The sequence below is a fragment of the Pseudomonas sp. NPDC047961 genome (assembly GCF_050272435.1).
Taxonomy (GTDB): Bacteria; Pseudomonadota; Gammaproteobacteria; order Pseudomonadales; family Pseudomonadaceae; genus Stutzerimonas.
Map to the genome: position 1 here is coordinate 171,107 of NZ_JBNNMD010000007.1, position 56,281 is coordinate 227,387.

56 protein-coding genes and 2 pseudogenes (2 of these 58 cut by a window edge) are annotated in these 56,281 nt (G+C 58.5%); 29 read left to right on the forward strand and 29 right to left on the reverse strand.

What is annotated here, in order from left to right:
* The 3 genes from ACQKIK_RS20850 to ACQKIK_RS20860 form a co-directional block, all read left to right on the forward strand.
* Positions 1–467, forward strand: partial view of an alpha-amylase family protein gene (locus ACQKIK_RS20850; RefSeq protein WP_499137319.1) — the 3' end only. Its footprint begins 1,153 nt before the window's first position; only the last 467 of its 1,620 coding nucleotides appear in the window; the start codon falls outside the window, past its left edge; the stop codon is at positions 465–467.
* Between the two features lie 5 nt (positions 468–472).
* On the forward strand, positions 473–1,063 hold the full coding sequence (locus ACQKIK_RS20855; protein WP_499137320.1) for a 3-keto-disaccharide hydrolase: 591 nt from the start codon (positions 473–475) through the stop codon (positions 1,061–1,063).
* Positions 1,064–1,253: 190 nt separating this feature from the next.
* On the forward strand, positions 1,254–1,826 hold the full coding sequence (locus tag ACQKIK_RS20860; protein ID WP_045431064.1) for a xanthine phosphoribosyltransferase: 573 nt from the start codon (positions 1,254–1,256) through the stop codon (positions 1,824–1,826).
* Positions 1,827–1,849: 23 nt separating this feature from the next.
* Here the strand turns inward: ACQKIK_RS20860 and ACQKIK_RS20865 are convergent, their stop codons facing one another.
* From ACQKIK_RS20865 to dadA, 5 genes are all read right to left on the reverse strand, one after another.
* Complete coding sequence (locus tag ACQKIK_RS20865; protein WP_499137321.1) at positions 1,850–2,368, reverse strand: cupin domain-containing protein; 519 nt, start codon at positions 2,366–2,368, stop codon at positions 1,850–1,852.
* Between the two features lie 144 nt (positions 2,369–2,512).
* Positions 2,513–2,935 carry a c-type cytochrome gene (locus ACQKIK_RS20870; RefSeq protein ID WP_046162957.1) on the reverse strand — a complete coding sequence of 141 codons (423 nt, stop codon included), beginning with the start codon at positions 2,933–2,935 and terminating at the stop codon, positions 2,513–2,515.
* Between the two features lie 163 nt (positions 2,936–3,098).
* The gene (locus ACQKIK_RS20875) at positions 3,099–3,647 is read right to left on the reverse strand and encodes a cupin domain-containing protein (protein WP_046162958.1); all 549 of its coding nucleotides are present in this window, start codon (positions 3,645–3,647) and stop codon (positions 3,099–3,101) included.
* A 110-nt stretch (positions 3,648–3,757) separates the two neighbouring features.
* Positions 3,758–4,114, reverse strand: a complete 357-nt coding sequence (locus ACQKIK_RS20880; RefSeq protein WP_499137322.1) for a RidA family protein — start codon at positions 4,112–4,114, stop codon at positions 3,758–3,760.
* Positions 4,089–5,387, reverse strand: coding sequence for a D-amino acid dehydrogenase (gene dadA, locus ACQKIK_RS20885; protein ID WP_499137323.1), 1,299 nt, complete (start codon positions 5,385–5,387; stop codon positions 4,089–4,091). The genes ACQKIK_RS20880 and dadA overlap by 26 nt, the downstream gene beginning before the upstream one ends.
* A 147-nt stretch (positions 5,388–5,534) precedes the next feature.
* Between dadA and ACQKIK_RS20890 the strand changes: the two genes are divergently transcribed.
* The 4 genes from ACQKIK_RS20890 (at position 5,535) to ACQKIK_RS20905 (ending at position 10,078) form a co-directional block, all read left to right on the forward strand.
* On the forward strand, positions 5,535–6,023 hold the full coding sequence (locus ACQKIK_RS20890; RefSeq protein WP_045431082.1) for an Lrp/AsnC ligand binding domain-containing protein: 489 nt from the start codon (positions 5,535–5,537) through the stop codon (positions 6,021–6,023).
* A gap of 196 nt (positions 6,024–6,219) precedes the next feature.
* A complete protein-coding gene (locus tag ACQKIK_RS20895; RefSeq protein ID WP_499137324.1) occupies positions 6,220–7,530 on the forward strand; it encodes an NAD(P)/FAD-dependent oxidoreductase in 1,311 nt (436 codons plus the stop codon).
* Positions 7,531–7,590: 60 nt separating this feature from the next.
* A complete protein-coding gene (locus ACQKIK_RS20900) occupies positions 7,591–9,141 on the forward strand; it encodes a phospholipase D family protein (protein ID WP_499137325.1) in 1,551 nt (516 codons plus the stop codon).
* Positions 9,142–9,328: 187 nt separating this feature from the next.
* Positions 9,329–10,078 carry a hypothetical protein gene (locus ACQKIK_RS20905; RefSeq protein WP_499137326.1) on the forward strand — a complete coding sequence of 250 codons (750 nt, stop codon included), beginning with the start codon at positions 9,329–9,331 and terminating at the stop codon, positions 10,076–10,078.
* 11 nt (positions 10,079–10,089) lie between these two features.
* Here ACQKIK_RS20905 and ACQKIK_RS20910 read toward each other — a convergent pair whose 3' ends face one another.
* The 3 genes from ACQKIK_RS20910 to ACQKIK_RS20920 form a co-directional block, all read right to left on the reverse strand.
* Complete coding sequence (locus ACQKIK_RS20910) at positions 10,090–10,614, reverse strand: Mpo1 family 2-hydroxy fatty acid dioxygenase (protein WP_499137327.1); 525 nt, start codon at positions 10,612–10,614, stop codon at positions 10,090–10,092.
* A 118-nt stretch (positions 10,615–10,732) separates the two neighbouring features.
* Positions 10,733–12,301 (reverse strand): methyl-accepting chemotaxis protein, encoded by a 1,569-nt coding sequence (locus tag ACQKIK_RS20915; protein ID WP_499137328.1) that lies wholly within the window; start codon positions 12,299–12,301, stop codon positions 10,733–10,735.
* Positions 12,302–12,509: 208 nt separating this feature from the next.
* Positions 12,510–14,027, reverse strand: a complete 1,518-nt coding sequence (locus tag ACQKIK_RS20920) for a 3-hydroxyacyl-CoA dehydrogenase (protein WP_499137329.1) — start codon at positions 14,025–14,027, stop codon at positions 12,510–12,512.
* 140 nt (positions 14,028–14,167) lie between these two features.
* Here ACQKIK_RS20920 and ACQKIK_RS20925 point away from each other — a divergent pair, with 140 nt between their 5' ends.
* Both ACQKIK_RS20925 and ACQKIK_RS20930 read left to right on the forward strand, forming a co-directional pair.
* On the forward strand, positions 14,168–14,614 hold the full coding sequence (locus ACQKIK_RS20925) for a PaaI family thioesterase (protein ID WP_499137330.1): 447 nt from the start codon (positions 14,168–14,170) through the stop codon (positions 14,612–14,614).
* Positions 14,615–15,955 carry a hypothetical protein gene (locus ACQKIK_RS20930; RefSeq protein ID WP_499137331.1) on the forward strand — a complete coding sequence of 447 codons (1,341 nt, stop codon included), beginning with the start codon at positions 14,615–14,617 and terminating at the stop codon, positions 15,953–15,955.
* A gap of 11 nt (positions 15,956–15,966) precedes the next feature.
* Here the strand turns inward: ACQKIK_RS20930 and ACQKIK_RS20935 are convergent.
* Positions 15,967–16,218, reverse strand: a pseudogene (locus ACQKIK_RS20935) (JAB domain-containing protein); the annotation flags it as partial.
* A 42-nt stretch (positions 16,219–16,260) separates the two neighbouring features.
* Here ACQKIK_RS20935 and ACQKIK_RS20940 point away from each other — a divergent pair.
* From ACQKIK_RS20940 to ACQKIK_RS20950, 3 genes are all read left to right on the forward strand, one after another.
* Positions 16,261–17,937, forward strand: coding sequence for a recombinase family protein (locus tag ACQKIK_RS20940; RefSeq protein WP_499137332.1), 1,677 nt, complete (start codon positions 16,261–16,263; stop codon positions 17,935–17,937).
* 334 nt (positions 17,938–18,271) lie between these two features.
* Positions 18,272–18,640 (forward strand): plasmid mobilization protein, encoded by a 369-nt coding sequence (locus ACQKIK_RS20945; protein ID WP_499137333.1) that lies wholly within the window; start codon positions 18,272–18,274, stop codon positions 18,638–18,640.
* Positions 18,641–20,137 (forward strand): relaxase/mobilization nuclease domain-containing protein, encoded by a 1,497-nt coding sequence (locus ACQKIK_RS20950; protein WP_499137334.1) that lies wholly within the window; start codon positions 18,641–18,643, stop codon positions 20,135–20,137.
* 12 nt (positions 20,138–20,149) lie between these two features.
* Here the strand turns inward: ACQKIK_RS20950 and ACQKIK_RS20955 are convergent, their stop codons facing one another.
* Positions 20,150–20,374, reverse strand: coding sequence for a type II toxin-antitoxin system CcdA family antitoxin (locus tag ACQKIK_RS20955; RefSeq protein WP_499137335.1), 225 nt, complete (start codon positions 20,372–20,374; stop codon positions 20,150–20,152).
* 240 nt (positions 20,375–20,614) lie between these two features.
* On the opposite strand from ACQKIK_RS20955, the gene ACQKIK_RS20960 reads away from it, so the two are divergent.
* Positions 20,615–21,511: a replication initiation protein gene (locus ACQKIK_RS20960; RefSeq protein ID WP_499137336.1), complete on the forward strand. Its 897-nt coding sequence runs from the start codon at positions 20,615–20,617 to the stop codon at positions 21,509–21,511.
* A gap of 66 nt (positions 21,512–21,577) precedes the next feature.
* Here the strand turns inward: ACQKIK_RS20960 and ACQKIK_RS20965 are convergent, their stop codons facing one another.
* Positions 21,578–22,165, reverse strand: a complete 588-nt coding sequence (locus tag ACQKIK_RS20965) for a hypothetical protein (protein ID WP_499137337.1) — start codon at positions 22,163–22,165, stop codon at positions 21,578–21,580.
* A 110-nt stretch (positions 22,166–22,275) separates the two neighbouring features.
* Positions 22,276–22,713: pseudogene (gene radC, locus ACQKIK_RS20970) on the reverse strand (RadC family protein); the annotation flags it as partial.
* 121 nt (positions 22,714–22,834) lie between these two features.
* Here radC and coaBC point away from each other — a divergent pair.
* The 4 genes from coaBC to argB all read left to right on the forward strand — a co-directional run bounded on the left by coaBC (position 22,835) and on the right by argB (position 28,056).
* Positions 22,835–24,043, forward strand: a complete 1,209-nt coding sequence (gene coaBC, locus ACQKIK_RS20975) for a bifunctional phosphopantothenoylcysteine decarboxylase/phosphopantothenate--cysteine ligase CoaBC (RefSeq protein WP_046162970.1) — start codon at positions 22,835–22,837, stop codon at positions 24,041–24,043.
* Positions 24,044–24,045: 2 nt separating this feature from the next.
* On the forward strand, positions 24,046–24,501 hold the full coding sequence (dut, locus tag ACQKIK_RS20980) for a dUTP diphosphatase (RefSeq protein WP_128120220.1): 456 nt from the start codon (positions 24,046–24,048) through the stop codon (positions 24,499–24,501).
* Positions 24,502–25,734: 1,233 nt separating this feature from the next.
* Positions 25,735–27,126 (forward strand): phosphomannomutase/phosphoglucomutase, encoded by a 1,392-nt coding sequence (gene algC, locus ACQKIK_RS20985; RefSeq protein ID WP_499137402.1) that lies wholly within the window; start codon positions 25,735–25,737, stop codon positions 27,124–27,126.
* 15 nt (positions 27,127–27,141) lie between these two features.
* On the forward strand, positions 27,142–28,056 hold the full coding sequence (gene argB / locus ACQKIK_RS20990; protein WP_045431120.1) for an acetylglutamate kinase: 915 nt from the start codon (positions 27,142–27,144) through the stop codon (positions 28,054–28,056).
* Between the two features lie 65 nt (positions 28,057–28,121).
* On the opposite strand, the gene ACQKIK_RS20995 is transcribed toward argB, so the two are convergent.
* Entirely contained in the window at positions 28,122–28,706 is a 585-nt protein-coding gene (locus ACQKIK_RS20995; RefSeq protein ID WP_177327087.1) for a DUF4124 domain-containing protein, read from the reverse strand.
* Positions 28,707–29,105: 399 nt separating this feature from the next.
* Entirely contained in the window at positions 29,106–29,747 is a 642-nt protein-coding gene (gene pyrE, locus ACQKIK_RS21000; protein WP_499137338.1) for an orotate phosphoribosyltransferase, read from the reverse strand.
* Between the two features lie 84 nt (positions 29,748–29,831).
* Here pyrE and crc point away from each other — a divergent pair, with 84 nt between their 5' ends.
* Complete coding sequence (crc, locus tag ACQKIK_RS21005) at positions 29,832–30,611, forward strand: catabolite repression control protein Crc (RefSeq protein WP_499137339.1); 780 nt, start codon at positions 29,832–29,834, stop codon at positions 30,609–30,611.
* A gap of 60 nt (positions 30,612–30,671) precedes the next feature.
* Here crc and ACQKIK_RS21010 read toward each other — a convergent pair whose 3' ends face one another.
* Together ACQKIK_RS21010 and rph are read right to left on the reverse strand one after the other, a co-directional pair.
* On the reverse strand, positions 30,672–31,040 hold the full coding sequence (locus ACQKIK_RS21010; protein ID WP_046162974.1) for a DUF4870 domain-containing protein: 369 nt from the start codon (positions 31,038–31,040) through the stop codon (positions 30,672–30,674).
* A 16-nt stretch (positions 31,041–31,056) separates the two neighbouring features.
* Positions 31,057–31,779, reverse strand: a complete 723-nt coding sequence (gene rph / locus ACQKIK_RS21015; protein WP_045431128.1) for a ribonuclease PH — start codon at positions 31,777–31,779, stop codon at positions 31,057–31,059.
* 215 nt (positions 31,780–31,994) lie between these two features.
* Between rph and ACQKIK_RS21020 the strand changes: the two genes are divergently transcribed.
* From ACQKIK_RS21020 to ACQKIK_RS21045, 6 genes are all read left to right on the forward strand, one after another.
* Positions 31,995–32,858: a YicC/YloC family endoribonuclease gene (locus ACQKIK_RS21020; protein ID WP_499137340.1), complete on the forward strand. Its 864-nt coding sequence runs from the start codon at positions 31,995–31,997 to the stop codon at positions 32,856–32,858.
* 70 nt (positions 32,859–32,928) lie between these two features.
* The gene (gene gmk, locus ACQKIK_RS21025) at positions 32,929–33,549 is read left to right on the forward strand and encodes a guanylate kinase (protein ID WP_045431134.1); all 621 of its coding nucleotides are present in this window, start codon (positions 32,929–32,931) and stop codon (positions 33,547–33,549) included.
* 195 nt (positions 33,550–33,744) lie between these two features.
* Positions 33,745–34,008 (forward strand): DNA-directed RNA polymerase subunit omega, encoded by a 264-nt coding sequence (gene rpoZ, locus ACQKIK_RS21030; protein ID WP_045431137.1) that lies wholly within the window; start codon positions 33,745–33,747, stop codon positions 34,006–34,008.
* 60 nt (positions 34,009–34,068) lie between these two features.
* Positions 34,069–36,177, forward strand: a complete 2,109-nt coding sequence (gene spoT / locus ACQKIK_RS21035; protein ID WP_499137341.1) for a bifunctional GTP diphosphokinase/guanosine-3',5'-bis pyrophosphate 3'-pyrophosphohydrolase — start codon at positions 34,069–34,071, stop codon at positions 36,175–36,177.
* Between the two features lie 84 nt (positions 36,178–36,261).
* A complete protein-coding gene (locus tag ACQKIK_RS21040; RefSeq protein ID WP_499137342.1) occupies positions 36,262–36,642 on the forward strand; it encodes a RidA family protein in 381 nt (126 codons plus the stop codon).
* 40 nt (positions 36,643–36,682) lie between these two features.
* The gene (locus ACQKIK_RS21045) at positions 36,683–38,785 is read left to right on the forward strand and encodes a CHASE2 domain-containing protein (RefSeq protein ID WP_499137343.1); all 2,103 of its coding nucleotides are present in this window, start codon (positions 36,683–36,685) and stop codon (positions 38,783–38,785) included.
* 6 nt (positions 38,786–38,791) lie between these two features.
* Here the strand turns inward: ACQKIK_RS21045 and ACQKIK_RS21050 are convergent, their stop codons facing one another.
* Together ACQKIK_RS21050 and ACQKIK_RS21055 are read right to left on the reverse strand one after the other, a co-directional pair.
* Complete coding sequence (locus ACQKIK_RS21050; RefSeq protein ID WP_241529958.1) at positions 38,792–39,382, reverse strand: OmpA family protein; 591 nt, start codon at positions 39,380–39,382, stop codon at positions 38,792–38,794.
* Between the two features lie 5 nt (positions 39,383–39,387).
* Entirely contained in the window at positions 39,388–39,861 is a 474-nt protein-coding gene (locus ACQKIK_RS21055) for a FecR family protein (RefSeq protein ID WP_499137403.1), read from the reverse strand.
* A gap of 116 nt (positions 39,862–39,977) precedes the next feature.
* On the opposite strand from ACQKIK_RS21055, the gene ACQKIK_RS21060 reads away from it, so the two are divergent.
* Positions 39,978–42,071: an HD domain-containing phosphohydrolase gene (locus ACQKIK_RS21060; RefSeq protein ID WP_499137344.1), complete on the forward strand. Its 2,094-nt coding sequence runs from the start codon at positions 39,978–39,980 to the stop codon at positions 42,069–42,071.
* A 17-nt stretch (positions 42,072–42,088) separates the two neighbouring features.
* On the opposite strand, the gene ACQKIK_RS21065 is transcribed toward ACQKIK_RS21060, so the two are convergent.
* The gene (locus tag ACQKIK_RS21065; RefSeq protein WP_045431154.1) at positions 42,089–42,286 is read right to left on the reverse strand and encodes a hypothetical protein; all 198 of its coding nucleotides are present in this window, start codon (positions 42,284–42,286) and stop codon (positions 42,089–42,091) included.
* A 610-nt stretch (positions 42,287–42,896) separates the two neighbouring features.
* Between ACQKIK_RS21065 and ACQKIK_RS21070 the strand changes: the two genes are divergently transcribed.
* Positions 42,897–44,867 (forward strand): AAA family ATPase, encoded by a 1,971-nt coding sequence (locus tag ACQKIK_RS21070; RefSeq protein WP_499137345.1) that lies wholly within the window; start codon positions 42,897–42,899, stop codon positions 44,865–44,867.
* 138 nt (positions 44,868–45,005) lie between these two features.
* Here ACQKIK_RS21070 and ACQKIK_RS21075 read toward each other — a convergent pair whose 3' ends face one another.
* From ACQKIK_RS21075 to ACQKIK_RS21095, 5 genes are all read right to left on the reverse strand, one after another.
* The gene (locus ACQKIK_RS21075; protein WP_499137346.1) at positions 45,006–45,623 is read right to left on the reverse strand and encodes a TPM domain-containing protein; all 618 of its coding nucleotides are present in this window, start codon (positions 45,621–45,623) and stop codon (positions 45,006–45,008) included.
* A gap of 86 nt (positions 45,624–45,709) precedes the next feature.
* Complete coding sequence (locus ACQKIK_RS21080; RefSeq protein ID WP_499137347.1) at positions 45,710–46,465, reverse strand: TPM domain-containing protein; 756 nt, start codon at positions 46,463–46,465, stop codon at positions 45,710–45,712.
* The gene (locus ACQKIK_RS21085; protein ID WP_102837756.1) at positions 46,462–47,070 is read right to left on the reverse strand and encodes a LemA family protein; all 609 of its coding nucleotides are present in this window, start codon (positions 47,068–47,070) and stop codon (positions 46,462–46,464) included. The genes ACQKIK_RS21080 and ACQKIK_RS21085 overlap by 4 nt, the downstream gene beginning before the upstream one ends.
* A 78-nt stretch (positions 47,071–47,148) precedes the next feature.
* Positions 47,149–48,372, reverse strand: coding sequence for a CaiB/BaiF CoA transferase family protein (locus ACQKIK_RS21090; protein ID WP_499137348.1), 1,224 nt, complete (start codon positions 48,370–48,372; stop codon positions 47,149–47,151).
* Between the two features lie 190 nt (positions 48,373–48,562).
* Positions 48,563–49,744, reverse strand: a complete 1,182-nt coding sequence (locus tag ACQKIK_RS21095; RefSeq protein WP_102837758.1) for an acyl-CoA dehydrogenase — start codon at positions 49,742–49,744, stop codon at positions 48,563–48,565.
* A gap of 183 nt (positions 49,745–49,927) precedes the next feature.
* On the opposite strand from ACQKIK_RS21095, the gene ACQKIK_RS21100 reads away from it, so the two are divergent.
* The 3 genes from ACQKIK_RS21100 to ACQKIK_RS21110 all read left to right on the forward strand — a co-directional run bounded on the left by ACQKIK_RS21100 (position 49,928) and on the right by ACQKIK_RS21110 (position 53,227).
* Positions 49,928–50,848, forward strand: a complete 921-nt coding sequence (locus tag ACQKIK_RS21100) for a LysR family transcriptional regulator (protein ID WP_499137349.1) — start codon at positions 49,928–49,930, stop codon at positions 50,846–50,848.
* Between the two features lie 172 nt (positions 50,849–51,020).
* Positions 51,021–52,571: a T6SS phospholipase effector Tle1-like catalytic domain-containing protein gene (locus ACQKIK_RS21105; RefSeq protein ID WP_499137350.1), complete on the forward strand. Its 1,551-nt coding sequence runs from the start codon at positions 51,021–51,023 to the stop codon at positions 52,569–52,571.
* Positions 52,556–53,227 (forward strand): DUF2931 family protein, encoded by a 672-nt coding sequence (locus tag ACQKIK_RS21110; protein ID WP_499137351.1) that lies wholly within the window; start codon positions 52,556–52,558, stop codon positions 53,225–53,227. Before ACQKIK_RS21105 ends, ACQKIK_RS21110 begins: the two co-directional genes overlap by 16 nt.
* A gap of 95 nt (positions 53,228–53,322) precedes the next feature.
* On the opposite strand, the gene ACQKIK_RS21115 is transcribed toward ACQKIK_RS21110, so the two are convergent.
* The 5 genes from ACQKIK_RS21115 to ACQKIK_RS21135 form a co-directional block, all read right to left on the reverse strand.
* Entirely contained in the window at positions 53,323–53,709 is a 387-nt protein-coding gene (locus ACQKIK_RS21115; protein ID WP_499137352.1) for an SCP2 sterol-binding domain-containing protein, read from the reverse strand.
* Positions 53,710–53,845: 136 nt separating this feature from the next.
* A complete protein-coding gene (locus ACQKIK_RS21120; RefSeq protein ID WP_045431184.1) occupies positions 53,846–54,118 on the reverse strand; it encodes an HU family DNA-binding protein in 273 nt (90 codons plus the stop codon).
* Between the two features lie 153 nt (positions 54,119–54,271).
* A complete protein-coding gene (locus ACQKIK_RS21125) occupies positions 54,272–55,468 on the reverse strand; it encodes an NAD(P)/FAD-dependent oxidoreductase (protein ID WP_499137353.1) in 1,197 nt (398 codons plus the stop codon).
* A gap of 1 nt (position 55,469) precedes the next feature.
* Positions 55,470–55,637, reverse strand: a complete 168-nt coding sequence (locus ACQKIK_RS21130; protein ID WP_045431189.1) for a rubredoxin — start codon at positions 55,635–55,637, stop codon at positions 55,470–55,472.
* 160 nt (positions 55,638–55,797) lie between these two features.
* Positions 55,798–56,281 carry the 3' portion of an L-lactate permease gene (locus tag ACQKIK_RS21135; RefSeq protein ID WP_499137354.1) on the reverse strand. The gene runs 1,226 nt beyond the window's last position, so only the last 484 of its 1,710 coding nucleotides appear in the window; the start codon falls outside the window, past its right edge; the stop codon is at positions 55,798–55,800.

Sequence of the window (56,281 nt, forward strand, 5' to 3'; positions counted from 1 at the left end):
GCCAGGCCGTGCGCACGCCGATGCAGTGGTCCAACGAGCCCAACGCCGGGTTTTCCTGCACCGCCGGCGAGCTGGCGGCGCCGCTGATCGATGAAGGCCCCTTCGCCTACGACAAGATCAATGTATTCGCCCAGACCCTGCGCAGCGATTCACTGATGGCCCGCACGGGCAACATGATCCGCACGCGGGTCGGGCTGCGTGAAATAGGTATCGGCAAGCGGCAGACGGTGGAAGTCGAGGATGCAGCGGTCTTCGCCATCCGCCACGACAACGGCTCCAGCGTGCTTATGCTGGTCAACCTGGCCGACAAGGAAACCACAGTGGAAATCACCGCCGACGATCTGCAGGACATGGTCGATGTGCTCGCCGACAGCAACTACGATCAGCCCGAAGGCTCACCGCTGAAAATCCGCCTCGGGCCGTACGGCTACCGTTGGCTGCGGCGCAAACAGCAACTGTTCGGGTAATCCAGATGCCCCACCAGCTCGATGCAACCCAATGGCGCGCCTGGCATGGAGACGACTTTCCTCACGATTGCTGGTGTGTTGCAGGCGACGAGCTCTGCGCCGTGGCCGGTTCGCGGCGCATCGATCTGATATCCCGGCAACGCTACGGAGATTTCATCCTGCGCTTCGAATTCGCCCTGCCCTTTGCCGGTAATTCCGGTGTGTTCTGTTGCGTCGACGAAGGTGCTGATCTCAGCTGGCACAGCGGCCCGGAAATGCAGCTGCTGGATAACCGCGGCCATCCCGATGGCCGCGAACCGACGACGCGCAACGGCGCGCTCTACGGCTTGCTGCGACCTGATATCGAAACGCAGACTGAGCCCGAACAGTTCATCGAAGCGGCGTTGAGCCTTCGCAACGGCGAAGTCGAGCACTGGCTGGACGGGCAACGGGTGCTGCGCTACCGGCTCGATGATTCGGCGCTGCGGGAACGCATCACCCAGAGTAAATTCAGTGGCTATCCTCGCTTTGCCCAATCTTTCGAAGGCCACGTGGTGCTTCAACACCACGGTGAAGCGGCGCGTTTCCGCCGCCTGTCGATCGAAACACCGGACTGAACGGTCCACTTGGACCTGCGAGCAGAATTGAGCGAGAATGCGCGGCTTTCCAGGCCGCGGTAAGCAGTGACGGACGGATGCAGAATCGAAACGAGCTGGGCGCTCGCTTCTATGGCGCAGCGCCCAACTGGTTTTCAGCACCCCGATTCGTCAGGCAAACCCGGCCGCTCACGCTTGAGGTAGCGCGTTCGTGGAACAGCTGAAACAGAAGATCCGCAATGAAGGCATCGTACTCTCCGACCGCGTACTGAAGGTCGATGCTTTCCTGAATCATCAGATCGACCCTGTGCTGATGCAGCAGATCGGCCAGGAATTCGCTCGCCGGTTCCGCGACGAGAAGATCACCAAAATCGTCACCATCGAAGCTTCGGGCATCGCGCCAGCGATCATGGCTGGTCTGGAGCTGGGCGTGCCGGTCATTTTCGCCCGTAAGCATCAGTCGCTGACCCTGACCGATCACCTGTTGACGGCCTCGGTGTACTCCTTCACCAAGCAGGTCGAGAGCACCATCGCGATTTCCACCAATCACCTGTCGCCAAACGACCGGGTGTTGGTCATCGACGATTTCCTGGCCAACGGCAAAGCGGCCAAGGGACTGATTTCGATCATTCAGCAGGCAGGCGCGAGCATCGCCGGGCTTGGCATTGTCATCGAGAAGTCCTTCCAGGCCGGCCGGCAGGAACTGGAAGAAGCGGGCTTCCGGGTTGAATCCCTGGCACGCGTGGCCGCCCTCAGCGACGGCCAGGTCGTGTTCGTCGAATAGCGCCCCGCGCCACTCCCTGCGGCTTATTCCCTACGCCACAGATCAACCAACGCGCCCTGCGTGCCGGCAACCGGATCGCTCACCGGTACGCTGACCCGCTGAGCGCGCGCCTGTGCCTCATCATGGCCGGCTTCATCCGGGCGCAGCAGATCGTACTGCTGCTCGACCGGATAGCCGCCCACCACTTCGAAATCATTGCTGGCGCTGAGCTGGCAATGACCGGTGCCGGCCGGCAGCACCAGCGCGTCGCCAGCGCGCACCTCAACTTCCTGCCCCTGTTCACCACCGAGCATCAGCCTCGCCGACCCCCGCGAAACGCCGAGCACCTCATGAGCGGTCGAATGAAAGTGGTGATAGTCGTACACACCCGCACGCCATTGGGCCGGCCACAGGTGGCTATTGAACAGATTCTCGAACGCACTGGCATAGTCGCTATCAGCCAGCGGCAACTGCCGGTACACCAGCACCGGATGCGAGCTGTTCGGCGTACGACCGTCGCTGGAAAAATGCAATTGCTCGGGATGCGGGGCGGAACTGGGCATGGGCATCTCATCTTCGTGCGGAGGCCTGACGTCGGTGCAGGCCACGGGAATGGGTTTGAAGTTTCGACCCGATGCAGCGCCGCTTTTCTCCCCGCCAGACACGACAAAGCCGCCCGAAGGCGGCTTTGTCTGACCGGTTGAAGCTTAGAGCCCGGACATCTGCTTGATTGCAGCCATCAGCTCGTCATCCGAGCAGCTGGCGCAAGTGCCTTTGGGCGGCATGGCGTTGATGCCGGTGATGGCGTTGGCCAACAGCACATCGAGACCACCCTTCTCATCAGCACGCGCTTGCCAGGCAGCTGTATCGCCGACCTTCGGCGAGTTCAGCAGACCGGTGCCGTGGCAGGCGTTGCAGAACTTGCCGACCACTTCTTCACCACTAAGCGCGCCGCCACCAGCGGCAGCAGCTGCCGGACCGGCCGCTGCGCATTCTTCACCTTGAATACAAACTTCGCCCACCGGCTTGAGGCGCTCGGCGATGTCGTCGTTGGTCGCAGCCTGAGCGCTCACTGCCCACAGGGCCAATACGGCAGTCTGTGCTACCAGGATCTTCTTAATCAGGTTCACCTTATACCCTCATGTGGCTAGACACGCCCGCGGCCACGGTATCGCGAGCGGCGGTCAGTATAACGGCAAGCCATGCCCGCCGAAACAATACGAAAGGCCCTGTCATCCTCAGCGACGCTTTGTCGCAGCGGCACCCGTCCGTCACTTGGCCCAGCCGCACAGGTCAGAAGTTGGCCGGCGTGGTCGCGCTGATCAGCTTGGCCGGCGCGTCGAACGGATTACGAAAGCGATGCGGCTTGCTGCTCTCGAAGTAGTAACTGTCGCCTGTTTCCAGCAAATAGGTTTGGCCGCTCACCGTCAGCTCCAGGCGTCCCTCGACCAGCATGCCAGCCTCTTCGCCCTGGTGCGCCAGCATGTCGGTGCCGGTATCGGAGCCAGGCGGATAGGTTTCGGCGAGAAATGCGATGGCGCGACCCGGGTGCGCTTTGCCGACAAGCTTCATGCTCACCGCGCCGTCGGAAATATCGATCAGCTCGCCGGCCTTGTAGACCACCTGGGTGTCGCTGTCCTGCTCGAAATCAGGCGAAAAAAACTCGACCAATGACATTGGAATCCCGCTCAGCACCTTCTTCAACGAACTGATCGACGGGCTGACGCTGTTTTTCTCGATCATGGAGATCGTGCTGTTGGTGACGCCCGCACGTTTGGCGAGTTCGCGTTGGGACAGGCCCTTGAGTTTGCGGATGGTTTGCAGTCGAACGCCAACGTCCAATACGGGAGCCCCCAATAAGAGCGATTGCTGAGGTCGCTATGATGGCGAGGGCGTTCAGTATTTTCAACACAACGGGACGAAATGACAGATCGCCCCGGATGGCGATCGGGCTACGCTGGTAATGCGGCCACAACCGACAGCTCAACCAGGATCTCGGGCTCGCAAAGCTTGGCCTCCACCGTGGCACGTGCCGGCGCGACGCCTTCCGGCAGCCACTGATCCGAGACCGCATTCATGCCAGCGAAATCGGCATCGATGTCCTTCAGGTAAATGGTCACCGAAAGGATGTGCTGCTCATCGGTACCGGCCTGCCGCAGGAGGCGTTCGATATTGTCGAGCGTCTCACGGGTCTGTTGTTCGATCCCCGCATTCATGTCCTCGCCCACTTGGCCGGCCAGATAAACCGTGTTGCCGTGGATGACGATCTGGCTCATGCGAGCGTTAGTGTGCAGGCGCTGTATGGGCATGCTTGTGCGATTCCTTTTGGGTGCCATAGCGGGAAATATCGAGGCCGTCGGTACTGATCTGCGTGCGCTTTTTCGCCAGCATGTCGGCCAGCAAGCGACCAGAACCACAGGCCATGGTCCAGCCCAGGGTACCGTGCCCGGTGTTCAGATGCAGATTGCGATAGCGTGTGCCGCCAATGATCGGCGTTCCATCCGGTGTGGCCGGGCGCAGGCCGGTCCAGAGTTCGGCAGTACTCGGATCGCCACCCTGCGGGAACAGATCGCCGACGACCATTTCCAGCGTTTCTCGCCGGCGCGGATTGGGCGAAAGGTCATGGCCTGCAATTTCGGCCATGCCGCCCACCCGGATGCGCTGGTCAAAACGGGTAATGGCGACCTTGTAGGTCTCGTCGAGCACGGTGGAAACCGGCGCCATCGCGGGGTCGCTGATCGGCACGGTCAATGAATAGCCCTTGAGCGGATACACCGGCGCGCGGATGCCGAGCGGCTTGAGCATCTGCGGGCTGTAGCTGCCCAGCGCCAGCACGTAGCGATCGGCCTTTTCCAGCTTGCCGTTGATCCGGACGCCTTCGAGCTGGTCACCGGCAGACTGCAGCCGCTGGATGTCCTGGTTAAAACGGAACTCGACGCCCAGCTCGCGGGCCATTTCGGCGAGCTTGGTGGTGAACATCTGGCAATCGCCGGTCTGGTCATTAGGCAGGCGAAGCGCGCCACTGAGCTTGTCCGATACCTTCGCCAGCGCCGGCTCGGCGTGTGCGATACCGGCGCGATCGAGCAGTTCATAGGGCACGCCGGAAGCATCCAGCACGGCGATGTCCTTGGCGGCGTTATCGAGCTGTGCCTGGGTGCGGAACAGTTGGGTCGTGCCGCACTGCCGGCCTTCGTAATCGATACCGGTTTCAGCGCGCAGCTCATCAAGGCAATCGCGGCTGTATTCGGACAGCCGCACCATGCGCTCCTTGTTCACCGCGTAGCGCGCTGCCGTGCAGTTGCGCAACATCTGCGCCATCCACAGGTATTGCTGAATGTCGCCAGTGAGCTTGATGGCAAGCGGGGCATGGCGTTGCATCAACCATTTCATGGCCTTCAAGGGTACGCCAGGCGCGGCCCAGGGCGACGCGTAACCGGGGGAAACCTGGCCGGCATTGGCGAAGCTCGTCTCCATCGCCACGGCTGGCTGACGGTCAACCACCACGACCTCGAAGCCAGCCCGCGCTAGATAGTAGGCACTGGTGGTACCGATCACGCCGCTTCCCATTACCAGAACACGCATCGCCGTCTCCCACCCGTGCTGCAGGGCTTTTTCGAGTCACTGTTAATGCGGAGTATAGAAAGCGCCATGTAGTGGTTTTCGCTATATAACAGGCTATATTTGCGATTTATTCACGCCTGCAACCGCTTATATAGAGGCGATACGCCTATGCGCACTAAGCATCAAACCCGCCGCGAGCTGGACAAGATCGACCGCCAGATCCTTCGCCTGCTGCAGGCCGAAGGACGCATGCCATTTACCGAACTGGGCGAGCGTATCGGCCTGTCGACCACGCCGTGTACGGAGCGCGTTCGACGTCTGGAGCGCGAGGGCATCATCATGGGTTACACGGCGAGGCTGAACCCGCAGCATCTGAAAGGCGGATTGCTGGTATTCGTCGAGATCAGCCTGGCCTACAAGTCAGGCGACATCTTCGAAGAGTTTCGCCGTGCCGTGCTCAAGCTGCCTCATGTGCTGGAGTGCCATCTGGTCTCGGGGGACTTTGACTACCTGATCAAGGCCCGGATCTCGGAAATGGCCTCCTACCGCAAGTTGCTCGGCGACATCCTGCTCAAGTTGCCGCATGTGCGCGAGTCGAAGAGCTACATCGTGATGGAAGAGGTCAAAGAATCGTTGGAACTGCCGGTGCCGGAGTAGCAGCCGAAAGCCAAGCAGAGTTCGCAGCCAGATCAACCCAAATCCCGGCGCATCAAAAGCCGAGCCGAACGAGCCGTTGGGTCAGCCGTTAGCCAACCGAGAACCGTCAGGTTTTGCTTCAGCCTCGCGCGGCTTTTGCTCTGCAATAAACATCCGGTCTACCCTTCGGTCCATGCAAACCGTCCAAGGCTCGACCATGACCACCCCGCAATCAGCTGCTCGCGCGCAGCACCACGCGTCGTCCTACTACGCGGCCACCACCAATCGCTCCCTTGATCTCAAGCACTTGCAAGGCGAGCTGGAGGCGGATGTCTGCATCGTCGGGGGCGGCTTCAGCGGTCTCAATACGGCTATCGAACTGGCCGAGCGCGGCCTGTCCGTAGTGCTGCTGGAAGCCCACCTGATCGGTTGGGGTGCTAGCGGGCGCAACGGCGGACAGTTGATTCGTGGAGTGGGGCATGACGTCGAGCAGTTTCATCCGGTGCTGGGTGACGAGGGCGTGGACAGCCTCAAACGTATGGGTTTCGAAGCGGTGGACATCGTGCGCGAGCGCATCGACCGCTACGCCATCGATTGCGACCTGACCTGGGGTTACTGCGATCTGGCAACGAAACAACGGCACGTCGAAGGCTTCGAAGCGGACTACGCCGATCTCCAGCGTCTGGGCTATCCGCACCCATTGAGGCTCCTGCCAAGAAACGCGATGGGCGAAGTCATCGGTTCTGATCGCTACGTGGGCGGTCTGATCGACAGGGGCTCGGGCCATCTTCATCCACTCAACCTGGCATTGGGCGAAGCAGCCGCAGCCCTATCGCTAGGCGTGCAGCTGTACGAACGATCCGCTGTCGAACGGATCGATTACGGTCAGCAGGTTCGGGTTCACACCGCGCAGGGCAGCGTGCGTGCCCGTCAGCTCGTGCTGGCCGGCAATGCTTACTTGGGTTCTCTGAACAAATCACTGGCGGGCAAGGTGCTACCGGCCGGCAGTTACATCATTGCCACCGAGCCGCTTCCCGAGGACGTCAGACAGGAACTGCTGCCGCAGAACATGGCGGTCTGCGATCAGCGAGTCGCGCTGGACTACTTCCGCCTGTCGGCCGATGGCCGGCTGCTGTTTGGCGGCGCCTGCCACTACTCCGGACGCGACCCGAAGGATATCGCCGCCTACATGCAACCGAAGATGCTCGAGGTGTTCCCCCGCCTACGAAACACCCGAATCGATTACCAATGGGGCGGCATGATTGGCATCGGCGCCAACCGGCTGCCACAAATTGGACGACTGCCAGACCAGCCCAACGTCTACTACGCCCAGGCCTATGCCGGACACGGCCTGAACGCCACGCACCTGGCAGGACGCCTGCTCGGCGAGGCCATCAGCGGGCAGCTCGCGGGACGCTTCGACCTGTTCTCCCGTGTGCCACACCCGACCTTCCCTGGCGGTCAGCGTCTGCGTTCGCCGCTGCTGGCCCTCGGCATGCTCTGGCACCGGCTTAAAGACCAGTTCTGAATTTCACCGTTGCGCTGGCGTCCAAACTGTCGAGGAACATAACAATCGACAGGAGTGACCTTGCGCCTGCACCTGCTCCTTGTGGCAGTGCTATTCCTGGTTGGCTGTGCCGGCCAGATTACACCCGCCCCAAGGTCTTACGCGCTGCCCAACCAGAACTCGGCACTGACCCAGCAAGTCGAGGCGCTGGCGGCCAAGCAGCCTGCGGGCACCTCCGGATTTCGCCTGCTGTCCGACAGTGCCGACGCCTTTTCGGCGCGTATCCAGATGATTCGCCAGGCCAGGGCGAGTCTCGACGTGCAGTACTACATTGTCCACGATGGCTTGAGCACCCGCGCGCTCATAGAAGAGGTGGTGCGTGCGGCGGACCGCGGCGTCAGGGTACGGCTGCTGCTTGATGACACCACGAGCGACGGTAGCGACTACCAGATCGCCACTCTGGCGGCACACCCGAACATCCTGATCCGCGTCTTCAACCCCTTGCATATCGGCCGCAGCACCGTGATTACCCGTTCGCTCGGGCGGTTGCTCAACCTATCCCAACAACACCGCCGCATGCACAACAAGCTGATGCTGGCCGACAGCAGCCTGGCCATCGTCGGCGGGCGCAATCTGGGCGATGAATACTTCGATGCCGATCAGAGTTTCAACTTCACTGACATCGATCTACTCGCCGCCGGCCCGGTTGCCGAGCAATTGGCGGTCAGCTTCGACCAGTACTGGAACCACACGCTGAGCGTGCCGATCCAGCAGTTCTTGCGTCATCCGCCCAACAAGGACGAGCTTGAACTGGCGCGCCGCGATATCACCCGCTACCTCCAAGCCGAACGACAAAAGGACGAGCGCCGCTATCAGCATTTGATGGGCGGGCTGCAGGAGCCATCTCCGCGCGACTGGCTGACCGATCTGATATGGGCGCCTGGCGAAGCGCTTTGGGATCACCCCGACAAGATCGAAGCACCCGGCATTCCAGATGAAAGTTTGCTGCTGACCACTCAGCTGCAGCCGAGCATGGACGGCGTGCGACGATCCCTGACGCTGATCTCCGCTTATTTCGTGCCGACTGAACAAGGTGCTGCATACCTCGCCGGACACGCCAGAAACGGCGTTGCGGTACAGGTCTTGACCAATTCACTGGAGGCCACCGACGTGCCGGCCGTGCATGGCGGCTATGCGCCCTATCGGGCCGATCTGCTAAAAGCGGGAGTGAGATTATTCGAGTTGCGCAGACAGCCGGACCAGGAGACCCGCTTCAGTATCAGTGGCGATTCCGAATCCAGCCTGCACAGCAAGGCAGCGGTGTTCGACCAGGAGCGGGTCTTTCTCGGCTCGCTGAACTTCGACCCTCGCTCAGTCCTGTGGAACACCGAAGTCGGCATCCTTATCGACAGTTCAGAATTGGCTCGCGAGGTGCACAAGCTTTCGCAGGAGGGTACTTCGCCCGCCGTCAGCTATGAAGTGCGACTGATCGAGCGCAACGGCGTGCGGCGATTGATCTGGATCGCCGAGGATGACGGGCAGCGCAAGGTATTGCTGCACGAACCGGGCGGTGCCTGGCGACGGTTCAATGCCTGGTTCAGCCGGGTGATTGGCCTCGAGCGGATGCTCTGAGCGACTTCAACTGGCGCAAGGGGTTTCGTGTCACTTCAGCCAATCTTGCCGCGCAAACGGCCGCTGATCCAAAAATAGCTCTTTTGTGTGATACCAGAGCGCCACCCCTTGGCTAGGCTACCGAGCTGATGCCGTGCTGGTCCGACCGCCTGGCACTTGCTTCTATAAAAATAAAAAGGAGCGCGACATGAATCATCGCAAATGGCTATGGATGGTGGTTTTGCTGGCGTGCTGGTTCCCAGCTCTGCTCAATCCTGCCCATGCTCAAACCTATACTGCGCTGGAAAGCATGCAGATCCACGCCAACCGAGCGACCAGCAGCCTGTTGCTCTATCGAGGCGAAGGTTTCCAGAAGGCGCACCTGGCCCGAATGGAAAGCGACCTCAAAGCGCTAGCAGACAGGGTCGACAGCTTTCCCGGTGCCCGCAACGATCTGAACCAATTGCATCAGGTCTTACAGACAACGCTTCGCGAAGGCGCAAGCTTCGGCCGCGAGGAAGACGACATGCCTTGGGGTTGGCCGCTGCAGATGAGCAAGGCGCTGCGCGATTTCCTGACAGCAGTGCGCAGCCAGCAAGGCGCCAACGTTCGCGCCGAGCTGCCAGCCAAGGTGGAATACCTCACTGTGCAGTACCTCAGCCGCGCCTATGTAGGCTCATTCGAAACCGCCCGCGAACAACCGGATACCTACCTCGGCCAGGACGAGCGCCGCCTCGTACCGTCGATCGACGAGCAACTGGCTGCGCTGGATGGCAAATCGGACGTGGCCATTGCCAAGCTCAAAACACGTTGGGAGTTCCTCAAGGTGGCGCTCGAAGACATGAATAGCGGCAACAACAGCTTCAACACTGCGTCAGGCCGCGCTTTCGCCCCGATCATGGTTGATCGCCACGCGCGCAGCCTCAGCGATCAATGGATGGCGCTCGCCCCTGACTGAGCGCCCTCCTGTCAGGCATCGGCCGGCTGCTGGCGCAGTTGAACCGGGCCAACACGCGCTTCGATCGCGTGGCGCAGGGGTTCGCGCAGACCGAACATGAAGCCCAGCTCAGCAGCAACGAACAGTGGCCCGATGATCAGCCCGGTCAGATCGTCGACGAACGCAGGCTTGCGTCCTTCGAAGTAGTGACCGATGAACTGGATAATCCAGCCAACCACGAACAAACCGCCACCGGCACTCAGCCATAGCGTCGTCGATTGCTGCGCAAGCGCTGCACCTACCCAGACGCAGAGCAACAGCACCGCCCCCATGAGCACGCCGAAGCGCAGATCCAACCGAAGATAGAACAGCGTCGAGATCAAGGCGACCAGCGCAACCGGGCTCAGCCATAGCCCGAACGCCTCCACACCTGGACGCGAAAGCAGCACGGCGACAGCCAGCACGATCATCGGAATGCCGATGAAATGGCTGAGCAGATTGCGCGGGTCTCGGTGATAGGCCGCGTATTGGGCGAGGTGATCGGTGAGTGTTTTCATGGGGACGAGCTCCGAATAGCCTGACTGGCAAGCTTAGCCAGCTCGGCAAGGTGCCGCGCGGTGTCGAGTGGTGGTTGAGCGCCAAAGGTCATGGCGCTTGCGCCAATCAGCAGCTCAGCTAGGGCTCCGGACGATAGCCCAATCGCAAGCCACCCCAGTGACGGCTGTTCACCATGATCGGCACCGACAGGTCATGCATCAGCTCTCCGGTATCGCGGCTGTAGGTCTGCAACAACACCTTGCGTTCGTGGCTGCCACAGCGCGCGCCGGTGCGGTCATTGAACAGGCGCTTGCTGCGGCTCTTGACCTTGTCGATCTCCGGGTCGCCTACCGGGGGCTGGCTGAAGGCACGGTTGTGGGTCGGCACGTAGCCATCCGGCGTAGTCGCGATGGCATAAATCAACGCATCGTTGCGCGCGAGCAGGGGCTCCTGGATCGCCGGCAGCACCTCGTCAGCGTAACGGTCGAAACGGGTGTTGTAGCGGATCGGATTGGTGCCCGGCTGCGCCCGGTAATTGCGATCAAACAGATCGTCGACACCCAGGCGCCCGGCTTTCAGATCCGCCTCGAAACGCGCCCCGATGGCAGCCGCCGCTTCGCGCGCGAGATCGTAAACATCTTGGTGGTAGGCATCGAGCTGTACCTCGGCGAGCTGTTCGCTGACGGTTTCCGCCTGCTCTACCAGCTTCTCTGCCGCCTTCTCCAATTGGCGGGTCTGGGTCTCGCTCTCCAGAGCGTCGCCACGCAACTGCTCTACCGCAACGAACAACTGTGCGAGTCGCTCATGATTGCTTGCGGTGCCGGCGGCGATCTCGGCCACCTGAGTTTCGACGTTACCGGCCAGATCTGCGATTCCGCTGAGCTGAGCGCCGGTCCCGGCGATCTGAGCGGCGGCTTCGTCCAGCTCGCTGGCTTGCTTCTGGATATGGCTGACCACCGCGCCACTTTGCTCACGGATGTCACTGACCATCCGACCTACCTCTTCGGTGGCGCTGCTGGTGCGACCGGCCAGGTTACGCACCTCATCAGCCACCACGGCAAAGCCGCGCCCGGCCTCACCGGCGCGTGCCGCCTCGATCGCCGCGTTGAGTGCAAGCAGGTTGGTCTGGCTGGCAATGGACTGAATCACATCGGTAATCTGGCGGATTTCTTCGGTGCGCGCCGAGAGTCCGTCGAGCAGTTCGCGGCTGGCCTTGGTCTGTGCGCTGAGCTGCTGCATGCGTTCGATGGCGTGTTGGAGTTCGACACGCCCACTATCGCTGCTACGCCGCACGGCCTCGGCCGCTTCCAACGCCTGCCGTGCTCGGGCAGCGCTGTCCTGTTCGGTCGCCGTCATCGCCTCAGCGCCATTGGCGATCTCGCTGACCGCAACCAGCTGTGACTGCAACCGTGCCGCCAGTTGCTCAGCGCTGAACGACACTTGAGCTGCCGACAGGGCGTTATGACAGGTATGCCGGGAGAGGCTCTTGCTCAGCGCAGCGGAGCTCAGCTCGCCGGCGTCCTCTGCAACCGGGGTGCCCGTCACCCTGCGCCAAGGGCCGAACCAAGGCCATAGGGCAAGCAACAGGATCGAGATCGCGGTCAGATAGAACGGCAACTCCATCCAGCCATGAAACAACAGCAGCCCCAGCAGGGCCGCTGCGTGCAACAGACAGGCCTTGGGGTGAAGGCGGAAGGTAGGGCGCATCGGTGGCCTCTTGTTTTCGTCCGGTAAAAAGGCGTTGTACCACCTCTGCCAACAAAGAACATTGTCCCTTGGTGGCACATGGCCTTGCCGGACTGGAAACGATTACACACCCGTCGCCGCCCGGCATGGCCGAGTTACCGGGTTAGCGGCTGGACGCGGCCAACCTTAAGCGGCCGTCAAGCCTGACCGTACGTCAGGCCACCGCTTTTTAGCGAGACTGATCCGGAGCCGTCAGCGGCAGACCGAGCTGTACCCGGCGGCGTAGCCAAGGGCTCGGACGATAGCGCGGTTCGTGACCATAGCAGCGCTGCATGCCCTCCAGGATAGTCAGGATTCGAGCCGGGTTGTAATGCGCGGCGAACCCCAGCGGCCCCTTTGGATAGCCAAGGGCCACCGTGACCGCGCGGTCAAGCGTTTCTGGGGAAGCGATGCCCTTCTGGGCGATCTCACAGCCAAGGTTGACGATGCTGGCCACGATGCGTTGGCTGACGAACCCCGGAGAGTCGTTGATCACCTCGACCGGCACGCCGTCAGCGCCCAACGCCTGGCGTGCCTGAGCCTCCAATGCGGGGTCGAGCGCTGGTTGACGCATCAGCACGCGGCGTTTTTCAAGGTCACTGAAGAGGTCCAGCGCCACAGTACGCACGCCGGGCAGCGCCAGGCGCTCGATACAGCTACTCGCATCTTCTCCTAGCGGCGTGATCAGACAGATTGCTTGGTCCGAAGGCTCGGCACCCTCCTCGAGGATCGCGCCGGCCTGCTGCAATACCGATTTGATGGAGCTGCGCAGGTCGGGCTCGATACTGTCGAGCCAAAACGGCCGATCGATGCTTACCGGCTCGAAGCGGGCCTCAGGCGTGCGGACCTGCTGGCCGTCTTCGTAGCGATAGAAGCCCTGACCGGTTTTGCGACCGAGCAATCCGGCCGCCACCCGCTGCGCGGCGAGGTAAGACGGTGTGTAGCGCGGATCGTAGTAGAACTGGTCATGCACCGATTCCATCACCGCGTGGGAAATATCCAACCCGGTCAGATCGAACAATTCGAACGGGCCCATTCGAAACCCGGGCCCGTCCCGCAAAATACGGTCGATCTGTTCCGGCGTGGCGATCCCCTCGCTAAGGATGCGCTGCGCCTCGGTGCCATAGGCACGACCGGCGTGATTGACCAGAAACCCAGGAGTATCCGGCGTAATCGCAGGGAAGTGCCCGGCCTGCTCGGCCAGCTGCACCAAGCGCTCAATGACCATCGGGTCGGTGCGCTCGCCGCGCACCACTTCGACAAGCTTCATCAGCGACACTGGATTGAAGAAGTGATACCCAGCCACCCGCTCGGGCCGCTCGCAGGCACTGGCAATGCGGGTCACGGACAACGAGGAGGTATTGGTCGCAAGTACGGCGTCGGCCGCAACCAGACCTTCAAGCTCGACAAACAGGCTCTGCTTGGCTTCCATGTTTTCGACGATGGCTTCGATCAGCAGATCGCAGCCGGACAGCTCGGCCAGCTGATGGGCTGGCTGCATGCGCTCCAGAATCGCCGGCAGCTCATCGGCGCCCAAACGTCCCTTGGCCACGCTGCGCTCAAGCAGTTCACGGTTGAACTGCAGGGCTTGATCGATGGTTTCGGGCCGAGCGTCATACAACCAGACCTGCTGACCGGCGCTGGCAAATAGCTGTGCGATGCCGCGCCCCATGGCGCCGGCGCCGATAATGCCAATACGGGAAAACATGGGAACCTCCTCAGTGGATGGCGTTGCGATTCTGAAATATGATCAACCAATATTCCGCAGTGCGAAACCATGTTCCATCTATTTGAACCTGAGCCTAAAGACTGCCAGACTCCATAGCAAGCCATCCGTGATCGAGCGCCATGTCCGCTTCCGACTATTCGTCCGCCCAACTTCAGCAAGTCCACGCCTCCGTTACCGGTTTCTTTCAAGACATCGGCTGCGAGCTGCTCGCCTACGGTCCGGAGCACGCCACGCTCGCCCTAACTTTGCTGCCGCGCCATCTGAACAATGCTAGCAACATGCACGGCGGCGTCATGGCGACCTTGATGGATGTTGCGATGGGCCTATGCGGCACCTGGGAAGCCGACCCGACAGACCGTCGTGTCGCGATGACGCTGTCGATGAATATCAACTTCAGCGCAGTTGCTGCAGCGGGAAGTCGCATCAGAGCGCAGGCTCGTTGCCGCTCGTCCGGGCACAAGGTGTTTATGGCCAGCTGCGACTTGCTGGATGAGCAGGATCGATTAATCGCGTTCGGCGAGGGTGTGTTCAAGCGCGGCTCGCTTCGACGAGAGCTCCCGGCCTAGATGACCGCGCTGCTGCCACTGGCTCTGTTCTTTGAGCTTCTGGCTCTAATCACCCGAATTCAGCCGATGAGCGTTATCAGCGGCGCCCTGCTGAGCCTGTTCTTCATCTGGCATTGGCGCTCTCTGATGCCCTATCCACGGCGGCTCGGGATCGTCACCGCAGCACTGCTCGGCTACTGGCTGCTGTCTGGCGAAGCAACCTGGCAGCAGGGCGCGCGAATGTTGTCGTCAGCCGCCTATTACGCAGCCTTTATTGGCGCGCTGGGTCTGATGCACTGCCTGGTCAAGCGTCTGCAGCAACTCAGCGAGTTGCATCGCCTCCTGCTGGCCGGCCCTCGCACATGGCTCTACCCGGGCTATCTGCTGAGCACATTCGCGATCAGCTCGGTGCTCAGTTTCGGCATGCTCAACCTGATATGTGGCTCGCTGGAAAATCATCTTGCACGCCGTCCATACAGCGATCATCAGCGCCGCGAAGGCCGCCGCGGCGTGATGGTTACCGCTCTGCGAGGGTTCGCCCTGGTGCCTTTGCTGGCGCCGACGAGCGTTGCGGTGGCGATCCTCACCCGCGAGCTCGGCATTAGCTGGAGCACGTTACTACCCTTCGGCCTGCTAGGCGGGCTGATCCTGCTGTTGTTCGGCTGGCCGGTGGAGAACCGTCGCTTGCAGCAGTTGGCGGACTATCCGGTCGTCGATGCCGGCTCGGACACCCAGCAAGCCGGTGGCCGCCTGAATGGCCTGTTGTTGGGCAGCCTGATCGGCATCGCGCTGATCGCCCTACTGGCCGCCTTTACCTGGCTCTCCGCCACCCAAGCCGCGATGCTGACGGTGCCGACCGCGGTAATCGTGATCCTGCTCTGGCAGCGGACCGCGCCGCGCCAGGTGCTCAGTGAGGTCAGCGAAACGTTGATCGGCATGCGCAACGAGACATTCATTTTTGCCAGCTCGGCATTACTGGCCGGGTTGGTTGCAGCCGTCTTGCCGGTGCATCACCTGGCGGATCAGCTCGGAAGCACGCCGATGGCACTGTTCGGGCTGGGTGCGGTCGGTGCGCTGGCGGTCATGGCACTGGCGTTACTTGGCGTCGCGCCGCTGATCTCGTTGAACCTCTGCGCTGCGCTACTGGCGCAACTGGCAAGCCAGGGCCTGACGGTGACGCAACCGGCTGTGGCGCTGTTGTTCGGGTTTTCACTGGCCATGCTGCTCTCGCCCTACGGCCCCTCAGCCGTACTGTTGGCCCGCCACGCCCAGCTGTCACCCTGGCGCATCGCTGTCGGCTGGAACGGGCGTTTCGTCCTCAGCGTATTGATCCCACTGCTGCTGATCCCCCTGCTGGCATGAGGACCCTCGGCTCACATCCAGCCGTGTTCAGCCATCGACAAAGGTTCGCCATCCCCGACGATGAAATGATCGAGCACCCGCACATCGATCAATGCCAGGGCATCGCTGAGCCTGCGGGTCAGCTGACGGTCAGCCTGACTCGGCTCGGCGACACCGGACGGATGATTGTGGGTCAGGATGACGGCTGCGGCATTCTGCGCCAGCGCGCGCTTGACCACCTGCCGGGGGTAGACGCTGGCTCCGTCGATGGTGCCGTGGAACAGCGGTGTAGTAGTATCTAATAAAACCGTTAGAGACTTGCAGCAATGCCCAAAGCTTATGCCTATGTTAGATGGTCAACCGCCGAGCAAGGCGGTTTGGACAGAGACAGCCACACACGCCAAACCACACCACTGGAAGCCTTCACGGCTACTACTGGCGTTGAGGTGGTTGAAACTATCATTGATAAGGGTGTTAGTGCCTTCCGAGGTGCTAACGCTCGCATTGGTCAATTGAAAGGCTTGTTGGATAGGATTGGAAGTGGAGAAATTGAGGCCGGTGATTACATCATCGTTGAATCAATCGACCGTCTAACACGCCAAAGGCTAAATGATTCCGTTGAACTGATTCAATCGATTTTGCGTAAAGGTGTGCGGATTCATACCGCCATTGATAATAAAACCTATTCCTACGATGACCCAAATCGTGATTTAGAAACATTGCTTATGGTTGGTGTGATTGCGAAGCGAGCACACGAAGAATCCGACACAAAATCAAAACGGTTAAAATCATCTTGGGTTAAAAAGAGAAATGCAGCAGAAACTAAAATCATTAGAAAGCAATGCCCATACGGCTTTGCTTATGATGATAAAGAAGAACGATTTGTAATTGTTGAAGATGAAGCAAACGAAATTAGAACCATTTTTGAACGACTGAAATATGTTGGGATTCTGGAAGCAATCAAAGAAGTAAATAAAACATCGAAACGAAAATGGACAAGAAAACACATTGACGAATTAGTTAAAACCAAAAGCCCCATCGGTGTTTTGGCTCTTCAAAGAAGAGAGGATGATGGCGACGGCCGTATCTTTGATAGATATATCCCAAACTATTATCCAAAGATTGTAGATGAGAATACTTTTGAAGCAGCAGTTGCAGCAATCAAAAAACGCTTCAATGAAAAGAAAAGTGGTCGCAGGGCACCAAACAACTACAACATATTTAGGCATTGCATTAAATGCAATGAACACGATGTAGGGATGTTTTTCAATCTTCAAGGTTTGGGTAAAGAGAAGAAGCGTTATGCTTATTTAGTTTGTTCAAATAGAGCAGAACGAGTTTGCGAGTGCAACAATAGAATTAGATTTGAATTGGTTTTTGGAATATTTCTTTGTGCTATTCAAAAGATGTATGAAAATCGTTATATAGACGAACGCACAGAGAAAAAGAGAAAGGACTTCACTTGGTTTAGTGAAAAAGATTATGCGAGTTTTGATAGTTTTAACAATGCGTTTGGTAAGTTCTTTGCAGCAAAAGACAACAGCAAACAGAAGGAAGAAATAAGAGCAAAGCAAACAGAATTGCTCATTGAAAAGAATTCTCTATCTATGCTTGACGCTTCGCTTGCTCAATTCGACGGAATTATTCCAAAAACATTTATTCAACGGATTGCAAACAGTGAAGCAAGAATTGCGGAACTTGAAAAGGACATTGCAAATCTTGAAGGTGATTTGATTGTTGAGGCAGAAGTATTAGAAGCAACAACACCGAAAGAAATCATCGAATTGTATCAAACAGAGATTGGAAGAATGAAATTGAACTCATTCTTTATAAATCGTGGAATCCTGTTTTTTGTCAATTTCGATAAAGAAGTCGGAACGGTTATCCTAACTATAAAATTGAAGGATGAACCAGATTTCAAAATGTCTGTATGGCATAAATTTCCAGAGAAATCACCTCTGAAAGAGTTTGGCATTGATGACTTATCTAACATCATAAAATAGATAAGCAAACATATTTAAGGCTGGCAAACTTGCCGGCCTTTTTTATTTCTATCTAATTGCTATACATTTTGCTATACATTCTTGCTATATAGTTTGCTATACATTTTAAAAATTAGTTTGCTATACATATTGAAACTTATAATTTATATGATACAAATATAGATATAGGTTTCTTTTTTATAGGCAAGCAATGGGATTGTATAGCAAATAACTGTCGTTATTTCCTACCGTAAAAATTCCTTCGGACATTTTCACTTACTATCCCTGCTTGATTTTCTTCACTTCGTTTGAAAATAAAAGGAGCCAAAACACTTAACAATTATGAGGTAATGATATGGCGAAAAAAGATGTTCAATTAAACGTTCGAGTTTCCAAAGAAGCAAAACAACTGATTGCGGATAATGCAAAATTGTTAGATATGAAACAGGGCGAGTATATAGAAACGATTGCTCGCAAAGGTCTTAATCAAGTTGTGGAAATACTCAACCCTAAACTATCCAATGAATATGAAAGCATTGTTAAGATGTTGGACCGTATGGGGAATAACATAAATCAAATTTCAACAAAAATAAATTCCCATCAAGGACTAACCCCGAAGAATATAGACAGTTTTAAAAGAATGGCAGAAGCATTTAATTTACTGTATTCAACACTTACGGAAAAGGAAGAGAAGCGAAACATATTCAACAACCAAGAGGAATAAATGATTAGAGAAAAATTAAGCACTCAAAAGAGTAAGATAGAAACGCAAAACACTCTGGCATATACGATTAAAAAAGCAATATTGGTTGAAAGCAATCGTTGCCAGCGTGGCACAAATCAAGAGTTTATAGAGTTTCTTGCAAAGAAGTTTGATAAGGCTTGCAAAGGAAAACAAGAAAATACTTCTTTCCACGAAACTTTATCTTTCCACACTTCCGATAACATCACACCTGAAAAGGCACTTGAAATAGCAAAAGAACTATATAGCGATACTATTGGTTTAAATCGTGAACATTCATTTGCTGTTCATAATGATACAGATGAATTGCATATTCATTTCATTTGGGCACCAAGAGACTTCGATAATAAAGTTTATTACCAGAAAGATGATTATCGCATCATAGAAAAAAAACTGGCTGAACTTGAAACAGAGCATAACCTTTATCAAGTTGAAAATAGAAAGGCGTTAAAACCTGATTTAGAAACCCAGCCAAGCAAATCAAAGAAAGAGCAAGCACTTGAACAACGCGGAATTAAAACTATTAAGAGTGAATATAGGAAGGATATAAACAATGCCTTGCATATGAGCCGAACAACAACAAATTTCTTTGGTTATTTGCACGATAAAGGTTATGACATTATCCCCAACGGTAAAACTGCTTATTCAATTACCAAAGATGGAAACACTTTCAAAGCATCAGATTTTGGAGTTTCCTATGTGTCATTGAAGAAGAAACTTGAAGAGCAACACGATTTTGCAGAACTGTTAGAGCATTACAGAAATAAAGAAAAGCAAGAAGTTGACGCCCATATTGGCACGAATGCAAAGGTTGATTATCTAACCAAGAACAAATATCAAACTACATTGGCAAAGCATTTTTCTCCGATTTTGGAGAATGATAAGGTTGAGTATTACTATAAAAACTCAAGCAATAGAAAGGCATTTGAATACCATAAAGAACCTTCCAAAATCTCTTTCAATGACTTATCTAATCAGTCAATCAAGGCTGGTATCCAAAGACTTACTCAGGATATGAAGGAGCCTGGACCTTTGTATTGCACTGGTTCGGAACAAGCAAGAAAAAGAATCTGGCTTGAATTCCAAATGATGAACCTTGAAGCAAAGGGTTTTACTATGAGCGGATACAAGCCAACGGCAACAGATTTGAAAGAATTAGAACAGCGTAAGGCTGATTATGCTGCATTAGATAAGAAGTGGAAGAAGGCACCAGAAGCACCAGAATTGCCTATGCCGTTCGTTCCTGACAGTCCAGCACCTACCCTACCAGTGCAGGAAGAAAAGCCGCAGGAAAAGCCAAGAGAAGAGCAGCAGGAGCCAAAACAGGAAAAGGTTAAACCTGATGTTCTTGATGATTTTGAACTTGATGAGACTTCAAAGACGCTTCTTGATGAGACAGACCCAGCCGATAGTTCAGGAACTACAACTGGTGGAGGCCCGAAACCACCTTCATCACGAAGGAGATATAAATACACATAAGAAATAGAGCCTTTAATGGGTCTTATCTTTGGGCTTTGGCTTTCTTGTTCTTTTAAATTGATGAGTGCCAATTTCGATATTTACAACCTTAGAAAACCCTTCGTCTTTTAGCCTATTATTATATTCAGTTAGTGCCGTATTTATTACGGCAGACAAAGAAAAATGATGTTCAAACGCTGCAACTCTCAACTCCTCATATAGTTGCTCTTCAATACTTACATTTACAACCCTCTTCATATTTGACCCTCCTATTATCAAACTACCATACAAATTAAATAATTCAATATTACCTAAACTTGATTTATTATTTTGTCGTGATACAACATAGTTATAAAGAAAGAAAAACCACCTAATAAGGTGGCCTATTAAACATCTAATTAATTTAATCTCACAATTAAGTTATACAATGGAATAATAATAAGTCAATAGTTCGCCAATAGTTTTTCTTTCTAATTAACGATAATTAGAAGAGGAACTATGCAATGTCTAAAAATATTTGAGGAAACACTACCAAAAAAACCATACTGCACTGATGACTTTCAGTCAGGTATTTCCCCAAGAATAAAGAATATAGCCGTAAAAAAACTACACATCCAGCCTAATGGACCAACTCATTTGAAATGGATGGCCTTCGATATTGACCTTCCTAATGCTGGTTTGAAATGGGATGAAGCTGGTATGCCACCCCCTAACATAAGCATAATGAATCCAGCGAATGGTCATTGCCATTATCTGTATTTATTAGAAACACCTATTAGAACCGCTATTAATGGAAGCCCCAAAGCAGTCAAATATGCTAGTGCCGTTCAAAACTCATTAAGAGCGAGACTTGAAGCAGACTTTGGATATGCTGGATTGATAGTCAAGAATCCCTTAAATCCTCACTGGATAACCAAAGAATGGCGAAATGAAGGCTATACTTTGGATGAACTATCGGATTATCTAGACCTATCAAGAGAAGCGGGGAACGATAGGCAACCAAATTATGGTTTAGGTCGCAATTCAAACTTATTCGATGATTTGCGGTTATGGTCTTACCGTGAAATTAGAAATGGATACTCTGCTTTCCAGCCGTTCTATGAAAAATGCTTTACTACTGCAATGCAGCTGAATGGTTATCTATCCACACCTATGCAGGTAAACGAGATAAAAACCATTTCAAAAAGCGTTGCTAAATGGACTTTCGCAAATTTCGATATGGCTAAATTCTCAGCAATTCAGGCTGAGCGTGGAGCATTAGGCGGAATGGCAAAAGGAAAGGATAAGAGAGAACTCGGAATACAAATGCTGAAGCACGGCGTATCTCTTACTAAAATTATGGAGGAACTAGTGGTTAGCAGAGCCACAGTATTTAACTGGAAAAGGTCTATTTGAAGATAGTCTAAATAGCCATATCAGATAATAGCCCGATTGGCGACTTAATATTAACGCACCCACCAACTAAGTACTTATCAAAGAAAGTTTCAATGAGTCTCGACATAGTTGAAACACATTCTCAACCAACATATCAGGGTAGACTAACAACACCCTGTCAACAATGTTTTCAGAATTGAGATTCTTCCCGTATGAGACATTAATACACCCCTCAAACAAAGCTAAAACAGCCCCATCGCTACCATTAACGTCCTGCTCTACCATTTCACTAAAGCCGTTGATCAATCTAGCATAGCGAACCATGTCCATTAATTCCATTTCAGGCAACATTTCTGCGACCCTTCGTGCCAAGCCTTCTTTAAAGTCAGTTAAAGCTGTTTGGCTGGACCCTAATTTCATAACATAGTAAGTAAAAGTCCCCATCATTACAGCACTGAACGTCATCGGCAAAATTGGAGTGTCTTTTGCAACTGCGCCCATAAAATCACTATGCTGCATTTGGCTTTCGAGATAAGACTCAGCCGTAAACTTTCCCACCTCTAAACTAAGACTTGCGACTTCACTTCCGAAATCATTCGGCGTCATAATTTTTTTTCTGAACGACGTTCTTTCATCAACTCTAAATGCTTCTAACTTTTCTTTCGGCGTAATCATAGCCGCCTACCCTGCTCAAGATTTTCATTACGAAACAATACACACTTTCGGCTACGATTATACCGCATTTATGCGGCAGTCGTTCTTTTCCATTTTTTATTAGTTAAAGCTGTACCGCTGAACAGCACCTCGAAGGCCAACACCCGGTGTTTGGAATCAAGGAAGAGACAAGCAAAGAGTTCGTGCGGCTCGTGCCGCAGGCGCGCCTTGAGATAGTCACGCACTGCCTGCGGGCTTTCCAGTGCCGAATCACGACGGATGCGCTCTGCCAGATGCCGTCTTGCCATTTCCAACACGGCTTGCAGTTGAGCGAACTTGGCCGGCCCGAGCCCCAGGTACGCGCTGAATTGTTCGCGGTCGCTTTCCAGCAGCGCACGCAGGCTGCCGAACTCATTCAGCAGGTACCGCGCCAGATCCACCGCGCTTTTCCCGGCCACGCCGGTGCGCAAAAAAATCGCCAGCAGCTCCGCATCGGACAGGGCCGATGCGCCTTGCTCCAACAGCTTTTCCCGCGGCCGTTCCGCCGCCGGCCAGTCACGAATGCTCATGCCACCTCCATGTCGAGCGTGCCCCTCGTCCTCTGAGGGCGCTGTGCTATCTTAGCGGCCTTTTATCCACGGCAACCGGTCCTCATCGGAACCAGTTCTCACCCCGTAACAAGGCAGGCCTATGCAGCGGCTTTATCGTAAACGCATCGTCCTGGGCGTCGGCGGCGGCATCGCCGCTTACAAGAGCGCGGAGCTTGTTCGCCGGCTACGCGACCAGGGCGCCGAAGTGCGCGTCGTGATGACCAGCGGCGGCCGTGAATTCATCACGCCGCTAACCCTCCAGGCCCTGTCCGGCCATCCGGTTCACCTCGACCTGCTGGACCCTGCGGCAGAAGCCGCGATGGGCCATATCGAGCTGGCCCGGTGGGCCGACTTGGTACTGGTCGCGCCAGCTACGGCCGATTTGATGGCACGCCTGGCCCAGGGCGTCGCCAACGACCTGTTGACCACGCTCGTACTGGCGACCAATGCACCGGTTGCACTAGCCCCAGCCATGAATCAGGCCATGTGGGCAGATCCCGCCACCCAAGCCAACCGCGCGCTACTTGAGCAACGAGGGATCCGCCTGTTCGGCCCGGCTTCTGGTAGCCAGGCCTGTGGCGATGTGGGTCTTGGCCGTATGCTCGAAGCGGATGACCTGGCTCAGGCCGCTGCTGACTGTTTCGAACGCAGCCTGTTAACCGGAAAGCACCTGTTGATCACCGCAGGTCCGACCCAGGAAAACATTGATCCGGTGCGGTACATCACCAATCACAGTTCCGGGAAGATGGGATTTGCCCTTGCCGAAGCCGCCGCCGAGGCCGGTGCGCGCGTGACCCTGGTCGCCGGGCCGGTGTTCCTGCCTACGCCCGACCGCGTTCAGCGCATCGACGTGGTCAGCGCCCGCGACATGCTCGCTGCGTGTGAAGCAGCGATGCCTTGCGACCTGTTCATTGCCGCTGCAGCCGTTGCCGACTACCGCCCGGAAGTCGTTGCGCCGCATAAACTGAAGAAAGACCCCGCCAAGGGCGACGGCCTGCTGCTGCAGATGGTTCGCAACCCCGACATCCTCGCCACGCTAGCCGGACGGCCGGATCGGCCGTTTAGCGTCGGCTTCGCCGCCGAGACCGAAAACCTGCTGGAGTACGCCACGCGCAAGCTGCGGGACAAAAATCTCGACCTGATCGTGGCCAATGACGTCGCCAACCCGAGCATTGGCTTCAACAGCGAAGAAAACGCCGTCACGGTGATCGACCGCCAGCAGTACGAAACCCGTTTCAGCCAGGCCAGCAAAGGGCACATTGCTCGTCAGCTGATTGCCTTCATCGCCGACCGTTACCATCAGGCCTGACCATGCACAAACTTCAAGCAAAAATTCTCGACCCCCGTCTTGGCACGGATTTCCCGCTGCCCGCGTATGCCACCAGCGGCTCCGCCGGGCTCGACCTGCGCGCCATGCTGCAAGCCGATACGACGCTGGAACCGGGGCAGACACTGTTGATCCCAACCGGCCTGTCCATCCATATCGCCGACCCGAACCTGGCGGCGCTAGTCCTGCCGCGCTCTGGCTTGGGGCACAAGCACGGCATCGTGCTGGGCAACCTGGTCGGGCTGATCGACTCCGATTATCAAGGCGAGTTGATGGTGTCCTGCTGGAACCGCGGCCAGACCAGCTTCAACATCGCCATAGGGGAGCGCATCGCACAGCTGATGCTTGTCCCGGTGATCCAAGCGCAGTTCGAACTGGTGAACGAGTTCGACAGCAGTGAGCGTGGCGCCGGCGGCTTCGGCCATTCTGGCAGTCACTGAGATATTTCTCGCCTTTTTCAGGACGAACCGAGGAGCTCCATGAAACTCTTCAAGCGCACCGCCAAGGACGACGGCGTTCTCAACCCCGCCGACACCGCTCCCTCCCGCCCGCGCCGTAGCGTCGGCCTGAAGACGCTCACACCCGGACTAATCCCGGGGCTGCTGGGGCTCGTGGTCGCTGGCGCGTTGCTCTGGACCGCCCAGCAGAGCAGTCAACAGCAGCAAGCCAGCGAACTCGCCCACGCGTGGGGTCAGAGCCAAGCTTCGGCGATCAATCAGGCGCTCCGCCAACTGGCCGAAGACACGCGCGCTGCCGCCAGCGATCCGCAACTGCTCGAAGCACTGCGTAGCGAGCAGCCGCAGCAGATACGTGCCGTCGAACGTGAGCTCGGCTACCGGGACGGCGTCATCGATGCGCATCTCAGTCTGCGCGGCCAGGCGCGAACGGATGCCAGCCGGCCCGGACCGCTGAATTTTTCCGCACTGGATATGCTGCAGCGCGCCGAGAACGGGCAAACGCCTGCAACCGAAGCGTTCAAGGTCGGCAACCGCTGGTTGCTCTACAGCGCGGCGCCGTTGCGCCTGGCTCCCGAGCAGCCGATTCAGGGCACCCTCCTGTTGGTAACCAGCCTGGAGCGTTTCCTGGCCACCCTGCCGCAGTTGCCGACCGAAGCCGGGCAATTGCGGCTGGTGCAACAATTCAACGGGGCCCCGACACAGCTGTTGGTTCAGCGTGGCGGGGCTGGCCTGGATGGGGCGTCAATAGAGCTGCCAAGCAACAACCCGAACTGGAAGATCAGTTTCTTGCCTGCATCGGAGCTTGGCACTGCGGGCCACTCGCCATTACCGATACTGGGGGCGGCCCTGGCGGCCCTCTGCGGGCTGCTGCTCGGCCTGCAGGCAGTGCTTAGCGCACAGCAAAGGAGGCTCCGTGAAGATGTCTTGCATCTGGGCCAGATGGTTCAGGAACTCTCCAACGGCAAGACCATCAAAACACCGACCTTGAGCCTGCCGGCGCTCGACGCACTGGCCAAGAGTCTGGTCCGACTGCCGCTCCGCACCGCCGGGATGTCATCGACCAAAACCCCGACTGCAGAGCAGCCCGCGGTTCGGCAAGCCCCATCTACCGAATATGTCGACCCTCTTTTCCAGGACACCGACATTCTCGACATCGACATTCTCGACGAGGACCAAGATTGGCTTGGCCTCGATACCAAGGAGCGAGAAAACGCAATGAGCGCCCCTAAAGCCCCGCAACTGCCCGCGAGCATCTTTCGCGCCTACGACATCCGCGGCGTTGTCGGCGACAGCCTGACCACCGAAACCGCTTATTGGATAGGCCGGGCAGTAGGCTCCGAAAGTCTGGCCCAAGGTGAGCCGAACGTGTCGGTCGGCCGCGATGGCCGACTGTCCGGACCTGAATTGGTCCAGCATCTGATCCAAGGATTGGTGGACAGCGGTTGCAGCGTCAGCGACGTCGGCATGGTGCCGACCCCGGTGCTCTACTATGCCGCCAACGTCCTGGCAGGCAAATCCGGCGTGATGCTCACCGGTAGCCACAACCCGCCGGACTACAACGGCTTCAAGATCGTGATCGCGGGCGACACCCTCGCCAACGAGCAGATCCAAGCGCTACGCCAGCGCATCGAAACCGGCAATCTCAGCGAAGGCGTTGGCCAAGCGGAGCAGGTCGACGTGCTGGAGAGTTACTTCAAGCGCATCCGTGACGACATCGCCGTGGCCAAGCCGATGAAGGTGGTGGTGGACTGCGGCAACGGCGTCGCTGGCGTGATCGCGCCGCAACTGATCGAAGCACTGGGCTGCAAGGTCATACCATTGTTCTGCGACGTTGATGGCAACTTCCCCAACCATCACCCCGATCCGGGCAAGCTGGAAAATCTCGAGGACCTGATCGCCAAGGTCAAATCCGAAAATGCCGACCTGGGCCTGGCGTTCGACGGCGACGGCGACCGTGTCGGCGTGGTGACCAATGCGGGAACTGTGGTCTATCCAGACCGTCTGCTCATGCTGTTCGCGAAGGACGTAGTCTCGCGCAACCCAGGCGCCGACATCATTTTCGACGTCAAATGTACCCGACGCCTGACACCGTTGATCAGTGGCTACGGCGGCCGGCCGGTGATGTGGAAGACGGGTCATTCGCTGATCAAGAAAAAAATGAAAGAGACCGGTGCGCTGCTCGCAGGCGAGATGAGTGGCCACATCTTTTTCAAGGAGCGCTGGTACGGCTTCGATGACGGCATCTACAGCGCCGTGCGGCTGCTGGAGATCCTCAGCCAGGACAAGCGCAACGTGGAACAGGTCTTCTCGGCTTTCCCCAACGACATCTCGACACCCGAAATCAATATTCAGGTCACCGAGGAAAGCAAGTTCACCATCATCGAGTCGCTGCATCGCGACGCCCATTGGGGCGACGCCAACATCACCACGCTTGATGGTGTGCGGGTCGATTACCCGAAAGGCTGGGGCCTGGTACGCGCCTCGAATACCACACCGGTGCTGGTGCTGCGTTTCGAAGCCGAAACCGAGGAAGAGCTCAAGCGCATACAGGAAGTCTTCCGCGCGCAGCTTTATACTGTCGCGCCTGAACTCACCCTGCCGTTCTGACTTGCGGAGCCTTGCATGACCCTCAGCCGTGAAGCCGCCACACAATTCGCCCAGGTTCTGTCCGAGGCACTGCCCTATATCCGCCGGTTCGTCGGTAAGACGCTGGTCATCAAATACGGCGGTAATGCGATGGAAAGCGAGGAGCTGAAAACCGGCTTCGCTCGCGACATCGTGCTGATGAAGGCAGTGGGTATCAATCCGGTGGTGGTTCACGGTGGCGGCCCGCAGATTGGCGACCTGCTCAAGCGCCTGAACATCGAAAGCCATTTCATCGATGGCATGCGGGTCACCGACAGCCAGACGATGGACGTGGTGGAGATGGTCCTTGGCGGCCAGGTCAACAAAAGCATCGTGAGCCTGATCAACCAGCACGGCGGCGCGGCCATTGGCCTGACCGGCAAAGATGCCAATCTGATCCGTGCGAAAAAGCTCAAAGCCACACGCCAAACGCCAGAGATGACATCTCCCGAAATCATCGATATCGGCCAGGTTGGCGAGGTCACCGGCGTCAATACCGAGCTGTTGGAAATGCTAGTGCGCGGTAACTTCATCCCGGTCATTGCGCCAATCGGCGTAGGCCCGGACGGCGAGTCCTACAACATCAACGCCGACCTGGTCGCTGGCAAGGTCGCCGAGGCGCTGAAATCGGAAAAGTTGATGCTGCTGACCAATATCGCCGGCCTTATGGACAAGCAAGGCCAGGTGCTGACCGGGCTGACCACCTCACAGGTCGACGAACTGATCGCCGATGGCACCATCTATGGCGGCATGCTGCCGAAGATTCGCTGCGCCCTCGAAGCCGTCCAGGGCGGCGTGCACAGCGCGCATATCATTGACGGCCGTGTACCGAATGCCGTGTTGCTGGAAATCTTTACCGACATCGGCGTCGGCACGCTGATCACCAATCGCAAAACGTCCGCTTCTCACTGATACGGTCATGAAAAAGCCCGGCCTCTTTAATGAGAGCCGGGCTTTTTTTCGCCTTGTTCAAAGCGCTATTCGGACTGACCAAGCAACTCGGCCACTCGCTCACGCTCTCGGCCATAGCTGACTTCTGCCTGTTTACGGGTCTGCCTGTAACGCTCAACGTCCCGTTTCAGGCTGGCCTGCTCTTTTGCCAGGTTGTCGATCTGCACCAGCAGCTGCTCGGGCACCTTCCGTCCGGCGCGCTCATGGTTTGCCGCCTGACTCTGAAGATTCGCCTGCTGTGTCCGCAACGATTGCAGGTTGCCGCGAGTGATACCGATAATGCTGTCGAGCTCAGATAGCCTGCGCGCCTTGGCGCGCTCGACATCAGCAACACTGGCATACAGCCGCAGCAGTTGGGCATCAGTCTCAGCTCGGGCTTTGGCTTCCAGCAGAAGTTGGCGCTCTTGCGCAGTTGGCGCAGGCGGCACTACTTGCGTCACACGGCCTTGGTCGTTGAGCACTTCATAACCGCGGCCAATGAACTGCGGTGGCACACCGTGCCGGTCGAGGACCACAACACCCTTGTCATCGACATACCGATACAGCTCAGCTTGCGCTACCGTCGCGCCCAGTAAACCCAACAGCAACAGCGCGCTGCTCCCTATTCGCATACTTCAGCCTCTTCCGTATTCGGTGCTTGCGGCACTGCCCGTCGAAATGCCTGATTGTTCTTGCCCGAAGGGTCTCAGCTTATACAAACCCCATCACAGTTGTGCAGCAATAAGTACACCAACTGCGAGAATGAACCGCTTGATCATGACTGATTCAAGCGACACGCCGCGGCTCGCAAGGGTTTAGATTGGCAGCTCCCGAACGAAACAACCCGAATAGCGGAGTTCAGAAGAACCGGAGGGCTGCCGGTAGCAGCACGGCTCCGGCAGCCCTCCTATCGCTGAAAGCGTCACAATTCGTCAGTTGCTGACAAAAAGCACAGCCGCTGCCGCAACCATAGTCAGCGGTAAATTATCGCGAGACCTGCACCCGTCGATGAGACGCCAGGCGAGCCGGTCTTAGATGCCATATTGATCCCGGTAGGCCTCGACAGCGGGCAAGTGGCGCTTGAGCTGCTCATCCTGGCCAAGGAACTCCAATACCTGAGCCAGTGAAACGATGCTCACCACGGGCATGCCGTAGTCCTGTTCCACTTCTTGAATGGCGGACAGCTGACCATGCCCCCGCTCCTGCCTATTCAGCGCAATCAGCACACCGGCAGCTTGCGCGCCCTGTGCCCGGATGATCTGCATGACTTCGCGGATCGCGGTTCCGGCAGTGATCACGTCATCGACAATCAGCACGCGACCGCTGAGCGGCGCACCGACCAACGTACCGCCTTCGCCATGGTCCTTCGCTTCCTTGCGGTTGAAGCACCAGGGCAGGTCACGCTGATGGTGTTCGGCCAGCGAGATCGCCGTCGCAGCAGCGAGAGGAATACCCTTATAGGCGGGGCCGAAAATCACGTCGAAATCGATGCCACTGTCGGCGACTGCGGCCGCGTAGAAACGCCCCAACTGAGCCAGCGCCGATCCGCTGTTGAACAACCCGGCATTGAAGAAGTAGGGGCTGGTGCGCCCAGACTTCAGAGTGAACTCACCGAAGCGCAAAACCCCGCGCTCGATGGCGAAGCGAATGAACTCGCGCTGGTACGCCTGCATGAAGGATATTCCCGGAAGACACTGACTTAGCTAATTGCGAAGAGCTTGGGTTATCATACACGCACGTGTTTTTAGGGGCCATTTATGCGGATCATCAGCGTCAACGTGAATGGCATTCAAGCGGCGGCGCAGCGGGGTTTGCTCAGCTGGTTGCAAGCGCAGAATGCCGATGTCATCTGCCTGCAGGATACCCGCGCCTCCCTAGTAGAACTCGACGATCCGGCCTACCAGCTCGACGGCTATTTCCTCTATACCGTTGATGCCGAACTTCCCGAACAAGGCGGTGTTGCGCTGTACTCCAGGCTGCAGCCAAAGGCTGTCATCATGGGTCTTGGGTTCGAAACCGCCGACCGCTACGGCCGTTATCTGCAAGCGGATTTCGACAAGGTCAGCATCGCCACCCTGCTGCTGCCAACCGGTCGCGGCGGGGACGAAGACCTGAACCAAAAATTCAAGTTCATGGACGATTTCGCTCATTATCTTGATAAGCAGCGCCGCAAGCGTCGCGAATACATCTACTGCGGCTCGCTATATGTGGCCCACCAAAAACTGGACGTCAAGAACTGGCGCGATTGCCAGCAGACGACCGGCTTTCTGGCTCCGGAGCGCGCCTGGCTCGATGAGATCTTCGGCAACATGGGCTATATCGATGCCCTACGCGAAGTCACTCGTGAGGGCGATCTGTACAGCTGGTGGCCCGACACCGAACAGGCCCAGATGCTGAACCTGGGCTGGCGATTCGACTATCAGATCCTCACGTCCGGCATGCGCCGCTTTGTCCGCAACGCTCGCCTGCCGCGCCAGCCACGCTTCTCCCAACACGCCCCACTGGTCGTGGATTACGACTGGACGCTGAGCCTCTGAGCTATCCGCTAGAACAGCCCTAAGCGGGCATGTTCTTGCCGTGCCGACCTGAGCTAGACGCTACTTAACAATGCGCCAGCAAAACGGATAGCGATAAGGTTTTCCCTCGTTGGCACGGATGCCGGCGATCACCACCAGCACCAATGCCACCACGCTGATAAGCGCCATTAAGGGAAAGCCGATCAGAACCCAGGCAAGCACCCCGCAAATCATCAGCAGGATGCTAAAGGTGATCTGGAAGTTCAGCGCTTCCTTGCCCTGCTCGTCGACGAAGGGATCCATATCCTTTTTCAGCTGCCAGACGATCAACGGGCCCAGTACATTTCCGATCATTGGCACCAGAAACCAGAAGAACGCCGAGTAATGACAGAACATGGCCCACTGCCGCGCTTGCGGAGAGGGCTGCGGAACCAATTCCTGATCAGACATGACGCTCTCCTCCGGATTAATCAGCCAGCGAGGCAACCTGCAGAGCGAATAGCTCCTGCATACCGGCCTGCGCCAACGCAAGCATGGCATTCAATTCATCGGGTTGGAACGGCGCACCTTCTGCGGTGCCTTGCACTTCAATGAAGCCGCCAGCACTGGTCATCACCACGTTCAGGTCGGTCTCGGCCGCCGAGTCTTCGAGATAATCGAGATCGAGGACCGGTTCGCCCTGGTACATACCTACCGACACAGCCGCGACCATTTGCTTGAGTGGATCGCCGCCCTTCAATCCGCCGCGCTTCTTCAGCAATTTCAGCGCATCGACCAGCGCCACCATCGCCCCGGTGATCGACGCAGTGCGAGTACCGCCATCGGCCTGAATCACATCACAATCGATGTAAATGGTGTTTTCACCCAGCTTGCTCATGTCCAGCGAGGCACGCAACGATCGGCCAATCAGCCGCTGGATTTCCAGCGTACGCCCACCCTGCTTACCCCGACTGGCTTCACGCTGGTTACGCTCGCCGGTCGCTCGCGGCAGCATGCCGTACTCGGCGGTCAACCAGCCCTGCCCCTGCCCTTTGAGGAAGCGCGGCACGCCATTTTCGATACTGGCGGTGCAGATCACCTTGGTGTCGCCGAACTCCACCAAAACCGAGCCCTCGGCGTGCTTGGTGTAATTGCGAGTAATGCGGATCGATCGCAGCTGATCGGCCGCGCGGCCACTGGGACGCTTCATGAGGCTTATCCTGGTCTGAGTGAATTGAAGGCCATTATAGGGGCCTGACCTACGCTAAGGGCCACCGTCGAGGCATTCCGATCAGTAGTCGGCCATGCCAATCGTGCACCTGCTACGCCAAGCGACTCAGCTACAGAAGAGGACGCACCGGCGTCACTCGCTGCATTTTCCTTTACAATCCTTCGCCTTTCGTCATCGCACCGAGAGGTTTCCCCATGATTCACAGCATGACCGCTTTCGCCCGTGCCGAGCAGGCCGGCGAGCACGGCACCCTCATCTGGGAGATCCGCTCGGTCAACCATCGCTACCTTGAACCGCACCTGCGGTTACCCGAGGCTTTCCGCGATCTTGAAGGCGCGGTCAGGGAGGCGCTGCGCAAGGGGCTGTCGCGCGGCAAGGTCGAGTGCACCCTGCGCTTCGCTGAAGAGACCGCTGGACGATCGATGCAAGTCGACCCGGAGCGGGCTCGCCAGCTGATCAGCGCGGCTGAAAAGGTTGCGGCATTGATCAAGCAGCCCGCACCGCTCAACCCCCTGGAGATCCTCGCCTGGCCAGGCGTGCTGGTCGGCGACTCGACGGACCCGCAAGCACTCAACAACGCCGCACTGCAGTTGTTTCATCAGGCCTTGGAACAGATGAAGGCTGGCCGTCTACGCGAAGGCGAAGAGCTTGCCCATCTGATCAACGAACGCCTTGATGCGATCGGCACGGAAACCGCCACGCTTCGCAGCCAGGTGCCGCAGATGCTCGCGGCACAGCGCCAGAAACTCATCGACCGCTGCGCTGAGATGCGCGTCGAACTGGACCCTCAGCGCCTCGAGCAGGAGCTGGTAATGCTGGCGCAGAAGAGCGATGTCGCCGAAGAGCTCGATCGTCTTGGCACCCACGTCACCGAGGTGCGCCGGGTGTTGAAGTCCGGCGGAGCGGCCGGGCGGCGCCTGGACTTTCTCATGCAGGAACTCAACCGCGAGGCCAACACGCTCGGCTCCAAGGCGTTCGACACGCGCAGTACCCAGGCGGCGGTCAATCTCAAGGTGCTGATCGAACAGATGCGCGAGCAGGTCCAGAACATCGAATAGCAACTAAGCTTGGCCTGACTTGCGGGCCAATCCGCCAGATCCCAAGACAGCAATCCGCTAAGAGAATTACATGGCAGCCTCCACCGGTACGCTCTACATCGTTTCCGCGCCTTCCGGGGCCGGCAAGACCAGCTTGGTCAAGGCCCTGCTCGATGCGCAACCGCAGGTTCGGGTTTCGGTTTCACACACGACCCGGCCGATGCGTCCGGGCGAGGTGGATGGCGTGAACTACCACTTCGTCAGCCGTGAGGAGTTTCTGCAGCGCCTGGAGCATGACGAATTCCTCGAACACGCCGAGGTCTTCGGCAACCTGTACGGCACTTCGCAGCGCTGGCTTGAGCAGACCCTGAACGAAGGCTTCGATCTAATCCTCGAGATCGACTGGCAGGGCGCACAGCAGGTTCGCCGCTTGATGCCGCAGGCCAAGTCGATCTTCATTCTGCCGCCAACTCAGGAAGCCCTGCGCCAGCGACTGACCAACCGCGGCCAGGACAGTGATGATGTGATCGAAACACGCATGCGTGAAGCGGTCAGCGAAATGACCCATTACGTCGAATACGATTATCTGGTGATCAACGACGACTTCGCCCACGCGTTGATTGACCTGCAGGCAATCTTCCGTGCTAACCAGCTGTTGCAGGCCGCTCAGCAACAGCGCTTCGAAGGGTTGCTCGGGCAATTGCTGGCCTGAAACAGCTGCGAAGCCGCACTCAATGGACGGGACGGCTGGCACCGAAACGCAGGAAAACTTCTCCGCGTCTGCTTAAGGTTGGTAGCCTGGAGCTGCTTTCCTGTTTTACCGCTTCCCTATTGGCTGGTGATTTTTTAGACTATCCCGTCCGCTCGCCCATTCGGGCACGCTTTACCGTTATTGATGAGGAACACCATGGCCCGCGTTACCGTTGAAGACTGCCTGGACAACGTAGATAACCGCTTCGAGCTGGTCATGCTCGCTACCAAGCGCTCGCGCCAACTGGCCACCGGTGGGAAAGAGCCGAAGGTAGCTTGGGAAAATGACAAGCCGACCGTCGTGGCCCTGCGTGAAATCGCCTCAGGCCTGGTGGATTACGATGTAATCGCTCAGGACGAAATTGTCGATGACGAGCCACTGTTCGTTCAGTACGAGGAAGAGCCCAACGAGGCCCTCTGATTAAATGCCAGGTCGAAGTCGAACCGCAGCCATAGCGCCCCATCGGCAAGGAGCAATCCCTTGCCAGCCATAGACGCTCTTGCTGATCGCCTGTCGACCTATCTCGACGCTGACCAAGTCAATCTGGTCCGTCGTGCCTATTTCTACGCCGAGCAGGCCCATGACGGCCAGCGTCGGCGCAGCGGTGAAGCCTACGTCACCCACCCCCTCGCGGTAGCCAACATCCTCGCTGATATGCACATGGACCATCAGAGCCTGATGGCCGCCATGCTGCATGACGTCATCGAGGACACCGGTATCGCCAAGGAGGCGCTCACCGCGCAATTTGGCGAAACTGTTGCCGAGTTGGTGGACGGGGTCAGCAAACTGACCCAGATGAAGTTCGAGACAAAGGCCGAAGCCCAAGCCGAGAACTTTCAGAAGATGGCCATGGCCATGGCGCGCGATATTCGCGTGATCCTGGTCAAGCTCGCCGACCGCTTGCACAACATGCGCACACTTGAGGTACTGGCCGGCGAGAAACGTCGCCGTATCGCCAAGGAAACCCTGGAAATCTATGCGCCGATCGCCAACAGGCTTGGCATGCATGCCATGCGCATCGAGTTCGAGGATCTGGGCTTCAAAGCCATGCATCCGATGCGCTCGGAGCGTATCCGCGCTGCCGTTCGCCGCGCACGTGGCAACCGCAATGAAATCGTCGACAAGATTGAGCAGTCACTCGTCCACTGCCTGGAACGTGACGACCTGCAAGGTGAAGTAGTCGGACGAGAAAAACACCTCTATAGCATCTACAAAAAGATGCGCGGCAAGCGAAAGGCGTTCAACGAGATCATGGACGTCTACGCGTTCCGGATCGTCGTCGACAAAGTCGATACCTGCTATCGCGTACTCGGCGCGGTACACAGTCTCTACAAGCCCCTGCCCGGCCGCTTCAAGGATTACATCGCAATCCCCAAGGCCAACGGCTACCAGTCTTTGCATACGACGCTGTTCGGCATGCACGGGGTGCCCATCGAGATCCAGATCCGCACCCGCGAGATGGAAGAGATGGCTAACAACGGCATCGCGGCGCACTGGCTGTACAAGTCAAACGGGGAAGAAACCGCGAAAGGCACCCACGCCCGCGCACGGCAGTGGGTCAAAGGCGTGCTGGAACTGCAGGAACGCGCCGGTAATTCCCTTGAGTTCATCGAAAGCGTGAAGATCGACCTGTTCCCGGACGAGGTCTATGTCTTCACGCCCAAGGGCAGCATCATGGAGCTGCCGAAGGGATCCACGGCGGTGGACTTCGCCTATGCGGTGCACACCGACGTCGGCAACACTTGCATTGCCTGCCGCGTCAATAGGCGCCTGGCGCCGCTATCGCAGGCCCTTGAAAGTGGCTGCACCGTTGAGATCGTGACCGCGCCGGGCGCTCGCCCCAACCCGGCCTGGCTGAACTTTGTCGTCACCGGCAAGGCGCGTACGCATATCCGCCATGCACTGAAGCTGCAGCGTCGCTCGGAGTCGATCAACCTCGGCGAGCGTCTGCTGAACAAGGTGCTCGCCGGTTTTGAAACAAGTCTGGACAGGGTTTCGCCAGAGCGTATCCAGGCGGTGCTCAACGAGTACCACATGGAGGTCATTGAAGACCTTCTCGAGGATATCGGGCTGGGCAATCGCATGGCCTACGTCATTGCCCGACGACTGCTGGCCAGCGAAGGCGAGCAGCCACAAAGCGCTGAAGGGCCACTGGCGATTCGTGGCACCGAAGGCCTGGTGCTCAACTACGCCAAGTGTTGCACGCCGATTCCTGGCGACCCCATCGTCGGCCACCTGTCCGCGGGCAAGGGTATGGTGGTGCACCTCGACACCTGCCGGAACATCGCGGACGTGCGGCACAACCCGGATAAATGTATCCAGCTGTCCTGGTCCAAGGATGTCACTGGCGAGTTTAACGTCGAGCTACGCGTTGAGTTGGAGCACCAGCGCGGCCTCATCGCCCTATTGGCTGGCAGCGTCAATGCGGCGGACGGCAACATCGAAAAGATCGGCATGGACGAGCGCGACGGCCGCATTAGCGTCGTTCAGCTGGTGGTCAGTGTGCACGACCGCGTACACCTGGCGCGTGTGATCAAGAAGCTTCGTGCGATCAAGGGTGTCATGCGCATCACGCGCATGAAAGCCTAGGTCCACACGGCAACGCACCGGGGCTTTTGCCCGCTCGCTGCAGCCCGTATCCTCTGGGGCCGCACTCTTCTATCGGAGCACCCCATGAGCAAGACCGTGATCCACAGCGACAACGCACCCGCCGCCATTGGCACCTATTCCCAAGCAATCAAGGCTGGCAATACCGTCTACCTGTCCGGTCAGATTCCGTTGGACCCGAAGACCATGGAACTGGTGGAAGGCTTCGAAGCACAGACCGTGCAGGTCTTCGAAAACCTCAAGGCTGTCGCCGAAGCTGCTGGCGGTTCGCTCAAGGACATCGTCAAGCTGAACATCTTTCTCACCGACCTCGGCAACTTTGCCACCGTCAACGAGGTCATGAGCCGCTATTTCCAGCAGCCCTACCCCGCCCGTGCAGCCATTGGCATCGCCGCGCTACCCAAGGCTGCACAAGTTGAAATGGACGCCATCATGGTGCTCGAGTGATACCCAGCTAGCCAATCAGCGGTCGCAGGGAACGCTACTGATGATTCTGCCCGAGCGCGCGGCACTACGCCTCCTGCTTGCCTGCAGCGGCCTGCTGGCAGCATGTGCGCTCTACCTCACCGAGCCAATGCTGCTGCAGACGCTGCGCAACAACTTGTTCGACCAATACCAGCGCTGGCAGCCCCGGCCCGAGCCGCCACAGACCAAGGTGCTGGTGCTTGATATCGACGAGGACAGCCTCACGCGTATCGGACAGTGGCCCTGGCCTCGCGATCTGTTGGCGCAGCTGACGGATCGACTGCGTGAGGCCGGTGCCTCTGTTGTGGTGTTCGATGTGTTGTTCGCCGAACCGGACCGCTACTCTCCGACGCAACTGCTCGGCCAGCTTGCCCCCGAGCTGGCAGCGCAACTGCAGGCGTTACCTGACCACGACCAGCTGTTCGCCAACGCGCTAGAGCGCCAGCCCAGCGTCCTTGGTTTTGCAGCAACCCGCGAACCAAGTCAAAACACTCCCGTGAGCCGCTTTGCCGTGCAGCTGCGGGCCGATACCGAAACGCCTGAGTTTCCCGCCTATGCCGGGACCGCCACTGCGCTGCCGCTGCTCGACAGTGCTGCGGCGGGGAGCGGCGCGATGACCTTCCAGCCAGATTCGGATGGCGTGGTAAGGCGCGTGCCGCTGATGATCAGGGTGGGCGACCATCTGCTGCCATCGCTGTCAGCCGAAGCCATACGTGTTTACCTGAAGCAAGCGCTCTACCGCATCGATACCAATGCGCGCAGCGCCGTTGAGCAGCTCCATATTGGCCGTATAAGCCTTCCAACAAATCGCCACGGCGAATTCTGGGTGCACTACCGATCAGACATGGGCGCACAAAGCCTGCCCGCCTGGAAGCTATTCGAGGAACGGTCGGACGCCAGGTTGCAAGACGCGATCGTGCTGGTCGGAAGCTCGGCGCAAGGGCTGCAGGACCTGCGCTTCAGCCCGCTTGGCGGCATGATGCCCGGGGTCGAGGTGCATGCGCAGGCAGTCGAGCAGGCGTTGTTCGGCACACCGCTGCAGCGCCCATACTGGGCAAGCCCGCTCGAGGCACTGACGCTTCTGCTTGCTGCGCTGCTGTTGTGCGGCGTAACGCTTAGCACCGGTGCCCTTACGGGCGCTCTGGTTTTCGGCGGATTGTTGCTCGCCCTGAATCTGATTGCCTGGTGGGCCTTTTCGCGCCATGGATTACTGTTCGATGCGATCAGCCCCAGTATTGGCCTGGCCATTACCTACCTGGGCGCCAGCGTTGCGCGCCATCGCGCCAGTGAACGACAGCAGCGTTGGGTGCGCGCGGCTTTTTCTCGCTACATCTCACCGAATCTGGTCGAACACCTGGTCCGCAACCCCGCGCAGTTGCGGCTGGGAGGCGAACGTCGGCACTGCAGTTTTGTGTTCACCGACCTCACCGACTCTACTGCGCTAATGGAGGCGCAATCACCCGAACAGCTAGTCAGTATGTTCAACCAGTACCTAGAGGGCATCATCCAGATCGCTTTTCGCCATGAAGGGACGCTCGAGCGGATCATGGGCGATGGCCTGGCCATTTTATTCTCTGCACCGCTGATTCAAAGCGACCACCAGAACCGCGCCCTCGCCTGCGCCCTGGAAATTCGCCACTTTACGCGCCAGCACGCGAACACCCAGCGAACGGCAGGCGTTGCCTTTGGACGGACCCGCATCGGTGTGCATAGCGGCGAAGTGGTGGTGGGTAACTTTGGCGGCTCCACATTGTTTGACTACCGTGCCCTGGGAGACGCGGTCAATGTAGCCGCGCGGCTCGAAGGTCTGAACCGCTATCTGGGTACCGAGCTTTGCGTGTCGGAGACGATACGCAAAGCCAACCCGCACAACCCTATGCGCCCTGTCGGCAACGTACTGCTCAAAGGCAAGGAGCAGCCTATCCGGCTCTACGAGCCCTGCGAAACGGAGGCGGACGATCCGTATGAGGCGGCTTATAGGTTGATGTCCGATGGCGACGAAGGCGCGCTCGCGAGTTTCGAACAGTTGCACGCGCAACGGCCCGGCGATGAGCTGGTGCGCTTTCAGTTAACGCGGCTGCGCAGCGGACAGCGCGGTGAGCATATCGTGATGACTGATAAATAAGGCGTCTCAGCGCACGCTGATCTCGACTCGCCGATTGCGCGGCTCAGACACGCCGTCAGGCGTCTTGATCAGCAGGTTGCGCTCGCCATGCGACGAGACTCTTAGATCGATCACCTCGATATGGCGCTTTCGCAACATCTCGGCTACAGCCTTGGCTCGGATTAGCCCCAGCTGCTCGTTCCAGCGTTGGCCACTGAGTGTGTCGGTGTGACCTATGACCGATACCGCCGAAGGGCCACGTTGGCGGATCGTTTCGAATGCATCCTCGATAGCCTGCTCCGACTCCTCGGTGAGTTCGGCGCTGCCAATCTTGAAATACAGCTGGAAACGTTGCGGCAGCGCTGGCTGCGCGGCCAGGGCGGCCGAGAAGTCACGTGCGATGCGCAGGTTGCCAACCTCGAACGGCCCCGAGCCAAAGCCGCTTGAACCGATCACGGCGCCCTGATGCTTGCGATCAAGACGCGTCTGACCCTGTGCATCTTCGATGACCACCGCACCCGTGGTGCCATCGGGGCTTTCCAATAGCACGACGTAATTACCCGTCGCACAACCGGTCAGCAGGGCGAAACACAACAGCGCAAACGTTTTTTGTAGCATTCGCCTCACTCGCTAACCTTCACCAGAAAATGCGTACCGCGCACGCCGATCGTACCGGTTGGGGTTTTCAGCTCGACCGCCTCGGGCTTGAGCTTGGCAATCACGCCCGAGATAAAGTTCAGCGTGCCCCGACTGATGCGGGCGCTCAGTTTCAGCTCCTCATGGGCCGGCTCGAACTGATACTCGTCCAAGGTGAACTCGCTGTTGGGACCGAAAGACATCACCGTGTTGTCGCTCAGCGTGACTCCCATCGAACCCTGGGCACCGGTGCGCAGCGTCGCTCCGATGATCACAGCCTGGCCCACCCGCGCATCAATGGTCTGCCCGCGGCTGGTCATAGTCGCCTCGCCCTGCACTTTCATGATGTATCCGATGGGCTCGCTGATTTCGTCCGCAGTTACCACTCCTGAAGCCATCAAAAAGCCAAGGACCAGCACAGTTCGGGCAATTTTTCCTACTGGGGCAATTCTAGTGACCATGATCAATGTAACCTCCGTGGCTGGCCAATGGCCTGCGAATCGGTGCACAGCGCCTCTGGCTTCGGCCACCGATGTTTTCCTGGCATTTCCGTCAAGTAATCGCCGCAGGATGCAGTATGACCTCTAGCAAATACAAGCTCAGCTACGAGACCTGGGCCGCAGCACTGGTGACGATGTTCATTCTCGTACCCACCGTACCGGTACTTCTCTTGGCCGGATTCGAGTGGCTCGGCCTACGCGAAGTCTTGCTCGCTGAGCTGCTGTTCATGTTTGTCTGCCTACCGCTGCTCTTCGTCTGCCTAACGAGCATTCGTCGCTCATTGGGCGCTCTGGCAGAAGACACCCGTCGCATCCGGGAGCTCGATTTCAGCCCGCGCAACAGCCCCCGCTCGCCCATCCGTGAGCTCGACGACCTGCACCGTCAGCATGACATCATGCGACGGTCAATACGTGCACAGAACCTGGCGCTGGAAGTGGCCCAAGAGAAACTGGCGGGTCTGGTCGAAAACGGCATGTTGCTGTCTTCCGAGCGCGATAAGCACCGCCTGCTCCAGCACATCCTGATGCAAGGCAAGCGGATCTGTAACGCTGATGCCGCCACGCTCTACCTGATGACCGATCACGACAGCCTGCGCTTCACCCTGCGCTCGAAGGCTGACCAATTACCTGCATTCGAACTGCCGTTGCATGACCCGGAAACCGGCACGCCCAACGAGCGGCACGTATCCACCTACGTGGCCCTGCGCAGGGAAACCGTGATCATCGATGACGTCTACCGCGAGACGCGCTTCGACCTATCGGGAACACGGCGCTTCGATATGGAGTCGGGCTACCGCACGGTCTCGATGCTCTGCGTGCCGCTAGTCGCACACAGCGGCGAAGTGCTCGGCGTCCTGCAATTCATGAACGCGACCGACCCCGGTAGCGGCGACGTCACCAGTTTCAGCAGGCAGAACCTCCGCTTCGTCGAAGCGCTGGCATCCCAGTCGGCCGTTGCGCTGGAGAACCACAACCTGATCGACTCGCAAGCCGCCTTGATCGACTCGATGATCGAAATTCTGGCCGGCGCCATCGATGCCAAGAGCGCTTATACAGGCGGGCATTGTGCCCGCGTTCCTGAACTTGCACTGATGCTGGCCGAACAAGCCAGTGCAGCGGTAGAAGGACCGCTGGCGGACTTCCGTTTCGAAACGGAGGAGCAGTGGCGGGAGTTTCGCATCGGCGCCTGGCTGCACGATTGCGGCAAGATCACCACGCCCGAACATATCGTCGACAAGGCGACCAAGCTGGAAACGGTCTACAACCGCATCCATGAGATCCGCATGCGCTTCGAGGTCCTGCTCCGCGACGCCATGATCGAGCGTCTCGAAGCCCTGGTTGCCGGTGCGCCATCGGCAACCGTCGAGGCTCGCCATGCCGCTACAGTGGCGCGTTTGCATGAAGAATTTGCCTTCGTCGCTGAGTGCAACATCGGTGGCGAGCTGATGGCGCCGGAGCGGACCGAACGTTTGCAGCGCATCGCCGAGCAACGCTGGATGCGCCACTTCGATGACCGATTGGGCTTGTCTCACGAGGAGGTGACACGCCTGGAAGGCTTCCCGGCCAGGCACTTGCCGGTGTCCGAGAAACTGTTGGACGACAAGCCCGAACACCTGATGCCGCGCATCGAGAGCAAGGCACTGGACCCCAAGTACGGCTTCAAGATGAGCGTGCCCGAGCATCAGTTCAACTTTGGCGAGCTTTACAACCTCAGCGTCAGCCGCGGCACGCTAACTGCCGAGGAGCGGTTCAAGGTCAACGAACACATCGTGCAGACCATCGTCATGCTGGAGAATCTGCCGTTTCCCAAGAACCTTCAGCGCGTTCCGGAATACGCCGGCACCCATCATGAAACCTTGCTTGGCACCGGCTATCCGCGACAACTGGGGCCCGATCAGCTGTCGATACCCGCGCGAATCATGGCTATCGCCGACATCTTCGAGGCGCTGACCGCGTGTGATCGCCCCTACAAGAAGGCCAAACCGCTGAGCGAGTCCATCCGCATCCTGGCGCGGCTGCGCGACAGGGGCCATATTGATGCCGACCTTTTCGCGCTGTTCCTCTCATCAGGACTGCACCTCAGCTATGGCGAGCGCCACCTCAGGCCCGAGCAGCTCGACCAGGTCGATATCACCGAGTTTCTGCAGCGCCCGATTGCAAGCGGGACCTGACAGCTGCAGGCCTTTTATCAACTGGCGACGCGACCATCCCATAGCTCCTTGTCGTCGAGCTGGCAGGATTCCACGTAACGCGGCATGCCGCCGATCTCCTGCAACTCCGTCATGCCTGCGAGCTGGCTGACGATGCGGTAACGTTTGCCTGCGGTCTTGTCTTGCAATGGATAGAGCGCGGCAATCTGCTGCGCCAACTCGGTCAAGGTGGACATGGTGCGGGTAATGCTCTGGGTGCGAAAAGTCAGGCTATTTACTATGAATAGACACGCATTGCGCGAAGCAGCCGACGCCTAGCAGGCCGCTCATCGGAACAGTTTGTTTTTCACGTAAACCCAGCCTTTTACGGGCATTGAGTTCTCACCAAGAACAGCAGCGCAATCCTGCTCGGACCACTCGCCAGACCAAGCCGTCCTCAATTTCTCTCAACAAGCCCAGACACACGAATCAGCTGGCCCAGTGTCGCGGTCGAATAACCGGAGCGCTGGTCTTCGGTCGTAGAGCTTCGTCTAGCCGATGTTCGATCCACCAACGCCTCCAGCCCGTACCTCCATCGAACGATTCGTTCCACGACCAACCGGTCATTCGTCGAAAACCAGCCTGCCATTCGTCGCGCTACCGTTCGCAGGGTGGCCCGTGCCGTATTCTCGCCGGCTATCGGAGTTCAGCAATCCGATTCGCAGTCCGGCATATAAATCGCATCCAACGAGCCCGTACTGTGCTGCGCCACACAATTGGCGCCGCGGGGTTTCCCGCGAACAACTGTGGTCCGCCAACCCGGCGGTTGTTTGTCGAAAACATCGGGCTGTCCCGATTGGATGTGAAATGAAAACACCACGTCTGCTACAAGGTCGCCGCGGCCCTGTGCTCTCCGTTTCCCTGTTGCTGCTGATCGCCGCTTGCGTTGCGTTCTGGCAGTTGTGGCCAGCCGCACCGTCAACGCCCGCGACGGGTGCGGCGGCCAGCATGCTCGAAGCCCTGCAGGAGTCGACCGCCCCCTGGCAAGCCAATCGCCGTGATCTTTCCGTGTTGATGGGCGACTTGCGCGGCGACGCCATTGTCAGCGCCGCGCTGGGCAAGGATGCGGTCTACATCAGCCTGCACGACGGGCTGCAATATTGGGTGCCCGATCAGTCCGGGCGCGTTGCCCAGCTCCTGCTCGATCAGTACGCCAGCAGCGAAGGTCAGCTTTTCCCGCTGACATTGTTCGAGACCGACGCCGAAGCGCCCTGGTACAAGAGTGCGTTGCCCTACGCGCCATTTATCCTGCTGCTGGTGGGTGCTTTGACCTACCTGGCAATCAAGAGCCAGACGTTTCAGGTGCATCGCAAGGGCAGCGGCATCAGCTTTGCCGACGTCATCGGTGCCAGCGAAGCCAAGCAGGCCTTGAGCGACGTCACTGCCTATCTGCGTGACCCCTCCGCCTATGCCGCCTTGGGTGCCCGTCCGCCCAAGGGCGTGTTGCTCACCGGCGAGCCCGGCACCGGTAAGACTCAGCTGGCGAAGGCCCTGGCTACCGAGTCCAACGCCAGCTTCATTCAGGTCACCGGTAGCGACTTCTCATCGATGTACTTCGGCGTCGGCATCCAGAAGGTCAAGGCGCTGTTCCGTACCGCACGTAAACAGGCGCCGTGCATCATCTTCATCGACGAGATCGACGGCATCGGCAAGCGCGCCGAACAGCAGCGCTCCAGCGATGCCGAAAGCAACCGCATCATCAACCAGTTCCTCGCTGAAATGGATGGCTTCGACGGTGCTAGCGGCGTGCTGGTACTGGGCGCCACCAACTTCCCCAACTCGCTGGACCCGGCCCTGGTCCGCGAGGGCCGCTTCGATCGCTCGATTGCCGTCGGCCTGCCAGGGCTGAACGACCGCGAGGCGCTGTTCCGCCTGTATGCGGACAAAATCCGCGCCGAGCAGGATCTGGATTTCGCCCAGCTGGCGCGTAACACCGTGGGCCTGACGCCCGCCGCTATTGCCTACATTGCCAACCATGCCGCCCTGCTTGCTGCACGTGGCGCAGCGAAGGCGGTCTCCATGGCGCATTTCGTCGACGCGGTGGAAACCTGCCGCATCGGCGAGCAGCCATCGGGTGTGACGCCCATGTCGCCCACTGACCGCAAACGCATCGCCGTGCACGAAGCGGGGCACGCACTGGTTGCCGCTGCGCTGAAAACCGGTCGAGTAGAGAAAGTCACCATACTGCCACGCGGCCAGGCGCTGGGCGTGACGCTGGTAACGCCGGTCGAAGACAAGCGTCTGCACATGGAATCCGAGCTGCGCAACCGCATCCAGATGCTGCTAGCCGGCCGTGGTGCCGAGCAGCTGTACTTCCACGAAGTCTCCTCCGGCGCCGGTCAGGACCTGCAGGAAGCCTCGAAGATCGCGCTGTCGATGGTTGGCGCATTGGGGATGGGTCCGAACGGTTCGCTGCTGAGTTTGCAGGCGGTACGCGACGCGCATATCGAGTTCGATTCCGGCGAATCCATCCGTGCGGCCGACACTCTGCTGAAGCAGCTCGACCGTGAATGCATGGCCCTGCTGCAGCGGCTCAAACCGGCACTGGATGAGATCGCTGACCAGCTACTGGCCGAGGAAACCGTGCCCGGAGAGGACGTCCTCGCAGCCATCGAGCGCCTGCCCGAACATCATCATGAGGCCACCGTCAGCTCCATCATTGGCCATGCGATGAGCAGCATCGATCGGGTGGCTGCCAGTGCCATGGAGAACAGCGAGTTCCTCGGCCTGGCGCCGGTGGTGGAGCAACCCGAGGACGACGGTCCGGGAATGCTTTGAATCAAGGTCGCAAGCAAAGCGGCGGGCTGCGCGAAGACACGCGCAACCTCCGCCGATCTCGTTTCAACGAACCGTCAACTTGGCAGCATGGCTATTGCACGGCGCTGCCTCGCGTCGGCGCTGCACGACTCAAGCACGTTAATCGAGAACCACCAAATGGTTGGGTAACTCATTGCGCTCGTGAGTCGCCGGTACATGCTGGGAGAGCAGCGAGCCACAGGCTTCAATGCAACCGAGAAACCCGTCCAGCACCTTGCCGTCGCGCACATCGCGGGTGAAGGTCTCGACGATCGATTCCCAGGCATTGTTATTGATGCGGCTGGAAATACCCCGATCCACCAGAATTTCGACATAGCGTTCGGCTTCGGAGACGAAGATGAGCATGCCGGTGTCGCCAGTGGTGTGATGCAGGTTCTGTTCGATGAACTGCCGCCGCGCCAGGTTGCAGGCGCGCCAATGCCGTACCGACCGAGGAATCAGCCGGCTAGTCACACTCGGGATGCGGAATAGTACCGCCAGCACTACGAAGGTCAGCCATTGCACCAGCAGCAGCTGCCAACTAGCCAACCAGCCGCTGAAGAACAGCAGCGCGCCGGGCAGCACCAGTGCAATCAAGCTCGCCCAGAGTAACGGGATATAGCGATAGTCATCGGACTGGCCCGCCAGTACGGTCACCAGTTCGGCATCGGTCGTGCGCTCCACACGGGCGATGGCCTCGGCCACCTGCTGCAGTTCGCTTTCGCTCAAAAGGGTCATTGCATGTCCATCATTGATGAGGCTCTTGTCGTTCTGATCTGAAGGGGCGAGCCTGCATGGCAGGCCCCATCGAGTTCACGTACCGGCTACCAGCCACCGGAAGCGCCGCCGCCGCCAAAGCCGCCGCCACCGCCGCCGAATCCGCCGCCACCGCCAAAGCCGCCGCCACCACGTCCCATGCCACCGAGCAGGGCACCGAGTAATACCGCGCGACCCGCACCTCGTCCACCTCCGCGACCACCACGGCCGCCACCGATGACGAAAATCGCTACAAGCATCAGAAAGAAGCCAAGAATGCCGAGCCCGCCCGGCTGCTGCGCCCCCATCGGCATGGCCGGCGGCAGCGCAGCGGACCGCAGCGGATCGCCACCCAGCACCTGAATAATGGCCGCGGCGCCTTCGGTAATCCCACGGGTGAAGTCGCCCTCGCGAAAGGCGGGTGTGATGATGCGATTGATGATCACCGACGACTGCGCATCGGTCAGCCGGCCTTCCAGGCCATATCCGACTTCAATGCGGACTCGGCGATCATCACGCGCAACGATCAACAGCGCACCGGTGTCCTCGTCTTTCTGCCCGATACCCCACTCACGCCCCAGCTCGACACCAAACTCTTCGATGCTGCGGCCTTGAAGATTCGGCACAGTGACGACCACCACCTGCTCGCCGCTGGCCTGTTCATGCGCGGCGAGCATGCTGGTCAGCCGCGCCTCGGCCTGCGTATCGAGCAGTTCGGCCTGATCGACCACTCGGCCGGTCAGCGCAGGCAGCTCGACGCTCTGGGCGGCGATGCCGCTCGCCCAGAACAACAGCGCGAGGATCAGGGGGAGCGTACGCATCATTGGAATTGCACTTGCGGCGCCCGTTCAGCGTTCTCGGTTGTGGCCTCGAAGTTCTCGCGAATGGGCATGTCGCCGTACATCAAGGTATGCCAGATGCGGCCGGGGAAGGTCCGGATCTCGGTGTTGTAACGCTGGACGGCGGCGATGAAATCGCGACGTGCGACCGCGATGCGGTTCTCGGTGCCTTCGAGCTGCGATTGCAGCGCAAGGAAGTTCTGGTTGGATTTCAGATCCGGGTAGCGCTCGGACACCGCCATCAGCCGGCTCAATGCGCCAGTCAGCTGGCTCTGCGCCTGCTGGAACTGCTGCATCTTCTGCGGATCGTCGAGGTCATCAGCGCTGATCTGGATCGAGGTTGCCTTGGCGCGCGCCTCGGTCACTGCAGTGAGGGTGTCCTGTTCCTGACGGGCGAAGCCCTTGACCGTCTCGACGAGGTTGGGAATGAGGTCGGCGCGGCGCTGGTACTGGTTCTCGACCTGAGCCCAGGCCGATTTCACCTGCTCGTCATACTGCGGAATGTTGTTGATGCCACAGCCGGCCAGCAGCCAGGACATGAACAGGACAACCGTCAGTTGCCAGGTGAATCGATAACGCTGCATCTGCATGATCCGCTCGTCCTTCCAAAAATCCAGGGTACAGGATAGGGATAGCCGAGCGGTCCGAGAGTTCAGGTTGTAACGACCTCAGATCACGCCGGCACGACGCAGCGTGTCGATCTGCTCGGGCGCACAGCCCAGCAGCCGCTGCAGCAAGGCTTCGCTGTGTTCGCCGAGCAGCGGCGGGGCCTTGCGGTATTCCACCGGCGACTCGGACAGTCGAATCGGGCTGGCCACCTGGGGCACGCTGCCCGCCAAAGGATGCGGCATCTCGACACGCAGACCGCGCGCCTGCACCTGCGGATCAGCAAACACCTGAGCCAGGTCGTTGATCGGTCCGCAAGGCACGCAAGCATGCTCCAGTATCGCGACCCATTCAGCCGTGGTGCGGAACACCGTGACCTGGCGGATCATCGGCACCAGCTCCTTGCGATGCGCCACGCGCGCCTTGTTACTGGAGAAGCGCGGATCATCAGCCCATTCGGGGTGCCCGGCCACTTCGGCGAACTTGCGGAACTGACCGTCATTGCCCACGGTGAGAATGATGTCGCCATCGGCCGTCGGGAAATCCTGATAAGGCACGATGTTGGGATGGGCATTGCCCATGCGCTTGGGCGGCACGCCCGTGGTCAGGTAGTTCATCGCCTGGTTGGCCAGGCAGGCGACCTGCACGTCCAGCAGTGCCAGCTCAACATGCTGACCAACGCCGCTGTGCTCCCGGCGGTTGAGCGCCGCCAGCACGCCAACGGTAGCGTAAAGCCCGGTGAGGATGTCGGTCAGCGCCACACCGACCTTGACCGGCCCGGCGCCCTCTTCGTCTTCGGCGCGCCCGGTCAGGCTCATCAGGCCGCCCAGGCCCTGAATCATGAAGTCGTAGCCCGCACGCTGGGCGTATGGACCATCACTGCCAAAGCCGGTGATCGAGCAATAGACCAGCTTGGGATTGATTGCTTTCAGGCTTTCGTAATCCAGCCCGTAGGCCGCCAGCCCGCCGACCTTGAAGTTTTCCAGCAACACGTCGCATTGGGCCACCAGCTCACGGATGATCCGCTGGCCCTCGGGCTGGGTGAAATCCAGCGTCAGCGACTGCTTGTTGCGGTTGGCCGACAGGTAATAAGCGGCTTCCGACGTGTTTTCGCCCTGCTGGTCTTTCAGGTATGGAGGCCCCCAGTGGCGGGTGTCGTCGCCCGTGCGCGGGCGCTCGACCTTGATCACCTCGGCGCCGAGATCACCGAGGATCTGCCCACACCAGGGGCCTGCGAGCACACGTGACAGGTCGAGGACGCGGATATGAGAAAGGGCGCCGGGCATGAATGAAGCCTCAAGGTGTTGTCGCCGCGCCGCAGACATCAGCCTGCAGCCGGTCGAGGAAAAGCGTAGGGTGGATCGGGGCGCGTAGCTGACGCTTTATCCATCCACCGTGCAGAGTGAAGGTGGATGAAAAGAGCGTCATCCACCCTACAGCGATGTCGCTGTTTTATGTAGGTCGGTCAGCGTCCCGCTAGAAGAACGCCTGAATGCCGGTCTGCGCACGGCCCAGAATCAAGGCATGCACGTCATGAGTGCCCTCGTAGGTGTTGACCACCTCGAGATTGACCAGATGCCGAGCCACGCCGAACTCGTCGCTGATGCCGTTGCCGCCCAGCATGTCGCGGGCCAGGCGCGCCACGTCCAGCGCCTTGCCGCAGCTGTTGCGCTTCATGATCGAGGTGATTTCCACCGCCGCGGTGCCCTCATCCTTCATCCGGCCGAGGCGCAGGCAGCCTTGCAGCGCCAGGGTGATCTCGGTCTGCATGTCGGCCAGTTTCTTCTGGATCAGCTGGTTCGCCGCCAGTGGGCGACCGAACTGCTGGCGGTCCAGGGTGTACTGGCGGGCGGTGTGCCAGCAGAACTCGGCGGCGCCGAGGGCACCCCAGCTGATGCCGTATCGGGCCGAGTCCAGGCAGGTGAACGGGCCACGCAGGCCGCGCACGTCGGGGAAGGCGTTCTCTTCCGGGCAGAACACGTTATCCATGACGATCTCACCGGTGATCGACGCGCGCAGGCCGACCTTGCCGTGAATCGCCGGAGCAGACAGCCCTTCCCAACCCTTCTCCAGCACGAAGCCGCGAATCGCGCCCTCGTCATCCTTGGCCCATACGACGAAGACGTCGGCAATCGGGCTGTTAGTGATCCACATCTTGGCGCCGGACAGGCGATAGCCGCCATCAACCTTCTTGGCCCGCGTGACCATCGAGCCCGGGTCGGAACCGTGGTTCGGTTCGGTCAGGCCGAAGCAGCCGATGAACTCGCCGCTGGCCAGCTTGGGCAGGTACTTCTGCTTGGTTTCTTCATTGCCGAACTCGTTGATCGGCACCATCACCAGCGAGGACTGCACGCTCATCATCGAGCGATAACCCGAATCGATACGCTCGACTTCGCGAGCGATCAGACCGTAGCACACATAGTTCAGGCCACTGCCGCCGTAGGCTTCGGGAATCGTCGCGCCAAGCAGACCGGTATCGCCCATCTCCCGGAAGATCGCTGCATCGGTGCGCTCGTGACGAAAGGCTTCGAGGACCCGGGGCGCCAGCTTGTCGGCGGCGAACTGTTGGGCACTGTCACGCACCATGCGCTCTTCATCGGTGAGCTGCTGATCGAGCAGCAGCGGGTCGATCCAGTTGAAGCTTGCTTTGCCGGCCATGGGTGGTCCTCTTGTCGTAGACGATGAACCGGGCGCAGGGCCCGGTGCAGCATTGGATGGATTGATACTAGAAGCTGCCAGCGCACCCAGCAAACGAGTAATTCGCATCGATCTGTGCGATTTACGCACTTCAGAGTATGCTAAACGGCCTGAATATCCGGCTATTAGTGAGGCAGCCGCATAATGCGCCGCAAGATTCCCAGCACCGCCGCGCTGGTCGCCTTCGAAGCGGCGGCGCGTCATCAGAGCTTTACCCGTGCCGCCGAGGAGCTGGCGCTGACCCAGAGCGCCATTTGCCGACAGATCGGCGGGCTGGAGGAATTTCTTGGGCTGGAGCTGTTTCGCCGCTCACGCCGTGGGGTAAAGCTGACCGAGGCAGGCCAGTCTTATGCACGCCGCGTCGCCACTCAGCTCGATGCGGTGGAACGCGACACCCTGTCGGTCATGGGGCAGCAGGGCGCTCAGAATATTGAGCTGGCGCTGGTGCCGACCTTCGGAACCCAGTGGCTACTACCGCGCCTACGTCAGTTCCAGGCCTTGCACCCGGAAATCACCGTCAACCTGACCAATCGCACCCGCCCCTTCCTCTTCGCCGATACTGAGTTCGATGCGGCCATCTACTTCGGCGACGGCGACTGGTCCGGCACTGTGGCTCATCGCCTCATGCCGGAACACTCACTGCCGGTGTGCAGCCCCGCCTTGCTCGGCAATACGGGCCAACTGGCTGTCCAGACGATCGCAGAAATGCCGCTGCTGCAGCAGACCACCCGACCCTATGCCTGGCGTCAGTGGTTCGATTCGTTGGGAATGAAAGTCGCACGGGACATGACCGGTCCCCGCCTCGAACTGTTCTCGATGCTGGCCCAGGCTGCCGAGCATCAGATGGGCATCGCGCTGATTCCGCCGTTTCTGATTCAGCGCGAACTTGCCGAGGGGCGCCTGGTGATTGCACACCCCCACTCGTTCCGGCGCGAGGATCAGGCCTATCACCTGATGATCCCGGAACGTCGCGTAGAGTCGGCAGCCTTGAACGCCTTTCGTGACTGGCTGCTCGACGAAGCCCGCGCATGGCTGGCGCAGCAGGGTCCGATTGCATCGCACTGAAATGCCATTGCCACCCCGAAACCACCAGGTCGACCGTGCGCTTTGTGAACCGGCTGCTTGAATCGTCGCTAACGGTGGTTCCTACTGACACCCGCGCCGTGACCAACAGGATGTAGCTCAACGGCGTGTCAACCCAGATCATCCAGCCTCACTTGCCAGGGAAGGTAGAAGCATGAGCGGTTACGTCCCCAACATTCCTCAAGCCAAGCGCGAAGCCGAGCTGCGCAATGTCGAACCGGTCGATATACACGCCGAGCGCTGGTCCGAATACGAACGCCGCGCCAGGGAACCCGTCAAGCCTGCCGAGAAGATCAAGCTGGTTCTACGCATCGGCGTGTTCTTCGACGGCACCGGCAACAACGCCACCAACACCGCACTTGGCCTGGCCTGCGGCGCACAGCACCCGATCCAGAAAGAAGACCTGGACGCGAGCTGTCAGCCTTACATGGCCAACCCGAATAGCAGTTATGGGAATGACATAACGAATATCAAAAAGCTCAGCGAGCTTTACTCCGCTCCACCATCACTTGTAGGAACCGGACCGCAGAAACAGGCCTATCGAAAGCTATATATCGAGGGCATCGGCACCGATGTAGGAAAGGATGACAGTCTCATAGGTGCTGGCGCTGGGAGAGGGGCTACAGGTGTGTCCGGGAAAGTGCAGGAAGCATTTAGTCGAATTCGGGGCCTAGTTGACGAGATAATCGGCCAGAACCCAAATTGCGAGATCAGCGGCTTAACTTTCGATAGCTTCGGCTTTAGCCGCGGCGCAGCGGCGGCGCGCCACTTCGCCAACGAAGTAGTTCGAGGCAACCAAGGTCCGCTGCGAACAGCACTTGATAACACCAAAGCGTTTAGCTCAATGTTCAGGGCTCGCTATCAGCAAGACATAAACATGGGGTTCATCGGCCTTTTTGATACCGTTGCGTCAGTCGGAGGACTGACCAACCTCGGTTACATTCGAAGTTCGATAACTCCATGGCTGAACCTTTACCTCTCTCCTAAGCACTTCAGCAACGTAGTGCACCTAGTAGCTCGTGATGAGATACGCGCGAACTTTCCGCTGAGTACCGTAAAACCGGATCACACCGAAATCGTCTTGCCCGGCGCGCACTCCGACATCGGCGGAGGGTATCTGACCGAAACTGAAGAGCGTGTGCTCATCGCCCCGATGCAGGCACTGACAACTGCACAAGGCGTTGATGTTACAGCATCATCAATTTACCGGGACGCTGAGTTAGCCAAACAGCGACTGATTAGCGATGGCTGGCCAGCTTCTATGCTCGAGATCGTTACGCCAGAAGCTCAACTGCTTCCCATCGACTCGCAGGATCGCCTGGCGCCTCGCCAACAGCGAATCTATGCCGGACTGCAACTCAGACGCCAAGTCAGGGGAGAGCTATCGCGAGTGTATCTACGCGTCATGTATGAACTGGCTAAGCGGGGTGGAGTTCAATTCGATGAGATCGATCAGCACGATCCTTACTACGCTCTGCCAACCGAACTTGATCCGCTCTGCGCGCGCTTCTCAGTTGGTGATTACCAAACGACCGGCGCTGAAGAGGCAATGCTGAGAAACCGTTACATCCATATATCCGCCCACTGGAACAACCCTCTCGGTAAACGCACCCATACCGGGGCAAGCTTGGTTTACATCAATGCTCCCACTACTGATGGGATTCGTCGTCACCATTCTCACGTATCTGAGTGGTCCTTATTTTGAAAAAAATTCTCCTCGTCGCACTATCGGCGACGCTTACTTTCGGCTGCCAAACCAGCAATACCTCGCCCGGGGAGAACGACCCCAAAGCCAGATGGTGGAGCCTGGAGTTCTTTGGGCCCAATTACATGACCGGCTGGGTCGAAGCCAGCTTGGTCGAAGACGTCAACGGCCGGACATTCGACCACGGAAGCGGCGGCGTTATAGGTAATGGGAACCCCGGAGATGCGACGGAGACTGCTCGGGGTTGGGTCGGCGGCGTAGGAGGAAACAGTAGGGCAGTCGCAGGTGCAGACCTACCGAAACGGATCTATGTACGCTGGCAATCTGCGGTTGAGCCACAAACTTACCGAGCCTGGATCGATATAGGCGACGAAGCCAGGCAGATCATGTACGACTCCACGCATCGACGCTGCGAAGAGACACCCGAGCGCACCGCGCGTTATATGGCGGCCCTGTATCTTGGGCTAGCTCCTGGAGGGGTTGTACAGGCATGGGCGATAGACAGTTGCGGATATCCAGTAAAGATCGCTCGCGGGCAAGCCGAAATAGAGCCACTTGGGCCGCACCTTGGAAAATCCGGCGGCAATTACTATCCACAACCTAAGGCATCTAAACGATACGTCGAAAAGTTCGGCGTACCCTACGGCAGTTGGTGAGCGGAGCCACAGCAGATGCGGCGATATTACCCGCGTCACGCCGCGCTGAGGCGGCACAAGGCCTTTTGGCTATAGGCAACAAAAGCCGCCCCTCCTCACGCCGCCTCAGGCTTCTTCTTCCGGGGCTTGAGATACTTGGTCAGCCCCTGAAACCACATCACTAGCGCAGGGTTGCCCTGGATCTGGATGTCTTTGTTCTGGATGCCTTGCATGAAAGCGAGCTGCTTGTTCTTCGCGTTCATGGTGGCGAAGCCGTAGGCGCTGTCCTTGAAGCCGATGGCAAAGGCCGGATCGGTGGCGGGACCGCCGTGACTGGTGACGCGCTGATCCTTGACTCTGAAATGCCGAGCCACCTTGCCGTCCAGCGTGTGCAGCTGGAAGGTCAGGTCTTTGTCGCCGAGTTGCTTCTGAAAATCGGGGTTGTTGCGGCTGGCCTTGGTCATCAGGCGACCCAGCATCCAGAGAAGAAAGCGAAATTTCATGATTGGCCGACCGTTGGCAGGAAAAGCGGCATTGTAGCGGCTGGTCTGAGCGGCGAAAGCAGGAGAACAGAAGGGTCTGGAGTGGACTGTTCAGTCAGGCTGACCCGGAGCCTGGGCGGCCCCGGGCGGCGCGATTTTAATTGATCGCGTCTTTCAGCATCTTTCCCGGCTTGAATGCCACGGTGTTGCTGGCCTTGATGGTGACGGGTTCGCCCGTTTGCGGATTCTTGCCCGTACGGGCCCCGCGGTGACGTTGTACGAAGGTGCCGAAACCCACCAGGGTCACGCTGTCCTTACGGTTGAGTGCGCTGGTAATTTCATCCAGTACGGCGTTGAGTACACGATTGGCCTGATCCTTGGTGAGATCGGCCTTGTCGGCGATAGCGGCTGCGAGTTCCGGTTTGCGCATAGGTAGCCTCTAAGACTTTCTTGTTGTTGTGATCCGCTGTTCTCCGAACAGCGTCCGATGCGCTGCAACAGCTCTAGGCTGCGGCAGCGGCCTCTGGGAGCATGGCACGCTGCTAGCACTCGCGCCAGTCCTCGCCAGCGCTTTGCCGAATCATTACGAAGACTTTAACGACAGAACCTGAGGCAGTTCCGCCAACACCGGTGGCAGTTGCTTGTTCAGCGCCAGGCGCTCTTGCACAGCCGTTCCGGTGAGTGCGTAGCCGAGCAGCTTGCCGTCCGGCCCACGGAAGGTTGCCTTGAGGTTGTTGCCCTCGCCTTCAACGTTCCAGCTGCCGTGACTACCGGCAGCTGGAGGGGACACCACTAGGGGGCATACCGGTGTTTTCACAGTGATAGGCATCGGCCCGTAGGTGACCGGCGTCGGTTGGCCAACGAGCGTTCTGGCCAGCGCACGGACGCCGCTCATCAACGGCATCACATAGAGCAGGTTGAGCCCGTCGACCTCAGCACAGTCGCCCAATGCATACACATGCTCGGTCGAAGTCTGCAGCAGGCGGTCCACTTCAATGCCGCGATTGACCTTCAAGCCTGCCGCCTCGGCCAGCTCGATACGGGGACGCAATCCCACCGCGCTGACCACCAGATCGCACTCCAGGCGCTGGCCGTCTGACAGCTGCGCCTGCAGGGCGTCACCGTCACGTTCCAGCCGCTCGAGCACCGGCCCCAGGTGGAACCGCGCCCCCAGAGACTCAAGCCCTCGGCGGACCGCGGCCGCGGGTTCGGGCGGTAGCAGTGACGGCATGAGCTGCTCGCACGGCGCGACCAGATCGACCTCATAGCCGCCTTGCAGCAGGTCATTTGCAAATTCGCAGCCGATCAACCCGGCCCCGAGGATCAACACGCGCCGCTTACCGTGTGCGGCCTCGCGGAAGCGCCCGTAATCGAGCAGATCGTTGATCGGGAAGATGGCGTCCTGTGCACCGCCGTCGACCGGCACCTGAATGGTCTGCGCCCCCCAGGCGATCACCAGATCGCGGTAGGGAACGGGCTCGTTGCCGATCCAAACGCGACGGTTGGCCGGATCGAGACGCGTCACTCGAGTATGGGTGCGAATCTCGGCGTTGAGCTGAATGGCCATCGGGCCCGCCACCGTCATGCCGAGCGCATCGGCATCCTTGTTCATGGCGAAGCCGGTCGAGAGCATGGGTTTGGAATAGGAGCGGCCGTCGTCAGCGGTAATCAGCAACAGCGGCGTTTCACTGTCCAGCTTGCGGAATTCCCGGGCGAGGTTGTAGCCCGCCAGTCCGGTGCCAATGATGACCAGCGGTGCGTTTGGGTTCGAGTCGTTCATATCAGCCGATCGCGATCATTTCAAAGTCTATCTTGCCGACGCCACAGTCGGGGCACAGCCAGTCCTCGGGCACGTCTTCCCAGGCGGTGCCTGGCGCGATGCCGTCGTCCGGCCAGCCCTCGGCTTCGTCATAGATGAGCCCACACACCACGCATTGCCACTTTTTCATTATTCACCTCGATCAGTCTCGGTTGCGCTGCACGCTATACCAGAACGCGATGAGCGCCAAACCCTGGCGCCTCGGTGATAGACCCCGTACCTGCGAAAGATTTCAGGGCAAAACAAAACGGGCGGCCTAGGCCGCCCGTCCGGGTTCACGTACGCAGCTGTTAACTAGCGGTCGCGATGCCCACCAGCGGATCGCTGATACCCATCACATAGAAGCCGATCAGGCCGATGGTGCCAGCCAGTACGAGGTAGTACAGCGTCGGCAGCATGGTCTTGCGCAGCGTGATGCCCTCACGCCCCAGCAGGCCGACCGTGGCCGAAGCCGCGACGACGTTGTGGATGGCGATCATGTTGCCCGCCGCGGCGCCCACTGATTGCAGCGCTACCATCAGCGCGCCGGAGATACCCAGCAGCCCAGCGGTGTTGTACTGGAACTGCGACAGCATCAGGTTCGACACAGTGTTGGAGCCGGCAATGAAAGCACCCAGTGCGCCAACCGCAGGCGCGAAGAAGGGGTAGACCCCGCCTACGCTGTTGGCCACCAGTTGTGCCATGGCGACCGGCATGGAGACCAGATCCGAACCGTTGACGCCGGAGTTGATCAGGATCCGCACCATCGGAATGGTGAAGATCAGCACGAAGCCA

Bases quoted from the DNA above. Each gene is read 5' to 3' on its own strand.
- ACQKIK_RS20855 (WP_499137320.1), top strand. From the start codon at position 473: ATGCCCCACCAGCTCGATGCAACCCAATGGCGCGCCTGGCATGGAGAC.
- ACQKIK_RS20865 (WP_499137321.1), bottom strand. From the start codon at position 2,368: ATGCCCAGTTCCGCCCCGCATCCCGAGCAATTGCATTTTTCCAGCGAC.
- ACQKIK_RS20880 (WP_499137322.1), bottom strand. From the start codon at position 4,114: ATGCCCATACAGCGCCTGCACACTAACGCTCGCATGAGCCAGATCGTC.
- dadA (WP_499137323.1), bottom strand. From the start codon at position 5,387: ATGCGTGTTCTGGTAATGGGAAGCGGCGTGATCGGTACCACCAGTGCC.
- ACQKIK_RS20890 (WP_045431082.1), top strand. From the start codon at position 5,535: ATGCGCACTAAGCATCAAACCCGCCGCGAGCTGGACAAGATCGACCGC.
- ACQKIK_RS20895 (WP_499137324.1), top strand. From the start codon at position 6,220: ATGACCACCCCGCAATCAGCTGCTCGCGCGCAGCACCACGCGTCGTCC.
- ACQKIK_RS20905 (WP_499137326.1), top strand. From the start codon at position 9,329: ATGAATCATCGCAAATGGCTATGGATGGTGGTTTTGCTGGCGTGCTGG.
- ACQKIK_RS20910 (WP_499137327.1), bottom strand. From the start codon at position 10,614: ATGAAAACACTCACCGATCACCTCGCCCAATACGCGGCCTATCACCGA.
- ACQKIK_RS20915 (WP_499137328.1), bottom strand. From the start codon at position 12,301: ATGCGCCCTACCTTCCGCCTTCACCCCAAGGCCTGTCTGTTGCACGCA.
- ACQKIK_RS20920 (WP_499137329.1), bottom strand. From the start codon at position 14,027: ATGTTTTCCCGTATTGGCATTATCGGCGCCGGCGCCATGGGGCGCGGC.
- ACQKIK_RS20925 (WP_499137330.1), top strand. From the start codon at position 14,168: ATGTCCGCTTCCGACTATTCGTCCGCCCAACTTCAGCAAGTCCACGCC.
- ACQKIK_RS20930 (WP_499137331.1), top strand. From the start codon at position 14,615: ATGACCGCGCTGCTGCCACTGGCTCTGTTCTTTGAGCTTCTGGCTCTA.
- ACQKIK_RS20940 (WP_499137332.1), top strand. From the start codon at position 16,261: ATGCCCAAAGCTTATGCCTATGTTAGATGGTCAACCGCCGAGCAAGGC.
- ACQKIK_RS20945 (WP_499137333.1), top strand. From the start codon at position 18,272: ATGGCGAAAAAAGATGTTCAATTAAACGTTCGAGTTTCCAAAGAAGCA.
- ACQKIK_RS20950 (WP_499137334.1), top strand. From the start codon at position 18,641: ATGATTAGAGAAAAATTAAGCACTCAAAAGAGTAAGATAGAAACGCAA.
- ACQKIK_RS20955 (WP_499137335.1), bottom strand. From the start codon at position 20,374: ATGAAGAGGGTTGTAAATGTAAGTATTGAAGAGCAACTATATGAGGAG.
- ACQKIK_RS20960 (WP_499137336.1), top strand. From the start codon at position 20,615: ATGCAATGTCTAAAAATATTTGAGGAAACACTACCAAAAAAACCATAC.
- ACQKIK_RS20965 (WP_499137337.1), bottom strand. From the start codon at position 22,165: ATGATTACGCCGAAAGAAAAGTTAGAAGCATTTAGAGTTGATGAAAGA.
- coaBC (WP_046162970.1), top strand. From the start codon at position 22,835: ATGCAGCGGCTTTATCGTAAACGCATCGTCCTGGGCGTCGGCGGCGGC.
- dut (WP_128120220.1), top strand. From the start codon at position 24,046: ATGCACAAACTTCAAGCAAAAATTCTCGACCCCCGTCTTGGCACGGAT.
- algC (WP_499137402.1), top strand. From the start codon at position 25,735: ATGAGCGCCCCTAAAGCCCCGCAACTGCCCGCGAGCATCTTTCGCGCC.
- argB (WP_045431120.1), top strand. From the start codon at position 27,142: ATGACCCTCAGCCGTGAAGCCGCCACACAATTCGCCCAGGTTCTGTCC.
- ACQKIK_RS20995 (WP_177327087.1), bottom strand. From the start codon at position 28,706: ATGCGAATAGGGAGCAGCGCGCTGTTGCTGTTGGGTTTACTGGGCGCG.
- pyrE (WP_499137338.1), bottom strand. From the start codon at position 29,747: ATGCAGGCGTACCAGCGCGAGTTCATTCGCTTCGCCATCGAGCGCGGG.
- crc (WP_499137339.1), top strand. From the start codon at position 29,832: ATGCGGATCATCAGCGTCAACGTGAATGGCATTCAAGCGGCGGCGCAG.
- ACQKIK_RS21010 (WP_046162974.1), bottom strand. From the start codon at position 31,040: ATGTCTGATCAGGAATTGGTTCCGCAGCCCTCTCCGCAAGCGCGGCAG.
- rph (WP_045431128.1), bottom strand. From the start codon at position 31,779: ATGAAGCGTCCCAGTGGCCGCGCGGCCGATCAGCTGCGATCGATCCGC.
- ACQKIK_RS21020 (WP_499137340.1), top strand. From the start codon at position 31,995: ATGATTCACAGCATGACCGCTTTCGCCCGTGCCGAGCAGGCCGGCGAG.
- gmk (WP_045431134.1), top strand. From the start codon at position 32,929: ATGGCAGCCTCCACCGGTACGCTCTACATCGTTTCCGCGCCTTCCGGG.
- rpoZ (WP_045431137.1), top strand. From the start codon at position 33,745: ATGGCCCGCGTTACCGTTGAAGACTGCCTGGACAACGTAGATAACCGC.
- ACQKIK_RS21040 (WP_499137342.1), top strand. From the start codon at position 36,262: ATGAGCAAGACCGTGATCCACAGCGACAACGCACCCGCCGCCATTGGC.
- ACQKIK_RS21045 (WP_499137343.1), top strand. From the start codon at position 36,683: ATGATTCTGCCCGAGCGCGCGGCACTACGCCTCCTGCTTGCCTGCAGC.
- ACQKIK_RS21050 (WP_241529958.1), bottom strand. From the start codon at position 39,382: ATGCTACAAAAAACGTTTGCGCTGTTGTGTTTCGCCCTGCTGACCGGT.
- ACQKIK_RS21055 (WP_499137403.1), bottom strand. From the start codon at position 39,861: ATGGTCACTAGAATTGCCCCAGTAGGAAAAATTGCCCGAACTGTGCTG.
- ACQKIK_RS21060 (WP_499137344.1), top strand. From the start codon at position 39,978: ATGACCTCTAGCAAATACAAGCTCAGCTACGAGACCTGGGCCGCAGCA.
- ACQKIK_RS21065 (WP_045431154.1), bottom strand. From the start codon at position 42,286: ATGTCCACCTTGACCGAGTTGGCGCAGCAGATTGCCGCGCTCTATCCA.
- ACQKIK_RS21070 (WP_499137345.1), top strand. From the start codon at position 42,897: ATGAAAACACCACGTCTGCTACAAGGTCGCCGCGGCCCTGTGCTCTCC.
- ACQKIK_RS21075 (WP_499137346.1), bottom strand. From the start codon at position 45,623: ATGACCCTTTTGAGCGAAAGCGAACTGCAGCAGGTGGCCGAGGCCATC.
- ACQKIK_RS21080 (WP_499137347.1), bottom strand. From the start codon at position 46,465: ATGATGCGTACGCTCCCCCTGATCCTCGCGCTGTTGTTCTGGGCGAGC.
- ACQKIK_RS21085 (WP_102837756.1), bottom strand. From the start codon at position 47,070: ATGCAGATGCAGCGTTATCGATTCACCTGGCAACTGACGGTTGTCCTG.
- ACQKIK_RS21090 (WP_499137348.1), bottom strand. From the start codon at position 48,372: ATGCCCGGCGCCCTTTCTCATATCCGCGTCCTCGACCTGTCACGTGTG.
- ACQKIK_RS21095 (WP_102837758.1), bottom strand. From the start codon at position 49,744: ATGGCCGGCAAAGCAAGCTTCAACTGGATCGACCCGCTGCTGCTCGAT.
- ACQKIK_RS21100 (WP_499137349.1), top strand. From the start codon at position 49,928: ATGCGCCGCAAGATTCCCAGCACCGCCGCGCTGGTCGCCTTCGAAGCG.
- ACQKIK_RS21105 (WP_499137350.1), top strand. From the start codon at position 51,021: ATGAGCGGTTACGTCCCCAACATTCCTCAAGCCAAGCGCGAAGCCGAG.
- ACQKIK_RS21115 (WP_499137352.1), bottom strand. From the start codon at position 53,709: ATGAAATTTCGCTTTCTTCTCTGGATGCTGGGTCGCCTGATGACCAAG.
- ACQKIK_RS21120 (WP_045431184.1), bottom strand. From the start codon at position 54,118: ATGCGCAAACCGGAACTCGCAGCCGCTATCGCCGACAAGGCCGATCTC.
- ACQKIK_RS21125 (WP_499137353.1), bottom strand. From the start codon at position 55,468: ATGAACGACTCGAACCCAAACGCACCGCTGGTCATCATTGGCACCGGA.
- ACQKIK_RS21130 (WP_045431189.1), bottom strand. From the start codon at position 55,637: ATGAAAAAGTGGCAATGCGTGGTGTGTGGGCTCATCTATGACGAAGCC.